At 33.2% G+C, this 57671-nt stretch carries 58 protein-coding genes and 3 pseudogenes (2 of these 61 only partly in view); 35 read left to right on the top strand and 26 right to left on the bottom strand.

Annotation, left to right across the window (positions count from 1 at the left end; genetic code table 11):
• On the top strand, nt 1-409 hold the 3' portion of the coding sequence (gene blaOXA / locus IPK14_25455) for a class D beta-lactamase (GenBank protein ID MBK7996594.1). 380 nt of this gene lie to the left of the window's left edge; only the last 409 of its 789 coding nucleotides appear in the window; the start codon falls outside the window, past its left edge; it ends in the stop codon at nt 407-409.
• 69 nt (nt 410-478) lie between these two features.
• Here blaOXA and IPK14_25450 read toward each other — a convergent pair whose 3' ends face one another.
• Genes IPK14_25450 through IPK14_25430 form a run of 5 tightly spaced genes read right to left on the bottom strand, consistent with a single transcriptional unit; the run spans nt 479 to nt 6808 of the window.
• A complete protein-coding gene (locus IPK14_25450; GenBank protein ID MBK7996593.1) occupies nt 479-2161 on the bottom strand; it encodes a protein kinase in 1683 nt (560 codons plus the stop codon).
• Nucleotides 2162-2177: 16 nt separating this feature from the next.
• The gene (locus IPK14_25445) at nt 2178-3854 is read right to left on the bottom strand and encodes a response regulator (GenBank protein ID MBK7996592.1); all 1677 of its coding nucleotides are present in this window, start codon (nt 3852-3854) and stop codon (nt 2178-2180) included.
• A 5-nt stretch (nt 3855-3859) separates the two neighbouring features.
• Complete coding sequence (locus IPK14_25440; protein ID MBK7996591.1) at nt 3860-4201, bottom strand: hypothetical protein; 342 nt, start codon at nt 4199-4201, stop codon at nt 3860-3862.
• Nucleotides 4202-4208: 7 nt separating this feature from the next.
• Nucleotides 4209-4793, bottom strand: coding sequence for an ATP-binding protein (locus IPK14_25435; GenBank protein MBK7996590.1), 585 nt, complete (start codon nt 4791-4793; stop codon nt 4209-4211).
• Nucleotides 4794-4819: 26 nt separating this feature from the next.
• The gene (locus IPK14_25430; protein MBK7996589.1) at nt 4820-6808 is read right to left on the bottom strand and encodes a SpoIIE family protein phosphatase; all 1989 of its coding nucleotides are present in this window, start codon (nt 6806-6808) and stop codon (nt 4820-4822) included.
• A gap of 162 nt (nt 6809-6970) precedes the next feature.
• Here IPK14_25430 and IPK14_25425 point away from each other — a divergent pair, with 162 nt between their 5' ends.
• Nucleotides 6971-8005, top strand: coding sequence for a BMP family protein (locus IPK14_25425; protein MBK7996588.1), 1035 nt, complete (start codon nt 6971-6973; stop codon nt 8003-8005).
• A 63-nt stretch (nt 8006-8068) separates the two neighbouring features.
• On the opposite strand, the gene IPK14_25420 is transcribed toward IPK14_25425, so the two are convergent.
• From IPK14_25420 to IPK14_25400, 5 genes are read right to left on the bottom strand one after another with little or no spacing between them, the layout of a single operon-like run.
• Nucleotides 8069-9013, bottom strand: a complete 945-nt coding sequence (locus IPK14_25420) for a hypothetical protein (protein MBK7996587.1) — start codon at nt 9011-9013, stop codon at nt 8069-8071.
• 11 nt (nt 9014-9024) lie between these two features.
• Complete coding sequence (locus IPK14_25415; protein ID MBK7996586.1) at nt 9025-9516, bottom strand: C1 family peptidase; 492 nt, start codon at nt 9514-9516, stop codon at nt 9025-9027.
• Nucleotides 9470-9967 (bottom strand): hypothetical protein, encoded by a 498-nt coding sequence (locus tag IPK14_25410; GenBank protein ID MBK7996585.1) that lies wholly within the window; start codon nt 9965-9967, stop codon nt 9470-9472. Before IPK14_25410 ends, IPK14_25415 begins: the two co-directional genes overlap by 47 nt.
• Before the next feature lie 31 nt (nt 9968-9998).
• Nucleotides 9999-10853: a phytanoyl-CoA dioxygenase family protein gene (locus tag IPK14_25405; GenBank protein ID MBK7996584.1), complete on the bottom strand. Its 855-nt coding sequence runs from the start codon at nt 10851-10853 to the stop codon at nt 9999-10001.
• 14 nt (nt 10854-10867) lie between these two features.
• Nucleotides 10868-11632 (bottom strand): methyltransferase domain-containing protein, encoded by a 765-nt coding sequence (locus IPK14_25400; protein ID MBK7996583.1) that lies wholly within the window; start codon nt 11630-11632, stop codon nt 10868-10870.
• A gap of 139 nt (nt 11633-11771) precedes the next feature.
• Between IPK14_25400 and IPK14_25395 the strand changes: the two genes are divergently transcribed.
• The 6 genes and pseudogenes from IPK14_25395 to arsS all read left to right on the top strand — a co-directional run bounded on the left by IPK14_25395 (nt 11772) and on the right by arsS (nt 19433).
• Nucleotides 11772-12707, top strand: coding sequence for an alcohol dehydrogenase catalytic domain-containing protein (locus tag IPK14_25395; protein ID MBK7996582.1), 936 nt, complete (start codon nt 11772-11774; stop codon nt 12705-12707).
• Nucleotides 12708-12715: 8 nt separating this feature from the next.
• Nucleotides 12716-14425, top strand: a pseudogene (locus tag IPK14_25390) (asparagine synthetase B).
• Nucleotides 14425-17136: an amino acid adenylation domain-containing protein gene (locus tag IPK14_25385; GenBank protein MBK7996581.1), complete on the top strand. Its 2712-nt coding sequence runs from the start codon at nt 14425-14427 to the stop codon at nt 17134-17136. Before IPK14_25390 ends, IPK14_25385 begins: the two are co-directional and overlap by 1 nt.
• Nucleotides 17137-17146: 10 nt before the next feature.
• Complete coding sequence (locus IPK14_25380) at nt 17147-17404, top strand: hypothetical protein (GenBank protein ID MBK7996580.1); 258 nt, start codon at nt 17147-17149, stop codon at nt 17402-17404.
• Nucleotides 17405-17420: 16 nt separating this feature from the next.
• Nucleotides 17421-18386 carry an AAA family ATPase gene (locus IPK14_25375; GenBank protein ID MBK7996579.1) on the top strand — a complete coding sequence of 322 codons (966 nt, stop codon included), beginning with the start codon at nt 17421-17423 and terminating at the stop codon, nt 18384-18386.
• A gap of 72 nt (nt 18387-18458) precedes the next feature.
• Complete coding sequence (arsS, locus tag IPK14_25370) at nt 18459-19433, top strand: arsenosugar biosynthesis radical SAM protein ArsS (protein MBK7996578.1); 975 nt, start codon at nt 18459-18461, stop codon at nt 19431-19433.
• Nucleotides 19434-19526: 93 nt separating this feature from the next.
• On the opposite strand, the gene IPK14_25365 is transcribed toward arsS, so the two are convergent.
• On the bottom strand, nt 19527-21173 hold the full coding sequence (locus IPK14_25365) for an alpha-D-glucose phosphate-specific phosphoglucomutase (protein ID MBK7996577.1): 1647 nt from the start codon (nt 21171-21173) through the stop codon (nt 19527-19529).
• A gap of 98 nt (nt 21174-21271) precedes the next feature.
• Between IPK14_25365 and nifS the strand changes: the two genes are divergently transcribed.
• The 3 genes from nifS to IPK14_25350 are packed head-to-tail and all read left to right on the top strand — an operon-like array spanning nt 21272 to nt 23261.
• Nucleotides 21272-22483: a cysteine desulfurase NifS gene (gene nifS, locus IPK14_25360; protein ID MBK7996576.1), complete on the top strand. Its 1212-nt coding sequence runs from the start codon at nt 21272-21274 to the stop codon at nt 22481-22483.
• A gap of 5 nt (nt 22484-22488) precedes the next feature.
• Nucleotides 22489-22848: an iron-sulfur cluster assembly scaffold protein gene (locus IPK14_25355; protein ID MBK7996575.1), complete on the top strand. Its 360-nt coding sequence runs from the start codon at nt 22489-22491 to the stop codon at nt 22846-22848.
• 20 nt (nt 22849-22868) lie between these two features.
• On the top strand, nt 22869-23261 hold the full coding sequence (locus IPK14_25350; protein ID MBK7996574.1) for a DUF2203 domain-containing protein: 393 nt from the start codon (nt 22869-22871) through the stop codon (nt 23259-23261).
• Nucleotides 23262-23308: 47 nt separating this feature from the next.
• Here the strand turns inward: IPK14_25350 and IPK14_25345 are convergent, their stop codons facing one another.
• Complete coding sequence (locus IPK14_25345; GenBank protein MBK7996573.1) at nt 23309-23848, bottom strand: prepilin-type N-terminal cleavage/methylation domain-containing protein; 540 nt, start codon at nt 23846-23848, stop codon at nt 23309-23311.
• Between the two features lie 332 nt (nt 23849-24180).
• On the opposite strand from IPK14_25345, the gene IPK14_25340 reads away from it, so the two are divergent.
• From IPK14_25340 to IPK14_25325, 4 genes are all read left to right on the top strand, one after another.
• Complete coding sequence (locus IPK14_25340) at nt 24181-24534, top strand: hypothetical protein (protein ID MBK7996572.1); 354 nt, start codon at nt 24181-24183, stop codon at nt 24532-24534.
• 13 nt (nt 24535-24547) lie between these two features.
• Nucleotides 24548-26185: a hypothetical protein gene (locus IPK14_25335; GenBank protein ID MBK7996571.1), complete on the top strand. Its 1638-nt coding sequence runs from the start codon at nt 24548-24550 to the stop codon at nt 26183-26185.
• Nucleotides 26186-26530: 345 nt separating this feature from the next.
• Nucleotides 26531-26923 (top strand): hypothetical protein, encoded by a 393-nt coding sequence (locus IPK14_25330; protein MBK7996570.1) that lies wholly within the window; start codon nt 26531-26533, stop codon nt 26921-26923.
• A gap of 340 nt (nt 26924-27263) precedes the next feature.
• On the top strand, nt 27264-28532 hold the full coding sequence (locus tag IPK14_25325) for a Glu/Leu/Phe/Val dehydrogenase (protein ID MBK7996569.1): 1269 nt from the start codon (nt 27264-27266) through the stop codon (nt 28530-28532).
• Nucleotides 28533-28536: 4 nt separating this feature from the next.
• Here the strand turns inward: IPK14_25325 and IPK14_25320 are convergent, their stop codons facing one another.
• The 5 genes from IPK14_25320 to IPK14_25300 all read right to left on the bottom strand — a co-directional run bounded on the left by IPK14_25320 (nt 28537) and on the right by IPK14_25300 (nt 32088).
• Nucleotides 28537-28878 carry a protein kinase gene (locus IPK14_25320; protein ID MBK7996568.1) on the bottom strand — a complete coding sequence of 114 codons (342 nt, stop codon included), beginning with the start codon at nt 28876-28878 and terminating at the stop codon, nt 28537-28539.
• Nucleotides 28875-29855: a serine/threonine protein kinase gene (locus IPK14_25315; GenBank protein ID MBK7996567.1), complete on the bottom strand. Its 981-nt coding sequence runs from the start codon at nt 29853-29855 to the stop codon at nt 28875-28877. The genes IPK14_25320 and IPK14_25315 overlap by 4 nt, the downstream gene beginning before the upstream one ends.
• Before the next feature lie 216 nt (nt 29856-30071).
• A complete protein-coding gene (locus IPK14_25310) occupies nt 30072-30416 on the bottom strand; it encodes a hypothetical protein (GenBank protein ID MBK7996566.1) in 345 nt (114 codons plus the stop codon).
• Between the two features lie 136 nt (nt 30417-30552).
• Nucleotides 30553-30867 (bottom strand): hypothetical protein, encoded by a 315-nt coding sequence (locus tag IPK14_25305; GenBank protein ID MBK7996565.1) that lies wholly within the window; start codon nt 30865-30867, stop codon nt 30553-30555.
• A gap of 771 nt (nt 30868-31638) precedes the next feature.
• The gene (locus IPK14_25300) at nt 31639-32088 is read right to left on the bottom strand and encodes an amidohydrolase family protein (protein ID MBK7996564.1); all 450 of its coding nucleotides are present in this window, start codon (nt 32086-32088) and stop codon (nt 31639-31641) included.
• A gap of 318 nt (nt 32089-32406) precedes the next feature.
• Here IPK14_25300 and IPK14_25295 point away from each other — a divergent pair, with 318 nt between their 5' ends.
• The 3 genes from IPK14_25295 (at nt 32407) to IPK14_25285 (ending at nt 34157) form a co-directional block, all read left to right on the top strand.
• The gene (locus tag IPK14_25295) at nt 32407-32655 is read left to right on the top strand and encodes a hypothetical protein (GenBank protein ID MBK7996563.1); all 249 of its coding nucleotides are present in this window, start codon (nt 32407-32409) and stop codon (nt 32653-32655) included.
• Complete coding sequence (locus IPK14_25290) at nt 32639-33298, top strand: DUF692 family protein (protein MBK7996562.1); 660 nt, start codon at nt 32639-32641, stop codon at nt 33296-33298. The genes IPK14_25295 and IPK14_25290 overlap by 17 nt, the downstream gene beginning before the upstream one ends.
• A 187-nt stretch (nt 33299-33485) precedes the next feature.
• The gene (locus IPK14_25285; GenBank protein MBK7996561.1) at nt 33486-34157 is read left to right on the top strand and encodes a hypothetical protein; all 672 of its coding nucleotides are present in this window, start codon (nt 33486-33488) and stop codon (nt 34155-34157) included.
• Between the two features lie 105 nt (nt 34158-34262).
• Here IPK14_25285 and amrS read toward each other — a convergent pair.
• Nucleotides 34263-35380 (bottom strand): annotated as a pseudogene (gene amrS, locus IPK14_25280) (AmmeMemoRadiSam system radical SAM enzyme).
• A gap of 403 nt (nt 35381-35783) precedes the next feature.
• Here amrS and IPK14_25275 point away from each other — a divergent pair.
• The 5 genes from IPK14_25275 (at nt 35784) to IPK14_25255 (ending at nt 40349) form a co-directional block, all read left to right on the top strand.
• Complete coding sequence (locus IPK14_25275) at nt 35784-36143, top strand: transposase (GenBank protein MBK7996560.1); 360 nt, start codon at nt 35784-35786, stop codon at nt 36141-36143.
• Complete coding sequence (locus tag IPK14_25270; GenBank protein ID MBK7996559.1) at nt 36110-36595, top strand: transposase; 486 nt, start codon at nt 36110-36112, stop codon at nt 36593-36595. The genes IPK14_25275 and IPK14_25270 overlap by 34 nt, the downstream gene beginning before the upstream one ends.
• A 124-nt stretch (nt 36596-36719) precedes the next feature.
• Entirely contained in the window at nt 36720-39428 is a 2709-nt protein-coding gene (locus tag IPK14_25265; GenBank protein ID MBK7996558.1) for a CHAT domain-containing protein, read from the top strand.
• Complete coding sequence (locus IPK14_25260; GenBank protein MBK7996557.1) at nt 39400-39951, top strand: hypothetical protein; 552 nt, start codon at nt 39400-39402, stop codon at nt 39949-39951. Before IPK14_25265 ends, IPK14_25260 begins: the two co-directional genes overlap by 29 nt.
• 5 nt (nt 39952-39956) lie before the next feature.
• Nucleotides 39957-40349: a hypothetical protein gene (locus IPK14_25255; GenBank protein ID MBK7996556.1), complete on the top strand. Its 393-nt coding sequence runs from the start codon at nt 39957-39959 to the stop codon at nt 40347-40349.
• Here the strand turns inward: IPK14_25255 and IPK14_25250 are convergent.
• From IPK14_25250 to IPK14_25230, 5 genes are all read right to left on the bottom strand, one after another.
• On the bottom strand, nt 40330-40704 hold the full coding sequence (locus IPK14_25250; protein MBK7996555.1) for a hypothetical protein: 375 nt from the start codon (nt 40702-40704) through the stop codon (nt 40330-40332). The genes IPK14_25255 and IPK14_25250 overlap by 20 nt on opposite strands.
• A gap of 171 nt (nt 40705-40875) precedes the next feature.
• Nucleotides 40876-42486 (bottom strand): ISL3 family transposase, encoded by a 1611-nt coding sequence (locus IPK14_25245; GenBank protein MBK7996554.1) that lies wholly within the window; start codon nt 42484-42486, stop codon nt 40876-40878.
• Nucleotides 42487-42518: 32 nt separating this feature from the next.
• Nucleotides 42519-43232, bottom strand: coding sequence for a M36 family metallopeptidase (locus tag IPK14_25240; GenBank protein MBK7996553.1), 714 nt, complete (start codon nt 43230-43232; stop codon nt 42519-42521).
• A gap of 192 nt (nt 43233-43424) precedes the next feature.
• On the bottom strand, nt 43425-43697 hold the full coding sequence (locus tag IPK14_25235) for a hypothetical protein (GenBank protein MBK7996552.1): 273 nt from the start codon (nt 43695-43697) through the stop codon (nt 43425-43427).
• 93 nt (nt 43698-43790) lie between these two features.
• Nucleotides 43791-44117: a hypothetical protein gene (locus IPK14_25230; GenBank protein ID MBK7996551.1), complete on the bottom strand. Its 327-nt coding sequence runs from the start codon at nt 44115-44117 to the stop codon at nt 43791-43793.
• Nucleotides 44118-44417: 300 nt separating this feature from the next.
• Here IPK14_25230 and IPK14_25225 point away from each other — a divergent pair, with 300 nt between their 5' ends.
• The 3 genes from IPK14_25225 to IPK14_25215 are packed head-to-tail and all read left to right on the top strand — an operon-like array spanning nt 44418 to nt 46572.
• Nucleotides 44418-44768, top strand: coding sequence for a bifunctional isocitrate dehydrogenase kinase/phosphatase (locus IPK14_25225; GenBank protein ID MBK7996550.1), 351 nt, complete (start codon nt 44418-44420; stop codon nt 44766-44768).
• On the top strand, nt 44747-46123 hold the full coding sequence (gene aceK / locus IPK14_25220) for a bifunctional isocitrate dehydrogenase kinase/phosphatase (protein ID MBK7996549.1): 1377 nt from the start codon (nt 44747-44749) through the stop codon (nt 46121-46123). The genes IPK14_25225 and aceK overlap by 22 nt, the downstream gene beginning before the upstream one ends.
• Nucleotides 46124-46146: 23 nt before the next feature.
• Nucleotides 46147-46572 carry a hypothetical protein gene (locus IPK14_25215; protein ID MBK7996548.1) on the top strand — a complete coding sequence of 142 codons (426 nt, stop codon included), beginning with the start codon at nt 46147-46149 and terminating at the stop codon, nt 46570-46572.
• Nucleotides 46573-46706: 134 nt separating this feature from the next.
• On the opposite strand, the gene IPK14_25210 is transcribed toward IPK14_25215, so the two are convergent.
• The 3 genes from IPK14_25210 to IPK14_25200 all read right to left on the bottom strand — a co-directional run bounded on the left by IPK14_25210 (nt 46707) and on the right by IPK14_25200 (nt 48485).
• Entirely contained in the window at nt 46707-47222 is a 516-nt protein-coding gene (locus tag IPK14_25210; protein MBK7996547.1) for a hypothetical protein, read from the bottom strand.
• Nucleotides 47223-47384: 162 nt separating this feature from the next.
• The gene (locus tag IPK14_25205) at nt 47385-47525 is read right to left on the bottom strand and encodes a hypothetical protein (GenBank protein ID MBK7996546.1); all 141 of its coding nucleotides are present in this window, start codon (nt 47523-47525) and stop codon (nt 47385-47387) included.
• A gap of 21 nt (nt 47526-47546) precedes the next feature.
• Nucleotides 47547-48485: a histone deacetylase gene (locus IPK14_25200; protein MBK7996545.1), complete on the bottom strand. Its 939-nt coding sequence runs from the start codon at nt 48483-48485 to the stop codon at nt 47547-47549.
• 80 nt (nt 48486-48565) lie between these two features.
• Between IPK14_25200 and rsmD the strand changes: the two genes are divergently transcribed.
• The 9 genes and pseudogenes from rsmD to IPK14_25155 form a co-directional block, all read left to right on the top strand.
• The gene (gene rsmD, locus IPK14_25195) at nt 48566-49135 is read left to right on the top strand and encodes a 16S rRNA (guanine(966)-N(2))-methyltransferase RsmD (GenBank protein MBK7996544.1); all 570 of its coding nucleotides are present in this window, start codon (nt 48566-48568) and stop codon (nt 49133-49135) included.
• Nucleotides 49136-49657: 522 nt separating this feature from the next.
• A complete protein-coding gene (locus IPK14_25190) occupies nt 49658-51289 on the top strand; it encodes a protein kinase (protein ID MBK7996543.1) in 1632 nt (543 codons plus the stop codon).
• Between the two features lie 309 nt (nt 51290-51598).
• Nucleotides 51599-53098, top strand: a complete 1500-nt coding sequence (locus IPK14_25185; GenBank protein ID MBK7996542.1) for a DegQ family serine endoprotease — start codon at nt 51599-51601, stop codon at nt 53096-53098.
• Nucleotides 53099-53334: 236 nt separating this feature from the next.
• Nucleotides 53335-53736, top strand: a complete 402-nt coding sequence (locus IPK14_25180) for a peptidoglycan-binding protein (protein ID MBK7996541.1) — start codon at nt 53335-53337, stop codon at nt 53734-53736.
• A gap of 214 nt (nt 53737-53950) precedes the next feature.
• Nucleotides 53951-55291: pseudogene (locus IPK14_25175) on the top strand (insulinase family protein).
• Between the two features lie 20 nt (nt 55292-55311).
• Entirely contained in the window at nt 55312-55689 is a 378-nt protein-coding gene (locus tag IPK14_25170) for an insulinase family protein (GenBank protein MBK7996540.1), read from the top strand.
• Between the two features lie 5 nt (nt 55690-55694).
• Nucleotides 55695-56714, top strand: a complete 1020-nt coding sequence (locus IPK14_25165) for an insulinase family protein (protein ID MBK7996539.1) — start codon at nt 55695-55697, stop codon at nt 56712-56714.
• 31 nt (nt 56715-56745) lie between these two features.
• On the top strand, nt 56746-57258 hold the full coding sequence (locus IPK14_25160; protein ID MBK7996538.1) for a peptide deformylase: 513 nt from the start codon (nt 56746-56748) through the stop codon (nt 57256-57258).
• 355 nt (nt 57259-57613) lie between these two features.
• Nucleotides 57614-57671 carry the start of a hypothetical protein gene (locus IPK14_25155; protein ID MBK7996537.1) on the top strand. The gene runs 398 nt beyond the window's last position, so 58 of the gene's 456 nt are visible here — the first part of the coding sequence; its start codon is at nt 57614-57616; the stop codon falls past the right edge of the window.

Raw genomic sequence — 57671 nt, 5'->3', positions numbered from 1 at the left:
AGAAAAAATGTCTAACTACTTAACTAAAATTAATTATGGAAATCATGATATTTCTGGTGGAATTGACCAATTTTGGTTAAACAGCAGCCTGCAAATATCTATTAATGAACAAATAACATTTCTTACAGCATTATATAAAAACCAATTGCCTTTTTCCTCAAATACAGTAAAGAACTTAAAAGAAATTATGTTATTAGAAGAAACTGCTGACTATAAAATCTATGCTAAAACTGGAACAGGATTTTTAGCTGAAAATAATGTTTTATGTTGGTTAGTTGGTTTTGTTGAAACAAAAGGAAATACTTATGTTTTTGCTACTAATCTTTCTGATAGTAAAATAGTACCTCCAAAAGCACGAGTAGAATTAACTAAACAAGCATTAAAAGAATTAGGGGTTTTATCAAAATAGTTTAGAAAGCTTAATTTTTTTGAAGGTCAGGTAAATAAATAATTTATTTGGCCTTTTAATTTTTTGTGTTTAAGGCAACATAGATTTTGTTTCAAGGTCAATCAATATATTAAGAAATTCTTCGCCTAGCTCTTTTGCTGTTGGGCGTAAGTTTGGGTCTTTTTCTAAAGTTCTCATTACTAAAGCTTCTATAGGGTCAGGAATACTACGATTAAGCAGTTTAATTGATGGAGGAATTTCATTTAAGTGTTGTGAAAGAACGCCAAAGGAACTACCTATACTAGATGAAAAAGGTCGCCGGCCTCCTAACATTTCATAAAGCATAACTCCTAAACTATAAACATCTGCTTTTCCATCATAGTCAACATTTTGAATTCTCTCAGGTGCCATATAATTAGGAGTGCCTATAAAACCTTCTACAGCCGTTAAATCACTAAATTTTAAGCTTGGTGTTTCTTTAATTAATTTAGCTATCCCAAAATCTATTACTTTAATTACTTCACCTAAAGTAGTTTGATGTAAAAACACATTATCTGGCTTGATATCTCGGTGAATTATACCTTCAGAATGTGCTTTAGAAAGAACTTCACAAATAGGGAGCAAAATTTCCGCACAGCGACGTAAAGAAATTACTGTTTTTTCTTTTAATTCTTTAACTAAAGTATGTCCTGTAAGTAGTTCCATCACAATATAAGCTATACCTTGTGAGGAAATGCCAGAATCAAAGACATTTACAGCATTAGGATGATTAACACGACAAATAGAAATAGCTTCTCTTTGAAACCGTTCAAGCTCACTAATAGAGTCATTTCCTAAACTTGGCCTAAAGACTTTTACTGCAACTGCACGTTTCATAGGAATATGAGTAGCACGATAAACAGCACCAAAGCCACCTGAACCAATTTTTTCTTCTAGTTTGTATTTGTCATCTAATATAGTGCCTGGCAAAGCTTGAGCTAGAACTGTAAATATATGATTTGCTTTTCTATAAGACTCAATCAATTCTTGATTTTTTTCAGCTAATTCTTGATTTTTCTTAGCTAATTCTTCAATATTTTTTTGCAATTCTTGTTGAAGACGAAATATTTTTAACTGATTCTCAACACGAGCTATAACTTCTTTAGTTTGAAAAGGTTTAGTTATGTAATCAATTCCGCCGACTTCAAAAGCTTTAACCTTGTCTAGCACTTCATCCAAAGCACTTATAAATATAACAGGGATACCAGAAGTTTTTGGATTAGCTTTTAATAAAGTACAAAGCTCATAACCATCCATTTCAGGCATATTTATATCAAGTAATATTAAATCTGGGGAAAGAGTCTCAACTATTTTTAATGCTCGACGACCATTATTTGCCACACTAACCTGATAATTTTCCATAGAAAGCAATCCTGATAGTAAATTTAAGTTATTAGGCAAATCATCTACTACTAAAATAGTTCCTTTAGAAGCTTTATTTATTTCACTTAAATCTATATTTGTTGTTTGGTTTTCACTGTAATTAGAAGTTCTGAGACTTTGATCTTTAGTAGTTTCTATTAGATTTGGTAAATAAGAAGGAATGTTATTTATTAGTTTATTTGAGTTGCTTTCTTTTGTTTCTTCAAACATTTTTATAAAAGACTCTACATCAGTACGTAAACTGCTATCACCTGCACAAACTCTGTCAAGATATGGCCCAACCAAGTAGGAATCTTTTTCTAAAGCTATATCAAGAATTGTTTTAATTTGTTCCCAGCGTTTTTGATCCATCCTTAATTCCTAACATTTAGCTAGTGTAGTTATCTGAAAGAATACTATCAATTTCATCAAATTGGTAGTTTTTAAGCAAAGTTTCTAGTTCATCAAATAATTCTGGGTCTAAACTACGCTCTTGGTTAACTAAAGCTTTAGCATCTTCTACAAAACCTTTTGCTAGCATAGATCGAAAATTATCTAGCCATTCTTTAGGCAATTTAAGTAGTCTTTCTTTAATTAGTATTTTTTCTTTACCAGATTTTCCTTTTAGCTCTTCATAAATATAAGTTACGTCTAAGTATTCTGCTAATTTATTAAAAAGCTCACTTTCTCTAAAAGGTTTATTTATAAAATCATTACATCCGGCTGAAAACATTGTGTCTCTAGTCTGCTCAAATACATTAGCAGAAAGCGCGATGATTGGCATAGGAGGTAAATTTTTAGCTTTTTCTCTATCACGAATTAACTTAGTTGTTTCAACTCCGTTTAGTTCAGGCATTCGGATATCCATAAAAATTAGATGGAATTTATTATTTTGCCATTTATCAAAAGCCTGTTTTCCATTATCAGCCACATCAACTTGAAAATTAACTGATTTTAGTAATTGAGATAGCAAAAGCTGATGTTCTAAGTTGTTATCTACAACTAAAATATTAAATTTGTGGCTATCGTCTGCTAGTCTTAAGACTTTGCGTTCATCCATTAGATTTTCATCTTCTGGGGATGGAGTAATTTCAACGCTAAAAGAAAATGTTGTCCCCTTACCAATGCTACTAGTAACATTTATATCTCCACCCATTAACTTAACTAAACTACGGCTAATAGCTAGGCCAAGACCAGTGCTGCCAGTTATTTTGCTTGCTGTTTCAGTTTGAAAAAAAGGTAAAAACATTGAATCTATGTCTTGTTCTGCTATTCCAATTCCAGTATCGGAAATTGTAAATTTAGCTTGTCCATTAGTCCAATCTGCTAAAAGACCTACACTACCTTGATCAGTAAATTTAATAGCATTAGAGAGCAAATTTATCAGCACTTGCTGTAATTTGCCCTCATCGCCAAAAACAAATGTTGGAAATTTCTCAGATATATCAAATTTTAATTCTGTGGCTTTTGTTTCTGCTCTTAGCCTAAACATATTATAAATACTGCTAAGTAGCTCTTTGGTATTAAAAAGACGCTTGCTTAAAGTTAGTTTTCCAGACTCAATTTTTGCTAAAGAAAGCACATCATTTATTAAGTTAAGCAAATGTTCCCCGCTACGCATTATGGTGTGTAAAGTCTCATGGTGTTCTTGTTTAAGATATTTATCTCGGCTCATTAATTGAGCAAATCCAATAATCGTATTAAGTGGGCTACGTAATTCATGGCTTAAGTTTGATAAAAAGGCCGTTTTAGCTTCACTAGTTTTGCGTAATTCATTTTCTATAAGATCGCCATGCTCTGCTGTAGTTTCAAGAATAATTTCAAGATCCATATTTTTTTTTGAGACTATTTCTAGGATTGATTGGAGTGCTGCTTCTGCGCGATGACGTTCTTGGATCTCACTATGAAGTTGGTCTTCGACTGCATCCCCATGTTCAATTGTCATTTCTAATTGAATTTGGAGATCTTGGTTAGTTTTTCTTAGCAATGCTAATTCTTTATTTAATACTTCTATTTGCTCTAATAGCTTAAGGTCTTGACCTGTAGGGTTGTCAAATGTACTCATAAAATTTAGATAAATTCTAGTGTCATACTAGGCATTAAGCGTTTTAAGTTTTTTAGGGATTTTGTTTGCCATAAAATTTTCTCTGACCCTTGTATAGTTAGTTTAGCATCTCCAAGATCACGTATTTTTAATACAAACATAGAAAACATACTAATACCAGAGCTATTAAGAAATTGTAGATCTGTAAGATTCATAGATATTTGCTTTTGTTTATCAAATACATTAACACATAAATCTAGTATTTCTTTGTAAGCGTCCACACCTTCTAATCTAAGAAACCCACCAAAAAAGATAGTAGCTAAGTTTTCATCATAGCGAACATAATAATCTGCTGTCTTAATCTCCATAAGCTTTTTACACCTCTAACTGAATAGTAATTGTTAGTTTAACCACATCTACTGGATTAAGCAATTTTTCAAATTTCCAGCCTGGTTTTGCTCCATAATCATTAATTATTGTAAGTAGCCCAATTCCTGAACTATTACCTTCTGAGCTTGCTTTTATTAACTGTTTAGTAAACATTTCATCCATGTCAGAGCTAAGTAGCTCTTTAATATAAGTTTTATAGTTCTCTGATGATTCTAAACTAATATGATTTGTCACCATAAAGACTATTTTTTCATTATACATATACAGTGCAATACTTACTGGTAAGTTAGTATTGACCAAACTATATTTCATTGCATTTTCTAAAAGCTCATTAGCAATAAAACTAACAGAACTTTTTATTGTTTCTTGTTTACCTATTTTAGAGCCAGGAATTTCATCACCTGGAAAAAAAGTAGCAAAATAATCTCCTAAAAAGTCAGCCGATATTCCATTATTGCGCCAACGGCTATTACGAGGGATAGAACTAGGCGAAAAGTTTATGATTAAATATTCCTGAGAATCTGAGTCTTGACCGTAATAATCTCCAAAAATCTCTGTATTTACTTCCATAATCTTTCCATCTTTCTTAAAAATAATTAAGCTTTTTTACGCTTTATAACTAACAAAGTTATATCATCATATACCTTTTGTTTACCAACATGTTTTTTTAAGTTTCCAATTATTTGGCTACATATTTGATTTGCTGATAAATGAGAGCTTTCTTTTATTACTTGAAATAAACGACTTAAACCATACATCTCATTTTGCTGATTTACGGCCTCTATTAGGCCATCTGTATAAAGTACAGCTATTTCTTCTGGATTTAGTTTAATGTCTGTTTGTGCTACATAAGCTTTAATGTCTGATTCAATACCAAGGGGAAAACCTAGCTCAAAAGTGTCTATTTGTTCTATTTCACCATTACTACGTAAAATCACTAGATCTTCATGTTGTCCGCTAAGACGTAGCATTCCTTCTTCATATTCAAGCAATGCTAGCGTCATGTTTTTATGGCTTTTCATACGTCTAGTATTATCATAAATTACTTTATTTACTGAATTTAAGAATTTAATAGGGTCTTTCTCATCATTAGCTAGCAGGGTACGAATTGCTGTTTGTGCCATTATCATAACTACCCCGCTTTCTAAACCATGCCCAGTAACATCACCTATGCCCATTCTAATTTTATTACCTTGTTTAACAACGTCATAATAATCCCCTCCAACCTCATCAGCCGGTTCCATAAACCCTGCAATATCTAAATCTGCTAGTTGGATTAGTTCTTGTTCTTTAGGTAAAATCATCTGTTGTAATTGTCTTGTTACATCTAATTCCGCACTCATTCTTAAATTATCAGCCTTAAGACGTTCGTTAAGCTCTAAAATTTGCTTATTAGCTACTTCTAGCTCTGTTGTTCGCTCTTGTACACGAATTTCTAATGTTTGGTTAGTTTTCTCTAAAGCTTCAAAAGATTCTTTTAATTGAAAGACCATATCATTAAAAGCTTTTGACAGGATTCCTAACTCATTATTAGCTTTGATATTAACTTGGATATTTAAGTTTCCATCACTAATTTGTGCAGCAGCCATTGTTAAACGTTGAAATGGTGCAACAATTCTTTTAGAAAAAAGAAAACCTAATATAATAACTACTATAATTATTACCATTAAGCTAATCGTCATTGTAAGTATCATATTATAAATAGGTTGGTAGGCTTCCATTGTTGGTAGTTCAACTACAACCAACCAAGATACACTTCTAACAGGAGCAATTGCCCCTAAAACCTCTACACCTTTAAGCCCTTTATAAACATTTAAGGATTTAGCTTGTAGCATAGAGCGTTCTTTAATAAATGCTAGATTTGAAACATCTTCTAAATTAAATACACTTTGACTACTACCACGTTTAGCAATTAACTTGTTTCTCTCATCTACAACATAGGCATAGCCTGTTTTTCCTACATCAGTTTGGGAAACAATAAAATTAAGGAATTTAAGATTAACTTTTGCTAAAAGAACTCCATCAACTTTATCTTCTAAATTATGAATTGGTACAGCAAAAGTAGTAACTAGCTGATTAACATCCTTATCAAAGCTAACATATTCAACATATTCTTCCTGTTTCTTAAAAGTACGTAAAAATAATTGGGTATTAGCAAAAGTAGTTGGCGTAGGTGTGCCATAAGGTGAAATAGTTGCTAAAACTTGTCCTTGACTATCAAGAATTGCCACCATTTCATATGCTGCATTATGACGGGTTAAAGCTTCTAGCAGATTTTGTTTTTCAGCTTGCGGTAGATTGGTTAAACCCCTTACACGTGCTAAATAACTAAGTTTTCTTTGAAGATCGTCTATATAAGAATCAATTGTCTCGGCGGCAACTCGGCTATGTTCTTTTTGCAATTTGTTAGTCTCTCTTAAAAGAACTTGAAAACTATAATAAATTAAAAATCCTCCTGTTATTAATATACTAAGCACAACCGAAAGTGCTAACCCATATCTAAGTTGTGTTGCAATAGAAAACTCATACCAGGCAAGCTTATTAGTATTTAATTTTTTATGTTTCAATAAAGAATCTTTTTTCATTCGCTAGATAATTATCCTAATAAAAATCCTTCAGCATCAAGACTATAGAACTATCTCAAAATATCAATAAAAGGCATAATATCATAGTTTTTTTATCATGTTGTTGATATGTTTTCTGTGTTGTATGCTTTTGTCACAAACTATTTAATCAAGGCTTAATTTATGAATCTAGTAGGTTTTAGAAAAAATTTTACCGTTTTAGCTATATTTTTTTTAATTGTTACACTCATCAATTTGTTAGGCTGTAACATAGATATTGAAGATGCTAAAGATGCTAAAACTTATTCAGATTTTAGAGTTGCAATTTTATTAGCTGGTTCTATTGATGATCACTCATGGAATCAAGCAGGCTATGAGGCAATAAAACTAGTAGAAGAAAAACTTAAGGCTAATATTTCTTACACAGAAAATGTTACTGCTGAAACTGCTGTTACAGAAGCAAGAAAATACGCAGTACAAGGTTATGATTTTGTTATTTTACATGGAGGAGAATATGTTGAACCTGCCCAAATTGTAGCTAAAGAATTTCCCCGCACTAAATTTGCTGTTAATGGCTTTTACTCTGGTAATAACAGTAATTTAGGAGCAATTACTTTTCGCTTTGGAGAAATGGGTTATTTAACAGGCTTAATAGCTGGAATGAAGACTAAAACCAAACATATAGCTTATATGGTTGGAGATGATTTCCCTCAGTATGTAGAAGAATCCGTATTTTTTGAAAAAGCAGCAAAATCTATTGACCCAAATATTAAAGTAAGCATTAGGTATTTACACACATGGATTGATCCAAATAAAGCAACTCAAACAGCTTTAGAGCTTGTTAGTCAAGGGGTTGATATTATTTCAATAAATACTGATCATCCCGGCGTTACAGCAATAAAAGAAATAGCTAAATACCCTCAAGTGTTAATTATAGGGCGTGATCAAGATCAACATGATGTTGCTCCAGGAAAAGTAATCACTAGTGTAATTAATGATAGTTCTAATCTAATATTAAGAGCCGCAACCCTAGTTCAACAGGGCAGATGGGAAGGCAAACAATATAAATTTGGTTTAAGAGAAGATATATTTAATTTTGCACCTTTCCGAAATCATCTTACACCTGAACAAATACAAAAATTTAATAATATTTCTGAAGAAATCCGCTCAGGCAATTTAGATACTTCTAGTTTTACTAATTCTTCCAGCCAAAATTGAAATAAGCGGCTAACAAATAGCCGCTTATCTTCAGATTTTATAAGAAATTTTTAGTTTAAAATTTTACCACCTACTCTTTTTTCTGTTGCTATTCTTACTTGGTTTTTCTTCTTCCTCTTCATCGCCATCATCGTCTTCTTCCTCATCGCCATCATCATCGCCATCATCATCGTCATCGCCATCATCGCCATCATCGCCATCATCGTCGTCTTCTTCGTCTTCTTCCTCGTCGCCATCATCATCGTCATCATCGTCATCATCGTCATCATCGTCATCATCGTCATCATCGTCATCATCGCCATCATCGTCGTCTTCTTCGTCCTCACCATCATCATCGTCATCATCGCCATCATCGTCTTCATATTCCTCTTCCTCGTCTTCCTCGTCTTCCTCGTCTTCCTCGTCATCACCATCATCATCGCCATCATCGTCTTCATATTCCTCTTCCTCGTCATCATCGTCATCATCATCACCATCGTCATCTTCACCATCATCATCATCATCTTCGTATTCTTCGTCCTCATCAGAATCTTCGCTTATATCTTCATCTTCACTTTCTACTTCATCTTCAGACGTTTCATCCAAGCTAGCAGAACTATCAGTATTATCAGAACTAGAATTAGTATTTGTATTAAGTTGTTTATTTTCTTTTACAACGCTATCAGAAAACATATTCCCTAACCAATCCATAGCATTTGTTATTAAAGAATCTCCTCCTAATTCTGATAAACCATATTTAATTAAATCATGTGTAGATTGACTTAAACCTAATTGAGCGATTAACGTTCCAGCACTAAGTTGAGATAAAATAGTTTGAGACAGATATTTTGCTAGCAGCCCAATGGATTCACGCAATAAATCATTATTATCAACATTATTAAGACTGTTCATAACTAATTTTTCTGCATTTACATTAATTCCTAGCTGAGTAAGAAGTTTGTCTACAGAAGTAATTAGTTCTTGTAATTTAGCTGGAGTAGTAGATTTATTTATACCCATTACGCGCATTAAAACCAGTGCTACCCGATATTCAATATGATATATCCCATTGCATCAAGCATATCTGTGTATTCTTCATCTGTCATTTTGGAGAATTCTGTATTAGATTCTTCTATAACACTTTCTTCTTCTCCCCAACCTTCTTGATCTCCATCAGGAAAATTATCTAATCGCTTAATAATCCAGCTATCAGCATCATTAAATTTTTCACTAATTAAATAATCATAAGGAATATAACAATAACCTTTATCTCCCCAACTCCTACCCCAGGAATTACGGACAATAAAAGTTCTATCAGCATCAGAATAGCCCACACAAAGCATTGCATGCCCTCCATGATCTTCACGTGAGGCTTCTTTTCTGGACGGCATTGGGACAAGACCTTTTCTTCTGTGTGAGTCAAAAGATTCGTAAAGTGAAATACCAAAAATAATTGGATTACCTTCTGCTAAAGCATGTTTCCAATCATGAAGGGTAAGCGGAACAAGTTTTACATCTTCTACTAAAAAAATTCTTTGCTTCTTTGTAGGCTGTTTCTACAGGTTTTTTATTGACTATATCTTCATCAAACGGCCAAGTGTCTTCTGAACAAGCACCCCATTTTTTTAACCCTTCTACAGCATCAGCAATAAAAGAACCTTCGTCTTGATTTTCCCAACCTTGTAATTTACGGGCATTATAGTAAATAAAAAGCCTACTTACATCATATGAGTTTTTACCTTTATAGCGTTTAACTAAATATTCGTAAGCACCTGCTACAGCATTTGCAACACAACTACTAGTGTTACCCTGGTTTTCTACTTTAGTCATATATTCACGTAAATCTACTTTGGCAGGAAGTTCTGAATCCCCATATTTTTTTCCAGCATATTTTTTAACATTAGGATTTGGGGCGGCAAATTTATAGCCAGCAACTTTTATTTCTGTGCCATCAGATCGACGAATAGTAAAATCTTTTGCCATAATTTTTATTATGCTCCTAGAAAAAATAAATTTAATTACTTGGGTAGATATATTGTCTCATTGCCGAACCCCGAGAAAGATTATCAACATTTGGTGCGCCAATATTTTCATTATGATCTGTAAGATCTACAGTACGAAAATCTAAGCTAAAACGGGTCATTCCTGATAAATTATTAAGCGTTTGATGAAGACATGACCCAGAAAACAAAATTATTTCTCCTGCTTTAGCAGAAAAGCCTACTTTTTGACTGTCACTTATTTCTTCCATTAAAGAGGGATAAAAAGCTTCCCTACCTGCGTTTTTGTCCTGCCATCCAACTGTTAATTGGCGTTTATCTAGCATCCATTCGTCATAATCAAAATGCTGTGAGCCATTTTTTACTGGATGATTAAAATATTCTGGAAAAAATACAAAGGTTTCTTCTTCTCTTAAATCATGCAAAGGTATCCACCAAGTAATTAATGCTTGCGAGTGCGAATACCAAGTATCCCGATGAGCATAATAAATAGGTGCTGCTTTAGGATTTTCATGTCCTTTATGAGTAATTACCCGTAGTCTAATAGGTTCAAAAGCATTTTCATTTGGAATAAAATTAAGTTCAAATAGTAGTTTTTTAGCTAAATCGTGAAAATATGTTTGGGTATAAATTATTTTTCTTAATTTTCCAATATGCTCAAAAAATTCTTCATCAGAAAATCTAAATTGTGCTGTACGAACATCTTCGCCTAACTCCTCTTTTAATAATGCTAATACATCGCTTACAAGCTGTTTAGAAACATCTGTAGCAGGAAAACAAAGAACCTCGCCTTGATAAATTTGCTTTCTAGTTAGTTTGCTATCTTTTAGTTTGCTATCTTGAGGTAATATTTTTTTTATTTTATTCATAATTTATTTATTTACTAAGGTTTAGTTGCTTTATAAATACAACGAGGAGTATTTAAGCTTAGTGGTTCTCCTAGTACATTGCTATAAATATCTACCCTACAAAAACCACATTCTTTTAACATATCTGTTAGTGCATGTGGTAAATAAATTTTTACAAAGCTTTGTTTTTTTAGTTGTTTTCCTGTTGGCAAACAAATTGTCCAAAGTTGTTCAAGCATTCCTGTAGCCAAATTTATTTCACTTTCACGAACAAGTAAAATTTCGCCTTCTTCGCTATCAATATGCCTAATCATAGAGCGTTCAAAGTTTTTTAGGGTACAAGCCATGTTTGGATAATCTAAAATAAATTTTCCCCCAGGTTTTAGTGAAGCAAAAGCATTTTTTAACATTAAAATATTTTCTTTATCCGACTCAGAATAGCCAAAACTAGTATGCCAATTAAAAGCTGCGTCACAAAGTTTTAAGGGAATAAACTTAAAAGCATCATCACAATAAAATTGGGCATTTTCATTTGCTTGAGATTTAGCTTTATTAATAAAGTCTGGACTTAAATCTACACCTATAATATTTATTCCTTGTTTAGCTAGCGGTAGGCTAAGGCTTCCAACACCACAACATTGATCAAAAACCGTCATTTCTGGTTTTAAGCCTAGTTCTTTAATTAAAAAAGAGACGGTTAAATCAATTTCTGCTTGGCCTTTCCACAAAGTTAAAAGATTAACAAAAAACTCATCATAAAAAGGTTTCCACCACTCATCTTTTTTTACATTTTGTGTCATAGATTTACTTTTATTTAAGAATTTTATTTTACAAACAAGAAAAATAGCTTAGATTCCTAGTATTTTATATTACAATTTCCTGCAACGGATGTAACTTTTTGATTTTTTATTTAATTTAAAATTATTTAATTTATTGTCTATGAAAGCTTTAGTCAAAGAAGGAAAAAATTTAACCGTAAAAACATGGCCTAATCCTACAATTCAATCAGATGATGATGTGTTAATTCAGGTAGTTGTAGCAGGAATTTGCCGCACAGATATTTATGTTGCTCAAGGCAGCATTCAAAGCCAAGATCCTGTTATTCCAGGTCATGAATTTTCTGGAATAGTTGAAACATTAGGAAAAAATGTTGCTCACCTTAAAATAGGTGAGCACGTGGCTGTAATGCCAGTAATTGCTTGTAAAAGATGCCAAGAATGTCTAGCTAACAATTCCAATAATTGCTTATCAACTAAAATGCTAGGAATTGACCTAAATGGAGCATTTGCAGAGTTTATTATTGTTCCTAAAGAGTCCGTTTATCCAATAAATGACAATATTCCCTTTCCATTAGCAGCTTATTGCGAGCCTATTGCAGCAGCATTAGCAGTATTAAAAGCTGATATAAACCCCGAGCAAAAAGGGTTAATTTATGGAGAAAATAGAATTTCACTTCTAATAAAAAAAATATTACAAGCTAAAGGTTTTCACAATATTCAAACCTTTGATCCAAATAATAATTTATTAAGCTTAAAGGCTAATTCTTATGATTATGTAATTGAAAGTTTAGCAACTAGCAAAACTTTATCAGAAATGATTGATTTAGCAAGATATAGAGGAAAAATAATCCTTAAAAGCCGGCAACATCAAGCCGTTGCAATTGATTTTATTGCTGCAATTAAAAAAGAAATTACATTTCAAGCTGTAAACTATGGTGCATTTGACGAAGCAATTACACTAGTAACAAATAATACAGTTGATTTTACTTCAATGTTTGGCAAAGTTTACAGGCTAGAAGACTTCAAAGAAGCTTTTGATTTATCTGCTGAAAACGAATTACTAAAACGCTTTTTCTCTTTGTCTGACCCAGCTTGATCAAAAATATGTGTGGAATAGTTGGTATTTTTTCGACCTCAAACTCAATAGATAACAATGCTATAAACAATGCTTTATCATCTCTTTATCATCGTGGCCCGGATGCAAATAATTATTGGCAATCAAAAAACAAACTTGTTACTTTAGGTCATACCCGCTTAAGTATTATTGATTTACATACAGGTACACAGCCCATAACTAATTTAGATAAAACAATTTATATAGTTGTAAATGGTGAATTTTACGGTTTTGAAGAGATTCGAGTAGATTTAGAAAATCAAGGCTACAAGTTTCAAACCCAAACAGATAGCGAAATCCTGCTGCATTTATATGCAAAATATGGGGTTGACTGCTTAAATTATTTAAGAGGCGAATTTGCTTTTATTCTTTGGGATGAAAAAAAACAACTGCTTTTTGCCGCTAGAGATCGTTTTGGAATCAAACCTCTTTGCTATAGCAACCAAAATAACACACTTTATCTAGCTTCAAAGGCTAAAGCCCTCTTTGCAATGGGGCTAGAAGCTGATTGGGATTATTACAGCTATTTTCATGCTGCTAATTTACAATACTTACCACAAGAGCGAACACTTTTTGCAAATATTCGTCAACTACCTCCAGGACATTACCTTTTAGCTAATAGCAATGGTGTAAAAATCAGCCGTTACTGGGATTTAGACTATCCTGTTGATAATAATTACAGACAAGACAATGAATTATGTTTAATAGAAGAATTTAAGCACCATTTTCAAGAGGCGGTTAGACTACGTTTAAGGGCTGATGTCGAGTTTTGTTGCTACTTAAGCGGTGGTCTTGATTCTAGTATAGCGAAGGTCTAGCAATTAACGGTCATTTAACAGCAAAATTTATTTTAAGCAAAACCATCCGTCAAGCAGGTTTTAAGGTAGTGTTGACGGGTGAAGGTTCAGATGAAGTATTAGGGGGCTATCCACACCTACGCCAAGACCTTTTTTCCCTAGAAAATCAAAATTTTGACAAACTTTTCTCTAGCAATAGTGAGCTAGCCGGCATTCAACTAGCCTATGGTGAGTCTTTACCGCTAGACGCGGTTAAAGCTAAACTAGGTTTTATTCCTGCTTTTTTGGCGGCAAAAGGAACTTATGGATATCGAGTTAGAAAGATTTTGTCTGAAAATTTTATTCAACAATTTAGCAGGGTTGATTGCTATCAAGACTTTCTAGCTAATATTGATATTGTAGGACAATTAAAATCACGCCATAGAGTTAACCAATCTTCTTATCTTTGGTCAAAGCTTTGTTTGGCAAATTATATTTTGCATACATTAGGCGATGGAATGGAAATGGCTAATTCTATTGAAGGTCGAGTCCCTTTTTTTAGATCATAAGCTTTTTGAATTTGCTCGAAGTCTTCCAATGTCGCTAAAAATTAAAGGTTCGGTGGAAAAATATATTTTGCGTGAAGCTTTGCGACCATTAATTACAAAAACTATTTATTTAAGAGAAAAACGACCATTTACAGCACCCCCAATTAGCTGTTTTTCTAGCGCAGAAATTAATAATTTTGTTCAAGACATTATCCATAGCCAAAGTTTTGCCAATGTGCCATTTTTTGATCAAAAAAAAGTTATCAATCTGCTAAAACAATTACCTAAAATGTCAACAACTGATAAATCAGCCTTTGATCCAGTGCTTTTTACCGTGCTAACAACATTTTTTATTCACCAGGGGTTTAAGCTCTAATGGTTTTCTTAGATTTTCTTAGCTGCTTTGCAAAAATTGTTTCTCTTTATCCAAATAATGATGCTGTTGTAGAACATGGTAAAAATAAAACTACTTATTTAGAACTTTATAACAAGGCTGCAAAAATTGGTAACTACTTAAAATCCATAGACTTAAAAAAAGATTCAATAGTTGGAATTTGCCTAGATAAATCTGCTGCTTACATTACAACAATGCTAGGAGTTTGGTTTGCTAATGCAGCATTTTTGCCGCTTGACCCTAATTTACCAAAAAATCGCCTAACTTTTATTGTCCAAGAAGCTGAACCGAAAATTATTATTACCTGTAAAACATATCTTCATTTGTTTGATGAGCTAGGTGTTAAAGCTATTGATTACCAAGAAATACTAGCAACTAATCAAATTAGTGATGTAGTTTTATCTAATATTAATAAAAATGATCTTGCTTATGTAATTTATACATCTGGCTCAACTGGCAATCCTAAAGGCGTTATGGTTGAACATAATGGAATAGTTAATTTCCTTGAAGCACAAATCCCTTTTTTTCAACTAACATCTAAAAGCAGGGTTTTATTTTATCTTTCAACTAGCTTTGATGCGGCTATTTCTGATATTGGTACAAGTTTATTATCAGGTGCAGCAATCTATATAGAGTCTGCTGGTAAACTATTGATTGAACAAGAGTTTTGGAAATTGTTGGCGGGACGACAAATTACACATATTGATTTACCTCCTTCACTGCTAAGAGTTTTAGATATTAATAATATTCCAAAATCTTTAGAGACAATTATTATTGGTGGGGAAGTTTGTCCACCTGCTACAGTTAGACAATGGACAAAAAAACTTCGTGTAGTTAATGTTTATGGCCCAACAGAAGCAACAGTTTGTAGTAGTCTGATTTGCTGCAATTCAACTTGGGAGCATCCATTTATTGGAGAATCTATTGCTAACACAAAATTTTATTTGTTAGATGAAAATTTATCTCCCGTTAATGAAGTAGGAAAAAAGGGAGAGCTTTATATAAGTGGCATTGGGTTAGCACGTGGCTACTTAAAACGTCCTGAGCTTACAGAAAAAAAGTTTATTTACCACAACTCAGAACGACTTTATAAAACTGGGGATCTGGTAGTTTTACATGCAGACAATAAAATAGAATTTTTAGGACGTATTGACCGACAAGTAAAACTAAGAGGAATGTTGGTTGAGTTAGCAGAAATAGAGTCCGCTTTAATCGCTCATCCTGCTATAGAAGCAGCAAGCGTTGTTAAAAGAAAACTTGAATTTAATAAAAAATTTTTACCTGAAATGCTAGTTGCTTTTGTTGTGCTTAAAAATAAAGCTAGCACTGTTAATAAAGAGCAATTATTCAATTATTTAGCTAATTTGTTACCTCAATGGATGTTGCCACAAAGATTTGAAATACTAGAAGCTTTACCAAAAACTATTTCAGGAAAAGTTGACTTACAACAGCTAATGTCTTGTCAGCTTAGTAGTTCTAAAATCCCTAAAACAAATAAACTCAACAAAAAAGAAGCTATTTTGGTTAAATTTTGGCAACAAGTTCTAGCAGTAAATTCAATTAGTCCAACAGATAACCTTTTTGAACTAGGTGCAAATTCCTTAGCCGTTATGCAGGTAGCAACTCTAGCCCAAGCCAAAGGATTAAAGCTTTCTGTTAGTTTACTTATTCGCTACCAAACTATTAGAGAACTAGTTAAAGAGCTAAATAATACCCATAATTTGCTACAACTTAGAGGCGCGATAAGTACAGCAGAACTTTGCAAAGATGTTGATAAAACTAAAATACTTTCCTTAATAAAAAAATATAAAGAAGCTAAAATATATGATGAACCTGGCGCAATTTTACTTACTGGTGCGACAGGTTTTCTAGGCTCAAGACTACTCGTAGAACTGCTTCAAAAAAGCGACAAACAAATTTATTGTCTAGTTAGAGAAACTAATATTGATTTAGCTAAACAAAATATTCTCAATCAGTTAGCAAAATATAATATTAATGTAAAGATAGATAATCTAGTGATTATTCTAGGAGATTTAATTAAAAACTTTTTTGGATTAGGTAAAACAACTTATCAGCAACTCACTAATCACATTGATGTTGTTTATCACTGTGCAGCCCTTGTAAATATGGTTTTGCCTTATTCAAAGCTTCGCTCGGCTAATGTTGATGGAACACTAGAAATATTAAAATTTGTTTGTAGTGGTAGAAAAAAAGTCCTACATTATGCTTCTACGCTTTCAGTTTTTGTTGCTAGTGATTGCAATAAAGGATTACTACTAGAAAATAATACCCTAGAGCAAGCTAACTATATTTATGGTGGTTATGCTCAAAGCAAATTGGTAGCGGAATACCTGCTACATCAAGCAAATAAAGAGCTTAACACAATTAATTTTTATAGATTTGGTCTGCTAACAGGAGATAGCCAAACTGCTTATTTTCCTAAAACAGACTTTCTAGCTATGTTTATCAAAGGAATTAGTCAATTAGGTTGTGTTCCAAAGTTTACAAAAACCCTAGCAATAGACATTACTCCTATTGATTACGCAGCTAAAGCAATGCTAGAAATATCCGTGCAACCTGATCACCAAGGCAAAATATTTCATATTGCTAATCCAAATAGTTTATCTTTTGATCGTTTAATCCAAGCAATCCAATCATTTGGCCTACAAATTAGTTTTGTTTTTACAAAATGAATGGAAGAATTTGTTTACAGAACTTAATGAAAATCAAGAAAATGAAAAGCTGAGTGTTTACTTAGCTTTATGTAGGGCGATGTCTAAAAATCAGGACTTTGAGCGCAACCGCGTTTTAGACTTGTTTCAAGCTACAGGAGTTAAATTTTCTACTGCAAACACAGAACTAGCATTAAAAGACTTAAATATTGCAGTACCAGCAATTACAGAAGCTTTATTACATAAATATCTTTCTGTTATCTTAGGTAAAAATAATGGTAGCTACTAAAAAACGTTCTACGGGCATGGTATTAGGGAAATTTATGCCACCGCATCTTGGTCATATCTATTTAGTTGATTTTGCACGTAGCTATGTTGATGATTTGGTTGTAGTTGTCGGCTCTCTTTCATCCGAACCTATTTCCGGTAACTTGCGCTATCAATGGATGTGTGAGCTATTTCCTACTGTGCAAGTTGTTCATTTAACTGATGAAAATCCTCAATATCCAGAAGAAAACCCTAATTTTTGGCAAATTTGGCAAGATAGCTTACTTAAGATTTTACCTTGTAAAATAGATTATGTTTTTGCATCTGAAAATTATGGTTGGAAGCTAGCCGACATTTTAGAAGCTGAGTTTATTCCTGTAAATTTAGCTCGTAGTATAACTTCAATTAGTGCAACAGAAATTCGTAAAGACCCAATTAAAAATTGGCAATTTTTACCCGTTTGTGTCCGGCCTTTTTATGTTAAAAAAGTTTGTATCTTTGGCCCGGAGTCTACTGGTAAAAGCACTTTAGCCAGTCAATTAGCCACAAAATTTAACACTGTTGCCGTCCCAGAATATGCTAGAGAGCTTTTAGAAAGCCAAAAAGGAAAAATTGAGTTTACCGACATAGATAAAATTGCTCGCGGACAATTAGCATCGGAAAAAGCCCTGTCTCATCAAGCTAACCGCTTATTATTTTGTGATACAGATTTGTTACTTACAACAATTTGGAGCGAAACGCTTTTTAATAAATGCCCTGAATGGATTAAAGAAGAAGTTAGTCAAAATCACTATGATCTTTATTTACTTACAGATATAGACGTGCCTTGGATTGATGACATTGTGCGTTATTTGCCTAAAGAGCGAGAATTATTTTTTCAAAAATGCTTAAGAGCTTTAGAATCTTGTAATTATCCTTATGTTAGGTTAAGTGGCTCTTGGCAAGAAAGGTTTGAAACCGCTTGTCAAGCAGTAGAAAAACTTTTATCAAGCTCTAGCGTGTGATATAAAAGATTTTAAGATCAATAAATTAAGGCTATTAACATTAGAAAAATTTTTGGCTAGGGAAAAATTATTATGTCTACCAATTTAGCTATAGGTAATGCTTTTGAAAATCAAGTTTTAGTTCAATTAGGACAACCTCTTTATAATCATAGTTTAGATATTATACAAGTAAATGTTGGGCTAAAATGTAATCAATCTTGTGAGCATTGTCATGTAAGTTCTTCTCCTAGTAGAAAAGAAATGATGGATTGGCCTGTGATGAAAAAAATTATCCAAGTAGCTAAAGATGTCAAATGTCGCTTAATTGATATTACTGGTGGCGCACCAGAACTTAACCCAAATTTATCTAAATTTATCAAAATTTTAGCTAGTCAAGGCCAGATGATTCAAGTTCGCACTAATTTAACTGTTTTACTTGAGCCTGAACAATCAACAATGATTGATGTTTTTTGTGAGAATAAAGTTAAGCTAGTCGCTTCCCTACCTTGTTATTTAGAAGAAAATGTTGATAAACAGCGTGGTGCAGGTGTTTATCAAGCAAGTATCAAAGCCATAAAGTTATTAAACTTGGCTGGTTATGGAACCAATCCTGATTTAACTTTAGACTTAGTTTATAACCCTCTAGGCGCGTTTCTTCCACCTGACCAAACAAAACTAGAAGAAGCTTATAAAAAAGAACTTTGGCAAAGACACCAAGTAACATTTAATCGACTACTTACAATTACTAATATGGCGATAGGTCGTTTTTCTACAGATTTACGCAAACAAAGTAAATCTGACAAATACCGCAGTATGCTTTCTGACTCTTTTAATTCCGGTACAGTAGATAAATTGATGTGTCTTTACCAAATTGAAGTTGATTGGGATGGAAATCTTTATGATTGCGATTTTAATTTAGCTTTAAGAATGCGAGTAAATCCAGAAGTCCCACAAAATATCAAGGATTTTGACTTAAGTAAACTACTAGGTAGAAAAATTGCTACTGCTAGTCATTGTTTTGGTTGTACTGCTGGAAGTGGATCTTCTTGTAGTGGTGCGCTAGCCTAGTTTATAGAAATGGAAACAGGAGTGGCTGAACTGTCTCACTTGCATTAAAAATACAAATGCACCCACTCGTGTTTCCATTTCCAATAATGAAACTTAAGTAATCACAGTTGGTTCATCTACATTACAAAATTCTTTTAGTTGTAAAATTTGTTTTGCTTCATTGATTAAAGCCTCTAAAACCTCTTTAATATCGCTTTGTCCGCCATCTTGAAGGTATCGTTCAACATAAATTCTTAAGGTCGCGCCTTCGGTTCCTGTGCCAGAAAGCCGGAAAATAATTCTTGAGCCATCTGCTAGTAAAAGGCGGATTCCTTGGCGATTGCTAATGCTTGCATCAACTGGATCTGTATAAGAAAAATCATCTGTTTGGCTAATTGTTGTATCTGCTAGATTATTGCCTACTAAACTAGCTAATTTTTCTCTTAAACTGCTAATCATTTTATTGGCGTTTGTTAGGTCTAAACCTTCATAGTCATGACGTTGATAGTAGCTTCGGCCAAATTTTTGCCAATGCTCTTTTACAACTTCAACTACAGATTTATTTGTGTAAGCTAGAATTGAAAGCCAGCAAAGCACAGCCCAAAGACCATCTTTTTCCCTAACATGATTTGAACCTGTTCCAAAGCTTTCTTCACCGCAAATAGTACATTTATCAGCATCCATTAAATTACCAAAAAACTTCCATCCTGTAGGAGTTTCATAGCATTCAACTCCTAAATCTTTTGCTACTCGGTCGGCTGCCGTGCTAGTTGGCATTGAACGTGCTATTCCCCGAAGTCCTTGACGATAGCCAGGAATAGCTTTTTGTGCATATTCAGCAATAATAGCTAAAGAATCTCCTGGGGTGACAAAAAAGTTACGTCCTAAAATTAAGTTGCGATCCCCATCGCCATCGCTAGCAGCCCCAAAATCAGGAGCCTTTTCATCAAATAAATGTTTTACAAGTTCAGCAGCATAAACCAAATTAGGGTCGGGATGTCCTTGTCCAAAATCTTCTTTAGGAGTTGCATTTACTACAGTTCCCAAAGGTGCGCCTAAAAGCTTTTCTAAAATATGGTGGGCATAAGGCCCTGTAACAGCGTGCATTGCATCAAATCGCATTGTAAAACCACTAGAAAAAAGTTTTCTTAAAGCTTCAAAATCAAAAAGCTCTTCCATTACCGCGCTATAGTCTATTAGAGGATCAAAAATAGTTATTTGGCTATTAGCTATATTAAAGCTAGAAAGCTCATCTAGATTTATTTCTGGATGGTCAATGGTTTGGTAGCTAGTAATTTTTAAGCTATGTTGATAAATGCTTTCTGTAACGCTTTCTGGGGCTGGGCCACCGTTTCGGATGTTGTATTTAATTCCAAAATCAGCATCTATTCCGCCCGGATTATGGCTAGCTGAAAGCACTAGTCCGCCTAAAGCTTGCTGGCGACGAATTACAGCCGACATTGCTGGTGTAGAAAGTATTCCCCCCCTTCCAATCATTATTTGCTTAAACCCATTGGCAACGGCTAAACGCAAAATTATTTGTATTGCATTACGGTTATAATAGCGACCATCTCCACCTACTACTAAAGTTTCTTGGCTAAAATCTATATTAAACTTTTCTTTTACAGCATTAAAAACAGCTTGAACAAAGTTTTCTAAATAATTAGGCTGCATAAAAACTTTTGTTTTCTTACGTAGTCCAGAAGTTCCAGGACGTTGATCAGAAAAAGGACTACTTTGTTGTATTTTTATTTGCTCCATATTTGACCCTTCATTAAAAATTTTAGAAAATAGGATATTATAAGTTAGTTTATCTTTTAATGATTGACAAAATTTTTTTGCTCTACTAGCTTAGCTTTATGACAGAAAATACTTTAACTTCTCGTGTTTACCTAGATAATAGTGCTTCAACTAAACTTGCAGCAGAAGTTTTAGAAGCTATGTTACCTTATTTTAGTGAGCAATTTGGCAATGCTTCATCAATTCATAGGTTTGGACAACAAGCTAAAGCTGCAATGGATAATGCCCGCCAGCAAGTAGCCGATTTAATTGGCGCACAAGCTAACGAGATTATTTTTCTTAGCGGTGGAACGGAAGCCGACAACTTAGCAATTAGAGGAATTACTAGTAATTACCAAGGTAAAGGCAATCATATAATTACCTCCCAATTTGAACATCCTGCCGTCAGAAACACTTGTGCAGCACTAGAAAAAGAAGGTTGGCGAGTGACTTACTTGCCAATTTATAGAAATGGGCTTGTTAGAATAGAAGATGTAAAAGCAGCAATTAGCGATGAAACTTTATTAATTACAATAATGCATGCTAATAATGAAGTGGGGACTCTTCAGCCAATTGCAGAAATAGGTGAGCTAGTAAAAGAAATCCGCAATCAACGTAAAAATATTTTTTTTCATACAGATGCAGTCCAAAGTGTAGGAAAAATAGTTGTAAATGTAAAAGATCTAGGGGTAGATTTACTTTCTTTATCTGGTCATAAAATACACGGGCCTAAAGGCATTGGCGCACTTTATTTGCGTAAAGGCGTAAGAATTAGCTCTCAAATAACTGGTGGACGACACGAAAGAGATCGCCGCGCAGGTACAGAAAATGTGCCTGCTATTGTTGGATTGGGTTGTGCGGCTAAACTAGCAGAACATCATTTAGCAGAAGAAATGGAAAAAATCAGCCATCTAAGAGATTACTTTGAAACAGAAGTTAGTAAACTAGTACCAGAAATTAAATTCAATGGTGAGACGAGTAGTAGATTGCCGAATATTTCCAATATTAGTTTTAGTTATATTGAGGGAGAAGCTTTGCTTATTGCTTTAGATCTAAAAGGCGTAGCGGTTTCCACAGGTTCAGCTTGTTCTTCTGGCTCAACAGAACCAAGCCCAGTATTAGTAGCAATGGGTTTAAGTAAAGAATTAGTACGTGGGAGCATTCGTTTTTCACTCTCACGCTATACAACTAAAGAAGAAATTGATTATGTATTAAGCATATTACCTGAAGCAGTAACTCGGCTTAGGCGAGTTTCTCCACTATATCGACAGGCTATGTCAACAAAACAATAACTAAAATGCCATACTCTAAAACGGTTTTAGATCATTTAGAAAATCCTCGTAACGTTGGTGAATTAGCAGATGCTACAGTGACATCATCTGTAATCAATAGTGCATGTGGAGATCAAATAAAACTTTTTATAAAATTAGACAAAAATATTACTAGCGTTAAAATGCAAGCTTATGGTTGTGCGCCAACCTTAGCATCAGCCTCATTGCTAACAGAATGGTTAATTGATAAAACTATCCATCAAGCAAGTTTATTAGAAACAGATGAATTAATTAAAATGCTTGAAGGCTTGCCTAGAGGCAAAAAACATGCGGCAGATTTAGCAATTGAGGCTTTACAAACAGCTTTATCTAAACTTAATAAATAGGGATTTACTCAATCAAATTTATGCAAAATGAATTAACTCCAGAAAAACTTTTTACACTTCAAGAAGCTAATAGTTTGATTCCTAAACTACGACCTTTAATTAAAAAGGTGACTAAAGTAAGCAGTGTATTACTTGGAATGCAGGAAGAAATTAAAAAAGTGCGTAGTAAAGCTAGCCTAGGTAGTGGTTCTTATTTAGGGCCAAGCTATCTACATAACGTAGTTTTACTAACTACTGTAATTCAGGAAATAGAAAATACTGGTGTTTTAGTTAAAGACTATAGGACAGGATTATGTGATTTTCCTCATTTGAAAGACGGGCGAGTAATTTACTTATGTTGGAAAATGGATGAAGAGGAAATCAATTATTGGCATGAAATAGATGCTGGATTTGCTGGCCGCCAATTATTATAAAAAGTAGGAAAAATATTCCTACTTTTTGTAATAATTATTAAGAGTTTTTAATTATTTAACGGTGCGCTTGTAGAATCAGCATTAACTGTTGGTAAAGTTGATGAGCGCAATACACCACTACTATCAATAAAAAATGTTTTATCTCCGCTAGTTGCTAGACCTGTAGAAACAAAAGGTCTTCCAGATATTTCATATCTATCAGGAGAAGGATTATTAAAAACAAAAATAAACCCGCTCTTAGGCCGTTGCGCAGCGGCAACCAAACCACCAACTGTTGTACCTGTTGGTGTAGGAAGACAGGAAGCCGCTAAAGAAGAATCAATAAATTCTTGTGCAAAAAGCTCTTGTGGGCTACCAAAAGAACCATTACCGGCTCCGGCTGAATAGCTAGCCTCAGATTGATGAAAAGTACGCATTGCTGAAGCAGCAGAAGAACTATTAGCAGCACGACGCGCACTAAATACATTTACTACAGAAATAGCTGCTAAAATACCAATTATTGTAATTACTATCAATAGTTCAATTAGACTAAATCCTGCATTAGAAGACTTAAAATTTCTCTTTTTTATACAAGTAGGTTTCCTCATAATTTCCCCGTTTTTAGTTTACTTACTTTAGTTTAGTGTTTGTTTTAAGGATTTAATCCTTGTTTTCTTTGCTAATTTACTAAGCTTTCTATGCTTACATTTGACAGACCAGAAAATAAAGTTATTATGATGTTAGTTAAATTTACTTTGGATAAAAGTTAACTAGGCAAATACCATACCAAAATATTAAATTTCAGTTTGGGGCTTTACAAAATTTAATGAAATGTTAATAAACTCTTAACTTAATGTTAATAGTTTATTTTTTAGAATTAAAAAACTCCTCTAAAAGTCACATTTTTTGTCATTTTAGTTGGTAGTTTTTGTAACGAAATATGTCACTTATAAGTAATACCAAAAATGGATTGCTAAAACTTAAACAAAAAAAGTATGTAACCTTACTACTGAGTTTATTTACTTTATTTACTTTATTTACTTTATTTATAAGTATTTATTTTTACTCCAAAAAAATAGAATCTGTTATTACTAGTGAAGGCGAAAAACAAGCCTCTTTAAGCAAAATTGATAGCACTATTGTTATAGCTACCCCTTTATCATCTACTGGTTTGCAATTATTTTTATCAACATTTCAAACTAGAGCAATGTGTAAATATAATAATAATTACTATATTGCTACTTCTGGTGGGCTATTGGTCTTTGATTTAGAAGGCAAATTAGTTAAACACTAAAAATTTAGATGGATTGCCAAGCATAGACTTAACTGCTTTAGTAGTTTTTCGCTCACAACTTTGTATTGGTACATCTGACAACGGATTAGTTATTTTTAATGGTAAAGATTTTATCCATCATAAGATCCAAAAACCTGTGATTCGACAAATTAGTAGTTTACTAGCAACAGAGGAAAGACTTTTAGTTGGGACTTTTGATGGTGGGCTATTAGCTTTTGATGGGTTGAAATTTACACGTCAAGACCAAGAAATAAAGCCTATTCCACAAATTACTTCACTACTACAAAATGGAAACCGACTTTATATTGGAACTTATGCGTCAGGTCTTTATCTATGGCAAGAAAGCCGTTGGCAACAAATTACTAAGCAAGAGAACTTGCCATCAAACCGAATTACTGCATTAAGTGAAGACAAACGTGGGGTTATTATTGCAACAGATTTTGGTGTAGTGCTAAGAACTGATACAGGAGAAATTGAAAAAATTAACTCTATTCCTAATATTATTTCTTTAGCCAAAATAGGAGAAAAACTTTGGGGAGGTCTTTTTACTGGTGATGTAGTAGAAATTTTTGATAAATCAGTTTCTGTTTATCCTATTAATAAAGCTTCCGATAGTATAAATGATAGTGATAAAACAAAATTTACAAATACAATACTTTGGTCAAATGGCGAGGATCAAAACCTTTTTGCTTTAACAAACAAAGGTATTTTACGAGCAGACATTAACAAGACTCGTTTAGAATTTGACCGATTCGGCACAAATTCCCCACTCTCGCCATTAACAGCCGACCATATAAGCTCAATGGCTTTTGATGAGGGTGGAAGGTTATGGATTGGTTACTTTGACCAAGGAATTGATATTTTTGACCTAGAAACAATGCAGCTAATCACACATTTACAAGATAACACCATCAGAGAAATTAATTTTATTTCCCTAGATCCACTTACATCAAAAATGTTAGTTGCCACTTCCACAGGACTTGCCGTTTTTGACAATCAATTACAATATAAAACCTTAGATGAGCGTACTGGTATTAACTCTAATATGATTGCTCATGTCTTATTGGTTCCTAGCTCTAATAATATTAATAACGAGCCTCAACTAGCTATTGCCACTGGTAGAGGATTAACTTTACTACAAGGAAATATTGCTCGTAGCCCTATTTCTTTACCAAATAATTATCTTTACACTAGTGCGTTTGTTAATAATCGTTTATTTGTTGGTAGTTTAGGCGGACTTATTGAAATGGAGGGATTACGAGTAATTAGAAGTTTAACAATTAATAATTCTAAACTTTCTCATAACTGGATTAACGCATTGCTAGCAGTCAATGGAACTCTTTATATTGGAACAAATGGCGGTGGAGTAGATGCGCTTACTCCTACGGGAGAGCTAATTAATTTTTCTCCTGAAATAGGTAAATTTGATGTTAACCCTAATGCTATGTATGCAGATAGCCAATATTTATACGTAGGCAGTTTAGGAGATGGGATTTTTTTATTAGATCTAAAAAGTAAAATTTGGCGCAAATTTTCTCAAGCTTTACCCTCTAACAATGTCACTGCTATTGTTAGCAATGAAAAAAATGTTTACTTTGCTACTAGCAATGGACTGCTAAAAATAGATAGAAAAACAATTTTAGATAACTAGAAATTTTTAAAACACGCAAAGTATCTAAAAAATAACTTATAAATGGAATAAGAAATTGATAATTTAGCAGTTTACATCTTCTATATTTTATTTCTCTAGAATCTTCTAACTTACCGGCAACATTAACAATAACAAGTTAAATGGGTACATAGCTTGCTAGTCTTAATGCTATCTACTTGTTCTTTTAACTTTAGTGCTTTTTACAGCTACTAAATGGTTAATATTTCACAGTCTAGTAGGATTTTGACGTAAAAATTTCGCAAGTAGTAGTAGTTTTAAGTAAAAGGTATAATTGTTTTTTAGTTATACCATAAGTCTGTTATTGGTTTTTGAAAGGAGAAAATTATGGCTACCATAACTAATGCAAGACTTACAATGCAATTAAACCTACCTGGCAACAATGCAAAAGTAGATGTAACGGGTGAAATACGTTTTACACCTTTAGAAAAGTTCTTAATGGAAAAAGGTCTACGTTATAAAGTTGATTGTAAAGTATGGGGTGAAGACCTTGGTTGGTGGTTAAATCCAGATGATTTTCTTTTTTCCTATAGTTCTGTTTTTTTCCCAGATGCTACACCATCTGCCATAGAACCAATTGCTTTCACTAGGCAAGTACCAATGGGACTTCTTAATGAAGATATTGGGACAGATGAAGTCTATGCTGAGATAATACTTAAAAAGATGGAAAGTAGTTCAACAGCTAAGAAAAGAACTAATGTGATAAAACATAGATTCTAAAGGATTAATAGAAAACCCACCTCAAGCTTGTAAATAGTTAGGTGGGTTTTCTAAGCTTTAAATTATTAGAAAAATGTCATTATTTCTAATTTACCTAAAATAACATCCCGTATTTAACCCGCCGTATTTTATCTAGTTTTAATTTATTTTTTTAAAGGCAGAAGATTTTATTTAGATGCCCGCTTTTCTTTGTCTTGCTTGATAAGCATTCTACACATATTATTCTTTCCATCTAAGAGTTTTCTTTGGTGAGTTTTATTACTAAAATTTTACTTTAACACTTTCTTTTTCAATAAAATGTTATATTTTCTGCATTATCAAAATTTTTGGAGACTTGCTAATGTCCTATTTACCCCAAACTTATGACGAATATAGCCCTTTTGAATCAACAATGGCACGCTTTGACCGTGCCGCAGAATTGCTTAACCTTGAGCCTAATTTATATAAAATTCTACGTACTCCTAGCCGGGAAGTCTGCGTCTATTTGCCAATCCAGCGCATCAATGGTGACACAGAAATATTTACCGCCTATCGTGTCCAATATAATTTAGCTCGTGGAACGCTCCAAGGTGGACTGCGCTTTGGCCCAAATATTACCCTAGATGAAATGCGTGCTGGAGCAGCCTGGAGTACCTATAAATGCGCTTTAGTAGATATTCCTTTTGGCGGTTCACAGGGCGGAGTTGTATGTAATCCAAAATATTTACAACCCTTGGAAATCGAAAGAATTACTAGGCGTTATACGGCTGATATGTTGGATGTTTTAGGCCCAGAAAGAGATATTATTACTCCAGACATCAACACTAATGAGCAAATAATGGCTTGGATAATGGATACTTATTCAATGCACGCTCGTCATAATGTTACAGCAATAGTTACAGGTAAGCCTGTTGAAATGGGGGGATCACCTGTAGGTAATACCGCTACAGGTTATGGAGTATTATTTTTAATTGAAGAGGCATTAAAGAAATTTAACCTTGCACCAACAGAAACCAAAATTGCTATTCAAGGAGCCGGTCGGCGTGGCAGTAGCACAGCACAATTACTATATGAGGCAGGTTATAAAATAGTAGCTATTTCTGATGTTGATGGTGGCATTTATAAAGCTGAAGGGTTAAATATTCCTGAAGTTTTAGAGCATTTTGCACAACATAAAACCTTTAAGACCTATGAATTAGCAGAACAAATTACAACTAATGAACTACTTACAATTGATTGTGATGTATTAATTCCTGCTGCATTGCATGAACAAATCACTAGCCAAAATGCTATCAATGTAAAATGTAAGATTTTATGTGAAGCGGCGGATGGTTCGACTACATCCCAAGCAGATCCAATACTTTATGAAAAAGGAACATTTGTTATTCCTGACCTATTAGCTAATGCTGGTGGAGCAATTGCACGCCATTTAGAATGGGTACAAAATCGTATGGGATTTTTTTGGAAGAAAGAAGAAATTTTGGACAACATTAAACATAAAATGTTAAAGAGTTTTCAAGAAATGCTAAGTTTTTCAGAAGATCATAAGGTTGATACTCGCACAGCAGCCTATATGCGAGCAATTGACAGAGTAGCAGCAGAAATTAGACTACGTGGTATTTATGCCTAATTATTTATTTTCCCACTGCTTGGGCAAATCTATCTAAAAACTCCAAAGTTGTTTGTGGGCGATCTTCTGGCCTTTTTTCTAATGCCCACAATACAACTTTATCAACTTCAGACGAAATCATTGGATTATAAAAACTTAAAGGCTCTGGTATAGTCCGCAAATGTTCAAATAACCATCCTTGAACATTATCCGACTCATAAGGTAACATTCCTGTTAACAATTCATAAACCATAATTCCTAGGGCATAAATATCCGTGCGTAAATCTAGTAATTTACCTAAGCATTGTTCAGGGGCAAGATACTGGATAGTGCCAACAATCATCCCAGTTTTAGTAAGTTGCGTCATAGCACTATCTTTAGGCCACCAGCAACAATTTTAGCAATACCTAGGTCTAAGATAACAGCTATTTCCTCTCCATTTTCTTCTTTAATCATTATATTTGCTGGTTTTAAGTCTCGATGGATAATGCCCTCTTGGTGAATAGCATTTAAGGCAGGGCAAACATATTTTAATAAATTAAAAGTTCGTTCAACTGACCAAATACGCTCTTCTTCTATTAAATCACTAAGGGATTTACCCTTAACATAATCCATTATAAAAAAAGGTCTCCCTGTTGCTGTAAGACCTGAATCTAAAATTCCTACTACATTAGGATGTTTTACTCGTTTTAGAACTTTCATTTCTCGTTCAAACATTTTTTGTGTATGAGAAATGTCTTCGGCATCTTCTAATAGCATTTTTACTGCTACATTTGTATTAGTTTCTAAATCAATTGCTAGGTAAACTATTCCAAGACCTCCTTTTCCTAAAATTAACTCTATTTGGTAGCGATCATTTAATTTGCCTCCAATTAAAGCAGTATTTTGCTCTAAGCTATTACTGGTAGCAAATTCAGCACGTATTTTTTTAACTATTTGGTCATGATTTAGGCTATTTTCTCTTAGTTGTTGGAGTAAGGCTTGTTTTTCTTGATAGGTATAGCTAATGTTTTCTATTAAGATAATTTTTTTATTATTAACTAAAAGTGCAGTGGCTTGGAGGTGGTATTCTTTAGCATTTAGGTCTGTTTCTGTCCAGGGGCCAGAGTTTAACTTATCATTACTTTTTTGCTCCCAAAATTCTTGAGCATCAAAAAGGAAAACTTCAATAAATGGAAAGGTTTGTGTAAGGTGAAATTCTTGGGGCCAAGAAAAACTTTTTCCACAAAATTCTTGATACCAACCTGGACTATTACCTATTAATTGAAAGCTATCTTCTGCTAAATACTCTACTACTAAAAATCCTAGTCTTGCTAGTAAAGCCGATATAAGAGAATCAGACATAAATAACCCTTAAGTAAATATTCTGGCATTATAGTCAGAAACAAACTTGTTTATTTTTAATAAATGAGAAAGACAATAACTTAGAAATTCTCGTTCTTCTCGTCATAATCTAGGGGCCATTGCATAATATCATCTGATGTATCAAAATCAGCATCAATATCTTGTACTAAACAATCTGCCCATTTATTGTCTTCTACTTTATCTACTTTATTTGTTTTATCTACTTTTATTTGTTTTACTTACTTTATTTACTTCATCTAATTCATTCGTTTCATCTATTTTATTTGGCTCATCTGTAGTTGGTGTTTTTTCAAGTTCTGCAATAAAAGATTTATCTTCCTCAAAATTAGGTCTTTGAAGTAGCTCTATTTCCGCTGTTTTAAGTCTATCGCTAAATTGTCCTGTGTGCCGCTTAGATGAAAATACTCCTGCAACAATTTCATCAAATCTTTCTGGAGATAAACTATCATCAGATTTTATTAAAAAGTCTGTTTCTGGTTGGGATTTAATATCTGTTTGAGTTGATGACTTAGGTTTTTGGAATACTTTTTTTCTTGCCATTTTTTACACCTAAATATTACTATTTTTTGATGGTAAGATAGTTTTCCTTTTGTTGTCTAGTACCAACTGCTAAAAAATACTTATTATTTCTTAAACTATTTAATTATGTTTATTGCTACAAAATTTTAATTTTTTCCTAAATATTAATAGAAGCTTTTTGCAAAATTTTTATTGTCTGTTCAAAATCCCTAGGTAGTGGTGCTTGAATAAACACTTTTTTCTGTAAAAGAGGATGCTTAAATCTTAATTCATAAGCATGTAACGCTAGTCTTTCTATTGGTAATGATGATATTAAAGGCTCTGTTGGCAAGCTTAACTTATTGTTAGCTGTATCTAAATTGCTATAAATAGAGTCGTTTACTACTGGCAAGCCAAGAGAAGCTAAATGTAGTCGTATTTGGTGAGTCCGTCCTGTAATTGGCATAGCCTTAAGTAGAGCATACTTTTTCAAACTGGGTAACTACACTAAAGTTTGTTACAGACTCCCGACCATTTCTTTTATCTACAATCATAAGACCAGCTATTTTTGGATGCTCTGCAATTGATTCTGTTGAGGAAAACTTTTACTTGGAGCAACACCTTTTACAAGTGCTAGATAGGTTTTGCTAATTTGTCGTCTTTCAAATAGATCTGTCATTTTGCTTAAAGCTAAGCGATTTTGGCTAAAAGCAGTACTCCACTAGTATCAGCATCTAAACGATGTATATTAGTAATAAATTTTAATACACGCCGACGCGCCCAAGGTGCGCCCATTTCTATGCCTTCTCTAGCATTAACATTAGATTGCGGCTAGTTTGTTCCCAACTAACAGGAGCAATTAAATAATTTGCAGGTTTATTTATTGCCATTATATAACGGTCTTCATAAACAACATTAACTGTTAATTTGCTACTAAGTCTTAAGGTTTCAACTCTTTCTGGTTTTGGCTTAGCTTTTAGTTGGGTTTGGTGTTGCTATCTTTGGGTTTGGCTGGCTCATTTTTGTTTCCTTGATTTGTTTTATCTTCTGTAATATTAAAAATACTTACAGCATTATTATGTATAAATTGTTGAAATTCTTCGCTTGAAACACTCTTTTTATTGTTTGTAAAGTATCTAAGTATTGTTGATAGTGTCCTTCTCCATAATAAGTTGCATCTGTTCCAAACACTACACGATCTGCACCAACCGTTTTTATAGCTCTAAGAACTGTTTCAGGTGAAACATAGAAGTTTCTAAATAAATTAGCGCATCTTTTTTTTTTTAGCTTGCTCCGCTACTACAATTGCTTCCTGATGTGAAGTATTAAAGCCCATATGATAGAGGACAACAGGCACAGTAGGAAATTTTTTTGCAGCCTCATAAATTACACTAGCTTTAGAACGGCTTGACCCTCCACAATGAAAAAGTGCTGGCACTTTATATTTTTCACATAAAGCTAAATAGGGCATTATTTCAGGAGCATTAGCAGAAAAATTATTAAAATCTGGGTGAAATTTTATTCCACAAAAATTTTTATCTCTTAAAAACTTTTCTGCTGTCTCTGCACTAGACATTTTAGCCCCAGGTTTTGCCCAAAATAATGGTTTTAACTTTGGATTAGCTTTAGCAGCCTGAAAAGATGCTTCATTTGCTGTTACTTCGTCTGAATCAGCAGTTACACCGCTAATTGAAGCACCATCAATATTAGAAATAAAGCATACTGGATTTTGTTTTCTTTTATTTCTTTTAGTAAAGTTACTAAACTTAAGTCATACCCTTAAATTCACCTATATGAGCGTGTACATCTATAATATTCGTTTCAGTAGGTTCTGCTTTTTTTAAAGCCATATAACAACTAAAAATTACTTGTATTTAACATAACAGCAAATATCATAATTGGCAGAAACAATAATAAGCGTCGCATTTGTCTTTTGGCTTGCTCCTTAAAATTATCTGCCAGGAAATTAACACGACTTTTAATAAAAAAAATAGCTGTCCAAGAAAATCACGTTTTATGTTTGGAAATTTTTATGAGTAAATTCTTTGATAAAATAGCTAAAATTCCTCGTCTAGGTGTTGGTATTTCTGGAGAGTTTGCTTCTGCAACAAAAGGAATTGATGCTTGTTGGTTACAGGAAAATTACCCTACCTTAATACATTTTTTTGAATATGGTGGCGACTTAGATCGTGGATTAGATGAACATGTCCGACGTTGGGTAAATTTAGCATTACCAACAACTTATCATTTCTTAGATATTAATATTGAAGAAAAAAGCTGATTTAACCGAGGATTGGCTAGTTTCTACAATAGAAATGGCTAAAGAAATAAATGCTGTTTGGCTTTGTGGAGATGCTGGACGCTGGCATTTTGGCTCACGTGAGCGCGGACATCAAATGCTAATGCCCCCGATTTTATGTATGGACTCAGTCTTAGAGTCAGTTGATAACATCCAAAAAATTCAAAATCAATCACAGCTTTGTTGCTTGCCAGAAAATCCACCTGCGGTTGTCTACTTAGGCGAAATGCACATTTTAGAATATTTTGCTGAAATGGCCGAGCGTGCTGACTGTGGACTACTGCTAGATTGCGCTCATTTAGCAATTTTCCAACATAGCCGAGGTCTTAGCCCATTAACAGGCTTTGACAACTACCCATTTGAACGAGTAATTGAACTCCACGTAGCAGGCGGAACATTTACAGAAACTAGCGGTTATTCATATATAAATGATGATCATAGTCCTGAGCCTATCCAAGCAACATGGGAAATCTTAGAGCATGTTGTTTCCCGCGCTCCAAACCTAAAAGCAATTGTTTATGAATGTGAACATAACAAAGCTGAAGAGTGCTTAGATAATTTTGCTAAACTTAATCAATTATTTCCTATTCAAAGAAAGGATCTTTTCCAACTAATAGCAAAATAATGAGTTATCATACATTACAACACCTAGTAGTAAGAATGCTTTTGATCCAGCTTTTGTTAACTCTGTTTATCAAAACCCTGAACAAGCTTTAGCTGACCTAAATTTAAGCGAGCAAGAAAAAAAAAACAACTACTAGCCATTGATCCTAGAGCTTGGAAACTATGACCCGCTGCGAAGACTTAGGACAATGCGCACACTAGTAGAAGAATTTAAGGTTTCTGCCACATTAGTTTTATCAGAAACGAGGCGACTATCTTTTAGAAAACTTTTTTCTAGCAAAATATTTCATCAATTTATCCAAGACCGTAAATCAATGGCTTTAGCTTTCGCTGAATATCTGTCAAATGCTTTTGCTAAAGGTGAATTAACTACACCACAACTAAATGATGTTTTAAGACTAGAAACATTAATGGCTCGTTGCAGACGAGAGTTAACTAATAAAATTCGTATACCAGCACTTCCAGAAAAATTAAATGAAAACTTACGTGTCCGTTTAATTCCTGGTGCTGATGTAGGTGCATTTCAAGCAAATACAGTAGAAACAATTCAAGCAGTAGAAAAATATCTTTTTGAAGTAAGTTTAATGCCTGCAATGGTTTTGTGTGATGATGCTCCACGACTAGAAAATTTACCTAAAGTTGAGCAAAAAAAGAAAGTTTACTTGCTTTGTTTACCTGCTGCTAACGGAGTTTCTTTAGTTGATATTGACAGGTTAGATTACCTAGTTTTAATTGAAGCCCGAACAACTTTAACAATTCAACAAATTGTTGAACGATCTTTAGCTTCAGGTGTAACACGCACTAAGGCCCAAGAAATCATTGCTACTGCTTTGGAAGAAGAAACTCTTTATCTAAATTAATTATACGTAGGGTTGAAAGCCCATATATCCAACTTAAGAATAACTAATTAAAAATAGAGCAGTTAAAATCTTAAAGCTCTTACCCAACCATTAGTTTTGCTAATTTTATAATCTAGCGGAAAACCGTGGGGATGACCACCGCCCAGGAATGATGGTCTGACACTTTGGACATTTACCATTTTGTAAAGAAAATTGCTTAATATGATAAGCATATCGTTCAATCAGTAGTTCATTACAATTATGACACCAAGTATTTTCCCATCCTCCGACACGACCCGCAACATTACCAATATAAACATATTTTAGCCCAACTTTTTTCCTGTTTCTCCTGCTTTAATTAGTGTTTTTATATTAGTATTTTCCTTGTCAAGCATTTTGTAATCGCTATGAAAAGCTGTTAAATGCCAGGGAATAAAAGGATCTACAGAAACTAGGAATTCTGCCATTTCTTGTAGCTCTTCTTGAGAGTCATTAAAGTCAGGTATTACTAAAGTAACAATTTCTAGCCAAAACCCTCTAGCCTTTAAGCCTTGAATAGTTTCTAGCACATTAACTAGTAATCCTCCTAGTTCCCTATAATTTTTATCCCGAAAGCTTTTTAAGTCTACTTTGTAAAGGTCTACCCAAGGTTGTAAATAATCTAAAACTTCTGGCGTACCATTTCCATTAGAAACATATGCTGTCAAAAAACCTCTTTCTTTAGCTTGCTTAAAAATAGAGACTGCCCATTCACTAGTAATTAAAGGCTCATTATAAGTAGAAGTCACAGTAGAAACGCCTTCCCTTTCAGCAATATCTAGCATTTGTTCAGCAGAAATTGTTTTAGCAGGAGCTACAGCATTAGGGTCACGTAGGACTTGTGATGTAATCCAATTTTGACAGTAATCACAATGTAGGTCACATCCCAGCATACCAAAGCTTAAGGCATCTGTAGCGGGCATAGCATGAAAAAAAGGTTTTTTTTCTATTGGATCACATTGAAGCCCTGCAACATATCCCCAGGGAACATATAATTTGCCACCTTCATTAAAACGTACCTTGCAAACACCTGCTAAACCATCTGCAATACGGCAACGATGACCACAGGAGTAACAAAATACTTTATTATCAGCTAGTTGCTCATAAAGTTCGCCTTCATGAGTATATTTAGCTAAAACATCACCAATAACTTTTAATTTTGCACGTTTTTCTTCTCGTGATCCTTGATTAGATATATTAGACATAAATATTGCTCCTTAAAAACCTTTATCTATATTATTTTAGCTTAATCTCTTAAAGATTTGCCTGCAAGAAAAACGCTTAAGATCACTTAAAATTTATTTTATTCTGATCTTACGCAGTAAGAATAAGTAGTGAGAAATAAAGAGGTTAGTACCAAAGAAGTAGAAGAAATAACTCAAGAATGGATTTCATAGGGGTTTGAGGAAATAGGGTTATAAAGAAAATGTAAGTTATAGTATTATCAGGGTATTAATCAATTTTTCATACGGAAAAACCAATGACCCTGATAATGATACTTTATATGATAGCGATAATATACAGAGATACAAGGACAAATAGTGTAGAACTAGCAAGTTGGTATAAAGGAGTCAGTCATGATCAGATAAGTAGAATGCTGCAAAGTAAATGTCACTGGCCAACACTCCTGTGGCAAATATTTGCGAAAAACTAATAGGAAATATGACAAAAGGATATTTGATAATAGATGATACTGTGCTAGAAAAATACGGACAGAAGATATTTGGGGTAAGTTGGGTGTATAGTAGTAGCCTAAAGAAAACACTGCAAGGAATAAACGTCGTAATGATATTATGGACAAATGGAGTAGTGAAAGTGCCTTTAGGAATAAAAGTTTGGGTAAAAGGAAGACATAGCAAAATAGTATTAGCATCAAAAATGTTGAGATGGGCTAAAATAATGGGGTTTAAGCCCTCTTACGTATTATTTGATAGCTGGTATGCTTCCAAAAAATTCTTAAGCAAATAGAAAAATATGGATGGAAATTCATAAGTAGATTGAAAAGTAATCGAAAGTTTGCAGATAAACAATTACGTAAGCATTGGCCTTATCGCTATGGACATGGTATAGGAAAATTGTCAGGTTCTATTGAGGTTTTAGTAGTAAAAGACGGCTCTAGATTTCTCGCTAGTAATGACCTTAGCCTATCTATCCAAGATATTAAGCTTCGCTATGCTAGCCGTCAATTAATTGAAGAAACTTTCAAAGTCTTAAAATTCCAACTTGCTTGGGCTAAAAACCCTTCTCATTCCAAAACTGCTCAGATTGCTCATCTTCATCTTTGCTTGATGGCTTTTTGCTGCTTAGAAGCCGAATCTGCTTCCACTGGCTTAACTCCTTATTCCATAAGGCGTTCCTTATTTCCTGATGCTGTTCCTACACATTCCTATTTAATTCAATACTTTACACAGGCTGCGTAAGATCAGTAGGGGTGATTATACAGAGCAGCCAAAAGATTACGTTTATGCACTCTCAACCATAGATGAAGCCCTTGCCGTCAATCCAACAAATCCAGAACTGCCAATACTTTTTAACCGTGCCTTAATGTTTCAAAAGCTTTTTTTAGAGAGATTAGCACGAGAAGCATGGGAAAAGTATTTAGCCTTAGAAACCAATCCTGATTGGCAAATGGAGGGGCGCAAACATCTTGACGTGTTAAATGCACCTAGTTTTGAGCAAATCTGGGAAGCAGAAAAAACTAAGCTAGCCAACGCTATTATAAACAATGATTTAGCTACAGATAATCAAATAATTGAAAAGTACCCGCATCCTTCTCGAATGTATGCAATAGATGATTTACTCCCAGCTTGGGCAGATTTTTATTTAGGGGAAAAATTTGTAGAAGCCGAACAACAGCTTAAAATAGCTGAATTTATAGGCAGCAAACTTGTTACTTTACAAGAAGATAAGCTTGTCCAAGATATGGTTAGCACAATAATTTCTTTGCCTAAGAACGACCTAGCCGACAAAAAGCGACATGACTTAGCCATAGCACATCAATTTTACGGCAAAGCTAAGTATTTCCTTGAACGTAGCGAAGTAGATAACGCCTTACTTAATCTTAACAATGCAGCAGATATTTTTAGCAAGTTAAATGATATAGCCTCAGCCAGCCATATTTACCTTCACATAGCCCGTTGCCAAACTAGCATTAATTACTCGGAAGCATTAAATACATCAAGAAAACTATTGCCTGTAGTAAAACAAAACCAATATCCCTACTTATTAGCACGAACATATATAACCATTAGTTACATTTATCAAAACAAAGTGGAGCTTTCAAAAGCTATTGAATTTGGTCAAAAAGCTATAAAAATTTTAGAAGTTATCCAAGATTTTCCAGACACTGCAATTGCTTATTCTAATTTATGTTCAGTTTTTTCTTCTCTAAAAGACCAAGAGGAAGCCTTAAAATCTGTTTATAAAAGTCTTAAACAATTTTCAAAATCTATCAAAAGCATCCGGTATGTAAATACTTTAAGTAAACAAGGAGAACAAATATTACTGTTAGATAAGCCTGAGATTTCTATCTACTTTTATGATGAAGCCTTTCGACTAGCAATTAAAAGCAAAGAAGATATTAGTACAGTTTTATCTTTAATCAAAAAAGCTCAAATTAACCAATATTTCAACAATAAAAAAGGCTTACTGGAAGATATTAAGTTAATTAGAGAATATAAAGAAAAAAGTTTAGACAATGATTTGAAAAAATTAATAGAAGAACAAGTAAATATAATAGAAGTAAAAAGCTATCTTAATAATGAGCCAGAAAAAGCCATTTTTCTTTGTAACAGCTTAATAGAAAACTTTGAAAAAGCTAAAGATACCTACTATAAAATACAAATTTATACGTTTCGGTTTCAATCATATTTACAAATAGGAAAAGTTGATTTAGCTGAAGCAGATTTATTAATCCTGATTGGTGAGATTGAAAACCAAAGAAAAGCTATTAAAGAAGAAAATTATAGAATTTCATTTTTTGAAGAACCTATTTCTGCTTATGAAGAGTTAGCTAAACTTAAAATAAATTACAATAATGAAATAGAAGCAGCTTTTGATTATGTAGAACGTTCTCTATGTCGCACTTTGCTTGATGAAATAGAAACTTACCAAAAACCAACAAATATCTCTAAAACAATTCTTAATGGTGCAAGCGATTCTCTTACACTTGCTCAAATACAAAACCAATTACCAAAGAATATAATTCTTTTGGAATATTTGGTATTAAAAGATCAAATATTTATTTGGGCAATAAAGAATACTAGTGTTAACTTTGCAAAAGCCACTATTAATCAAACAGAACTAAATAAACTTATTGATGATTATTTAAATAGTATAGAGAAAGGTAACTCTAAAGAACAACTTAAAGGTTTTTCAGATCGTTTTTACCATCTATTAATAACACCTATTACCAGTTTTATTTCTCCAAAAGATAGTTTAGTTATTGTTCCAGATAAAGAACTTAATAAACTATCTTTTGCAGCTTTTACAAACCCTATTACTAGTAAATACTTACTAGAAGAAAATATTATTTCTTCTAATCCTAGTGCAACAATCTTTGTTAATAATCTAAAACGCGATTTACTGATATCAAAACAATCTAATAAAAAAGTTTTAATAATAGGTAATCCTACTTTTTCTAAAGAAACTTTTCCTGGCTTACGTTCTTTGTCTGGAGCAGAAAAAGAAGCTGAAAAAATAGCCCAAATATACTCACACTCTAATTCATATTTATTAAAAGAAGAAAAAGCTACCAAAAAAGAATTTGCCAGACTATCTGGTCAATTTAACACCATACATTTTGCTGGACATTCAATAGCTAATCCTAAATCCCCTTTGTATTCAGTAATGGTAATGGCACCAGAAAATAATACTGAAGAAGATACTAGCGCATTATATGCCTATGAGCTTTATGATTATAACTTTGATAAAACACAGCTTGTTGTATTAGCTGCTTGTCAAACAGCCAAAGGACAAGTAGTTAAAGGGGAAGGTACTCTTAGCATTGCACGTCCCTTTTTAGCTAAAGGAGTTCCTTCTGTTGTAGCGAGTCTTTGGAATGCCAATGACTCAGCTTCACAAGCTTTATTTGTAGAATTTCATAAACAAAGAAATTCTGGTGAAAACTTAGCTTCAGCTTTAAGAAAAGCTCAACTTTCTTTATTAAATAGTGATAACACTACTTATCATTCGCCTAAAATCTGGGCACCATTTGTTGTATTTGGTGCTAGTACTACAACCAGTAAATTTTAATCCCAAGGAGAAGAATCCAATGCCAATAAAAATAGAAGGTTTATGTGGAATAACTGTAAAAAACAATGCTTTATATGCATTGCTACCAAACTTCAAACTTCAACAACCATCTCATGATACCCAAGGAATTTTGTACCCTCATTACCCGGCGGTTTTACTACAGTATGATGCACTTACGGATACATCTAAGCAAGAAATTAAGTACACAATACATAAACCACACCCTAGAGAATATGGGCTTGTTTTGCCAAATCAAGAGGAAATCCGTTTTACATTTGCTAATGGAAGTCCAAATTTGCAAGTAGGAAATGCTAGCCTAGATTTTGTAGAAATGAAAGAAGTACATCAAGACAATAGAAGTCAAATTACATTACATTCTGATTTAGTAGATACAAATGTGAGTTTGCAAAATATTTACACTCGCCATCAAATTGACCTTGCCTCCCGAGTTCTTATAAATAAAGGTTCTTTAACAAGCGAAGAACCAACAATAGATGAGTACTCTTTTCCGGTCGTGTTATAAAAAAGTTGGCACTTATTTTATGGATCAATTTAACAAAGGGCTGCAATTGTACTACCAACTTTACTGAAACACGACCCTCTTTTCCTTATCCAAATGTTTCTAGTGATGCATACCAACAAAGAAAGAAATTTCACAATATTCTTAATGTTAATGTAACTGTTACAAGTGTAATCGTAGGTTCAACAACATATTCCTTCAAAGCTAATTCTTTTCCGGTAGTTCGCATTCAAAATCTTCCTATTACCAAAGTAGAACCTCCTCATAATGGTAAAGATTATGATTTTGAGTTAGCTTATAAACTACTACCTTCAGGAGTGCCAAAGAGAAATCCTACATTTCATAAGCAAGGATTTCCCGATATACCTGTAATCTGCCCTCTTACTTGGTTTGAAAGCTAAAACTATTAAAAAGTTGTTGAAAAGAGTGTTCAGTTAAGTCGCATTTTGATCTGAATGCTCTTCTTATTTTATTTTTTATAGGAAACCCTTTTTCTTTTAAAACACTTTTTATTTTATTTATATCTACTCTCATATCTATTCTTCCTGATTTTTGCAAATCTTCAGCAGCATTAACAATTGCATTTGCTGATTCATTAAACCCAGCATTAGGGTTACACTTAATAAGTTCATAGGATCTAAGAACAATTTTGTCTGCATCATTTGCTGCACCAACACTTTTTATTACTTCTTCACGAATCTGCCAAAGAGTTGCTGACCACAACTCACTAGCACAATGAGCAGAAAAGTGGTTCATCCTCAGATTTGGTGATAAAAGGATGTGCCAGGATAAGTAGCAGAAAAAATACAAAAAAAGTAAAAACAAATAAAAGTTAAGTAAAAAATAAATTCTGTAAAAAATAGTTATAGTAGAAAGCAAAAAAATGCTTATGAAAACTATCAAAAATTAAGTTAACCCAAAGAAAAGCTATAGTTTGTTTACAAGCCTCTGACTAAGCAAATCTAATTTAGCTCTGCCAAACATCTGTCTTTTCAATAGTTTAAGTCTATTAACTTGGCCCTCAACTTGCCCCTGACTCCATTTTAGAGTTAAGGCAGCTAGAATAGAAGGCTTTTCTTTAGATAATCCATCAGCAAAATTAACAAACTCTTTGATAGCACTATTCTTAGCATCTGTTAAAAAGCTATCTAAAGCACTAGGATTTTTTTCTCTTACCATAGAGGAAAAAGCCTGTGCTAAATTATGAACTAGTTTCATTTCTGGATTTACTTGAAACAATTTATTAATAAAAGTTTGTTGTGTAAGTGTTCTATCTGTTAGCTTTTGACCAAATAACCAAGCTGTTTGTCTTGTTGATGGTATTTCTGTGTTTGCTTTGCTATTGGTTAACGCTTTAATGTGTTCTGGCTTTTGATCACGAAATTTACTCAAATAGTTTCTTAAATTTGATTGTGAACCTTTAAAACCTTGGCTTTTTAGTTCTTCCCATAATTGTTTGGCGTTGTGACAACCTTCTAACCATCTTTTTTCCAAATACTGAGCATATTTATCTATCATACTAGGACGCGCTATGGGAGTTGACCTTTCTGGATAAGTTTGGCAATTAATATATAAACGTACTGTGCGCCTATGCATTGAAAAATGATTTGCTATAGCTCTAATACTTGCCCCCTGACTGTGTAATGCTCTTACCTCTAAATACCTCTCTACTTTCGCATCTACTTTTGCTGGCACAGGAATTGATTCTAGACTTTCTGTCTCACTTTTTGTAACTACTTGACTTGCTTGTGTTTGTTGTGACTCTTTGCCAACTTCCTTTATTGCCTGATTCCAATCTTTAGTTCTAGCCTTAAAAAATCTTTCCGTAGTTTCAGTTAAGTTTTTTAGTAAGTGAAATCTATCAGCTACTTGTATCGCTTGAGGTGCGCCTTTGTTAGCCCCATCAATATAAGCACCTGCACGATCTCTACTTATTATTTCTATTTCTGGGTGTTCTTTGAGCCATTTAGCTAATGTTTCTGCAGTGCGGTCTGCTAGTAGTGCTATTGGTCTATGGCTTTCTAAATCTACTAAAATTGTCCCATATTTTTGCCCTTTTCTTTTTGCCCAATCATCTACTCCAAGCACTCTCACAGGCTTTATCTCTTCTGTAGTAAAAGCTCTAATCCTTCTTAATAACGTATCTGGACTAACTATAATACTTAATCTCTTTGCTAAACTTGTTCCTGCTTCTCCTCCATTGGCTAATCCTATATATGATATTATTTGGTTTAGTCTCTGACTAAAACGCCCATACCTTGATACTGCTTCTACTCTTTCACAAAATATTCTTTGCTCACATCTTTGATTCAAACAGAAAAACTTTCTTACTTGAAGTATTAAGTATACTACTAGCCCAAAACACGGTAAATCCTTTATTATTCGCCTATAATTGCTATGCACTTGACTTGTTTTTTCTCCACATTTTGGACATTCTACTTTTGTCGCTATTGTACTTACTCTTAATTCTAATCCCTTATCAACCTCTTTCATTTCTTCCAATTTTAAGCCTTTTGGCACTACTGTGCTTTTTTCCATTTTTCCCTCTTTCAATTATTGTACTTTACTTGCTAGAGGGTATTATTACCTGTTTTTCCTTTTATCACCAAATCTGAGGATGAACCAGAAAAGTAGCGGCTATCGGGCTTATGAATTTCAGGATCATACTTTGTTGTAGGGTCAATTTTACGCAAACAATGTATGCTAGTATTTCTACAAGTAGAGCGACCATCACCTCGTCTCCATTCTCCAATACAGGTATATCCAATTCTAGTATCATTACACTTTTTGCCAAGGGGTGCAGTTACACTAGCCGCCAAATAGTCAGCAAAACCTTCAGCTATTGCCCCTGATTCTCCTACTTTACCAAATCCTGGTATTTGATAATCCTGAATCGCATGACCATATTCATGAACAATTATTTCTGCATCATTGCCTCCGCCTATTTTATGGTTATCAATATCAACTTCACTATTAAAAAACAAAATCCCATTGGAATAATGAGATGTACTATTAGCGTTGGCATCATAGGTAATTGGTTTTTTGTTTAAGATTTCAAAACCTAGCTTTTGTATATAACGCTGAGTATAATCAATGTAGTAATAAATCATTAGTTCTGCAAAACCATTTTTACCATAAGGAATATTTATAAAATCACTATCAATTGGTATGCGACAAATTGTCTTTTCACTAGAAGCATACTGTCCATCTAAATAACCTGAATTATTTAATCCATTTAAGGGTAAGTTCCTGTAAATTTCAGATATTCTACTTTCATCTAACAATTGTAGGTTTATGTCAACACACAAGTTGCAGCAATAGGATTTACATTAAATATTCTGGCTTTTCTTTCAATATAGTATTTATTAATATCACAAGGATTACCTAAACATAGCTTATTTTGAGCATCAATAAATACTTCCCAAGTGTTCTTGTATGTATAAATAACAAAACGCCAAGAAAGTTTAATTTCCTTGTTAAATAAAATAGATTACAAGTTCACTTTTAATATCATCTTTCATTTTATTAAAGTTAACCCTTTTTTTCACATTAAGTATTGCCTTAGCAACAGCTTTAGCTTTATTTTTTTCTTGCTCAATTTTAGAAATAATGGAATCTAACTTAATGTTAGGTAAATAAGTATTACTAACTGCTATAATTTCTGCATTCTCATTAAAACTAACTCCTACTCGCCCACCGTAAGCAATAGAAATCTTAATATCTTCAAGTAGTTTTATACCTCTGTTCAAACACGAAATGTTTTCCAACTGGGAGTCAGTACCGCATTTATCAACTACTGTTAAATCTTCAAGGTTATCTCTAAACTTAAAAGATCTTTATTTTTAGAGAAACTTTCTTGCATTTTCTTCAGAAGCAACATCAAATTTATCAAGTTTTCCAAAAACTGCTGTTGGTGTTCCTGTTGATGGATGCCAATGTATAGCAAGTTCTTCTTTGTTATGCTCGCTCTTAAACTTTTCTAAATACTTGCTTACTTCTTCGTCAGGTTCGCCTTCTACCGGCAAGTACATTTCATAAACAACAAATGGATCTTCTAAAAAGCTAAGGCTAAAAATTATGGTAAATATGCCTAAAATTATTAATCTTGAAATTAGAAATCCAGGCCGCTTTATAGCTTCTATGAAACGAGCAAACAAGTTGCTAGACATTTATAATGCCTCCTAAGTTTTTAAGTTTTGATTTGCTAAAGCTAAAACTTACTGTAATTAAATTAGAGATAATTATTTATTAATGTAAAGTTTTAGGCTTAAAGAATGGTTATTAGAAAAGACGCATTTTATCAGAAATTTTGTACAAATTAATTGATTAAATTAAAGCAAAATTACTAGCTATTTTGCTAAAAAATATAATCAGCTAATTTTGCTGTACTCGCTAAACATTTATTTTGTAATATCGGCAATTCTTAATTAGCTTAGTTAGCTTAATTACTCTAAAAATAAGGAAAATTTGTGGATATTCAACAACTTGCTAGTCAAAGTGCTACAACTATTTTAGAAGGCTTTCAAACTTTTACAGAAAAATTTAAAGAAATTACTCGCCGTGCCAAAAATAGGTTTGAAACTCGTAATACTTTTGGCTTTTATAATGACGCTACTGAACGCTTAGACCTCTATAGCAAGTCTGTTCAAGCTTTGGTAAAACTCTTATCAGAACTGCTTGGAAATGATGCTCAAGAAAAAGAAGTTTGGGTTGGAATAAAGAAAAATTACTCAGAGTTAATTACTAAGCGTGGTGACTTAGAAATTGCTGAAACTTTTTTTAATTCTGTCACTAGAAAATCTTTATTACAACTGGCGTAGACCCTAATATTGAATTTGTTGCTTCAGACTTTGACTTTCTCCCTATTTCACAAAAACCTATTTATTGCGTCTTTACGGTAAATGATGACCTAGCTAGCACTATTAAGGAAATATTAGGTAGCTATAACTTTAATATTTATTATGAAGATATTTTGCTAGATGTTAAATTAATGGTTGAAAGAATTAACCAAGAAATAGGCAAGAATATTGATAGAATAGAAGTATTAAAATCAGTCTTTTATCGTAATAAAAAAGCTTATATCATTGGTCGAATCTGCTATAAGGATGAATATATCCCACTTGCAATTGCTCTAATAAACAAAGAAGAAGGAATGATTGTTGATGCTATTCTGCTTACTCAAAATGAAGTAAGTATAATTTTTAGTTTTACTCGCTCTTATTTTCATGTTGATATTGAACAGCCCTTTGAAATGGTTAGTTTTTTAAAGTCTATTATGCCGTTAAAGCCTATTTCAGAGCTTTATATATCAATAGGTTACAATAAACATGGTAAAACTATCCTTTATCGTGACTTGCTTTGTCATTTGCAAACTTCTACAGATAAATTTGAGTTTGCCAAAGGTAAAAAAGGAATGGTTATGTCTGTTTTTACCCTTCCTTCTTATGATGTAGTGTTTAAGATTATTAAAGATAAAGCAGACTACCCTAAGAAAACTACTCGTAAGGATGTTTTAGATAAATATAACTTAGTTTTTACTCGTGACCGTGCTGGAAGGCTAGTTGATGCTCAGGAATTTGAACACTTAAAATTTGATAAAAGTCGCTTTAGCCAAGATCTACTAGATGAATTGCTTAAGGTTGCAGCACAGACTGTAATAGTAGAAGGTGAAAGTGTAGTAATCAAACACCTTTATACAGAAAGAAAATTATCTCCACTGAATATTTATGTTAAGGAAATGTCTTATGAAATGTCAGTAGAAGCAATTACAGATTATGGGAATGCTATCAAGGATTTAGTAGCAGCAAATATTTTTCCTGGCGATATATTGCTTAAAAATTTTGGAGTAACTCGACATGGTCGGGTAATTTTTTATGATTATGATGAGTTATGTTTAATCACAGAATGTAATTTTCGGGCTATTCCTGCGGCTAGAAATTATTTAGATGAACTAGATTCCGAGCCTTGGTATTATGTGGCGGAAAATGATATTTTTCCTGAAGAATTTAAGTCTTTTTTAGATTTAGATGGCAAGCTAAGAGAGTTTTTCTTAAAAATTCATGGTGATTTATTTGACGTAAAATTCTGGTCAGATTTACAAAATAGACTTAATGCTGGCGAAATTCCAGACATTTTCCCATATCAGCTTAGTCGCAGATTAAGACAAGCAGATTAAATAAGTACCGTTAAGGAAGTGTTATGCAAATTAATTTTCATATTGTGCTAGCAAAATCTTTTTTAGAAAAAATTGGCAACTTACAAACTTTTTGTAACGACTTTGGGTTTGATGTTAGTTTTGATTCTGTAAGTTTGCAACAAAACTTATCACGCCAAAAAACTCTACTAAATGTTGAATATCGCAGCAAAATAACTAGTGCAGAAGTTCGTTTAGCGACAATTTCAGATGTTAAAGATGTTTGTGATGATATTTGCAGCCATCTCAGCGAAGAATATGACAGCACGATTAATATTAATTTTAATGGTAATGATTTAGCGGCTATTTACATTGTAGTTGCAGTATTAACAAAAATGAGCAATGGTATTTTATATATAGAACAGGATGGGGTTATTCTTAAAGGTGATGAAGCAATAAAAAACGCTAAGGGCTGGGACAACATAAAATAATGAGTTTGGGTCAAAATGAATTATTGTTCAGCCTTACATTTTGCGTACTACCCGAATTAGTGCAGATATAATCTAAGACCTTAAAAGCTTGATAGTTAAAGGTTTAAGACATTTAGCTATTATTCCTAAATACTTCAATCTAAGTTTGTTGGAACAATTTCTTCATCTGATTGAGAAAAGATCAAAGATAAAACAAATGCTACTATTATTGTCATAATGGCAGAAATACGAATCATTAAAGCTATTTTATTTGTTTGACCAAGTAAATTTAGCTCTGAAAGCATATAGTTCCAGTCATGAAGACGATCACCATTTCCAATCAAAGGTAGTTGCATTACTACAGCATCAGCCGAATAAATAGAAATATTTAATAAATTATGTCCAACCCAAAATAAAACTATTGCACCAGAAAATTTTTGGTTATTCCAGAAAAAATATCCTACAAACAAGATTGGCATAATAAGTTGCATTAAAGTTCCACCTAAAATGCTCATAAACTCGCCTAAAATACCAAATAGTGGATGCCCTGCTTCATGAATTAGTACATTAACACCATCTAATAAACGCCATTGATAAGGAAATAGTAGACACCAGAAAAAATATAAGCCTACTATTAATGTTACAACAACTTTGTTATTAAACTTAAACATTGCTTCTCCTTATAATACTTAAGAGATTTCATTTAATTAAGTTATAAAATACTAAAAATTAACTAAAGATATTTGTACCATAAAAGTAACTAAAAATATTATTCCTGAGCCAAGAAAAACAAAAGGATAAATTAGCCGCAAAATGCGACTATTCCAATTTGGTCAAGTACCACATAAATTTTCTTTTAATGATTTATTTGAACCTGTCACCCAACGTTTATTTAGGCCATATAGTTTTAATATGCCAAATGTAGTTAAAAATAAACCACCTAGTAAAGTTATTAGTGAGCCTACTATTTCCATAAAAATTAACTTCCTAACTTATTAAAAATTATTTTCTGCTAATGCTTCTGTGTGTGCAAGAGCAATTTTTCCTAGTCTTTGTAAGTTGTAACCCCCTTCAAGCACAGAAACAATTCTGCCATGTCCAGAGTCCGCAGCTAGTTGCTTTAATCGTGTAGTTAGCCAGGCAAAATCTTCATTTTCAAGCATTAAGCCGCCTAAAGGATCTTCTCTATGAGAGTCAAAACCAGCAGAGATTAAAATTAAATCTGGTTTAGTTTTTTGTAAAATGGTTTTTAATGCTATGTCAAAAACTTCTCGATAATTTTTAGCTGAAGTGCCTGCCGATAAAGGAACATTTAGCGTATAGCCTTGACCTTGATTAGTTCCTGTTTCAGAAGTTCTTCCTGTACCTGGATAATGTGGATGTTGATGTAAGGAAAGATAAAAAACTGAGTTATCATCATAAAAAATATCTTGAGTACCATTACCATGGTGAACATCCCAATCTACAATTAAAACTTGCTCTAAATTATGTTTTTGTTGAGCATACCGCGCCCCAACAGCAACATTATTAAATAAACAAAAACCCATTGCTCTTTCTGCTGTGGCATGATGGCCAGGAGGACGAACTATAACAAAAGCATTGCTAGCTTGATTGCTCATAACTGTATCAATAGCCGTTAATACTCCGCCTGATGCTAGTAATGATACGGCGAAAGAATCCTGGCTAATTACTGTATCAGCGTCTAAAGCTCCTAAGCCTTTTTTACAAGCCGTTTGAACTAAATCATAATGTTCTGAGGTGTGACAGCGTAAAATATCTGTATTTTGAGCAACTTGAGGAGATAGCCAAATATAATGAGTAGCATCTACTTTCTTAATTTCTTGAGCAATTAATGATGCCCGCTCTGGTCGCTCTGGATGTGCGCCTGTTTCATGTTTAAGATAATCTGAGTGATAAATAATTGCTGTAGTCATAAAACCTCTAAATTTAACTATTTTTTAGGTTGATTAAATTATTTAATTTAGCATAGTTATAAAATACTTAGGAAAAACAAATGCGAGTAATAGCAGGACTTTACAAAGGCCATAGCCTAAAAACTCTTGCTGGTTTGGATGTACGCCCAACATCTGACCGGCTAAGGGAAACTTTATTTAATATTTTAGCTCCTAAAATTGCAAATACCCGTTTTTTAGATATTTGTGCAGGCTCAGGAGCAGTAGCAATTGAAGCCCTTAGCCGAGGAGCAAGTTTTGCACTGTTAATAGAAGTTTCTAAACAGGCAACAAAAGTTATTCAAGATAATATCACTCATTGTAAAATCCCTTCAAATTACATACAAATAACTACTAGTGATGCTTTAAGCTCTCTTAAAAAACTTGAGAAAAATAATGCTCTCTTTGATATTGTTTACTTTGACCCTCCTTATAAATCATCTATCTATTTACCTGTATTGCAATATTTAGGAGAGGTCACATTTTTATCAGACACATCTATTGTTATTGTTGAACATCATAGTAAATTTATTTTACCTGAGATAATTGGGCAACTTAATTGTTACAGAAGGTTAAAACAAGGGGAAACAGAGCTTAGTTTTTATGAAGTTACTAAATACAGCGTAAACTAAGTAATGTAGCAATTTTATATTCTTAACTCTTAAGCCCCAACGGGGCGAAATAACTGTAGTCTAGGGCGCAAGCCCTAGGACATAATAGTTAAGTATTTTTAAGCCCAAACGGGGCGAAAGAGTCTTTTCTTGCTATTAAAAAACTATGCCCGCCCCGTTGGGGCTTCCGAGAATATTACATTATCATACGTAGTGCTTACACCCTAAGCTACAAATATGCCGCCCCGTTGGGGCTTTAAGAGATAAAACATCAGAAAACTTTGTTTACAGTTTACTAAATAAAATACTTAAAAGAAATTAACAGCTTCATACTAAAGTAATAATCTTTAATTTTTAATAAGGTTTAATATTTTTCAAATACAATTCTTTGTTTTTTATTAAAATCAATAAATAATATAAAGTTTCATCAAAATTATTAATTAAGCTATAATCAAAACCTCAAAAACTAAAAACCATAATTTTTAGTTAACTTGATTGTCAGCTACCAATACCAACTCACAATTTACTAAACAGGATAATTTTATGAGGGTGTGTCCTAAATGTTTTATTTGTTATGATGACAGTGACATAATGTGTCCAACAGATAATGAGTATTTGGAAACTGCTTGGCCTGCTTCACGACTAATAGCTAATAAATATTTATTAAAGTCCATGTTTGCTAAAGGTGGTATGGGAGTAATATATCGAGCAATTCAAACAGAGCTTAATCGAGAAGTAGCAGTTAAAATCCTTTCTCCTCAATTACTTTCTAACGAAAAGATTCTTAAGCAATTTCGTAGAGAAGCCTTAGCCGTTGCTCGTTTGGATCATATTAACATTGTGCCGGTTTATGATTACGGAACATTACCAGATAATTTTGGAGCTTATCTAGTAATGCGACTAGTTCAAGGTAAACCTTTATCAGAAGAGATTGAAGATGTTGGCGCACTTCCATTAGAAAGAGCGTTGCATATTATGAAGCAAATATGTGAAGGAGTTTCCGCAGCGCATGCACAAAAAGTCATTCATTGTGACTTAAAACCTGACAATATTTTGATAGAAAATTGTGGTACATCTCGTGAAAGAGTCCAATTAGTAGATTTTGGTATTGCAAAATTAAAGGAGTTAACCATTGATGGAACAGCTAATTCAGCTATAACTGATAGCGCGATAGGTACACCACAATATATGTCTCCAGAACAATGCTGTGGTGAACCCTTAACAATACATACTGATATTTATAGTTTAGGAATTATTTTTTTTGAGATGATTACAGGACGAGTCCCTTTTAATAGTTTTGTAGCTGTAGACGTAGCTCAACATCATGTTCGTACTCCTCCCCCTCCTCCATCCCGTTTTCAATTTGGACTACCAACAGCTTTAGATTACGCAGTACTACGAGCCTTAGCTAAACGTCCTTCTGGACGACCAGATTCAGCAGAAAAATTTTTTGAAGAACTGCTTTCTGCTTCAGGAATAACACTACAACCAATTAATACAGAGCTTTCTATTACTGCATCTGCCTCAACAGGTCTTTTAACAGGTGCTTATAATACTTCTAATTCAAATATCATAGAAAATAGGCTTGACTCTTCTTTTGACGTTCCAACTTTTGATATTCCAAAAGCTAATATGCCTTTAGTAAACATACCTGAAAAAATAGAAAACTTAGAAAATATTAAAGATAAAAATACTAGATCTGCTAAAAATGTAACGGCTCAAGTAGTAGATAACAAAACAAACCCTTTTGTACCCTTTAAAACAGAGTCTAAAACTTTACAAAATGAGTATTTTTTTCCTGAACTTATGATTTTAATTATAAGTAGTAACACTGATACAACTATCGAAGAAATATTACAAGAATTTGGTTGTACAGTAATTAGCACTAATAGCACTGAGGAAGCTTGGGAATGTTTAGAGAAATACTATTTTAACTTAGTAATTACTGAAGTTTTAGCACCTAAAATTAATGGTTGGCAACTCTTTGCCGCATCTCAAGATTTAGCAGAAACACCTGTTTTTATTTTTATTACCAATAAACCAAATAATGAAGATTGTTTACAAGCTTTGGAACAAGGTGTTGAAGATTATTGGGGAGGCCCATTATCTTTTGCAGAGTTACAAATTAGATTAAGAAGATTACTCCAAAGAATTAGTAAAGATATTCAGTCATAATTACTCTTTAAGAACCTCTTTTTGTGGAAAATACAGAATAATTTGTATTTTTTTACTCTAACACTAATATACAAAATAAAAGAATGGTGTCAAAAAAGCAGTTTATTTAAGACAAAGAAAACCATTTTTAATAATTCGCATCTTATTATCGGACTGTAACATATACTTTTAAGTTATATAATCTTATAGCCTTTATAGTAACCTTGATTTGATTAGGGACATAATTATATAATTTTGGGCTATAAACAGGGTTTTAATAAACTAATTTCTTAATTTAGTAAAAATTTTAATTTTAGGAGTTTAATTGCTATGGCAAAACCAAAAGGGATAGTAGTTTGGGCAGCTAGCGGGACATTAGTTCTAACACTAGCATTAATATTTTCATTAGTAAAAGTTTATGGAAATAAAGCCTCCAATGTTTATGGGAATGCCTCTGTAGGCATATTACCTCCTGCAAAAGAAGCTACTTTACCTGAACAAGTAGTTTCACCCATAACACTTTCTAATACTTTTCGTGAAATTGCAAAAGTAATGAAACCTACTGTAGTTAATATTAGTACAGTGCAAAAAGTTAAAGGTAGTAGTGGTTTTCCGCAAATTCCTGGATTTCAGTTTGATCTTCCTGGTGGGCCTCAATCTCCGCATCCATTTAAGCAAAGAGGAAATGGATCAGGAGTTTTAGTAACTCCTGATGGTTATATTTTGACTAATAACCATGTTGTGGGTCAAGCTGACAGCATTGAAGTTAAATTAGTTGATGGGCGTAAATATAAGGGCAAAGTTATTGGTAAAGATGAATTTACTGATTTGGCTGTAGTAAAAATTGATGTCAATAGTATGCCTTACGCTAGTTTGGGTGATTCTGATGTAATGGAACAAGGTGATTGGGTAGTAGCAATAGGTTCTCCTTTTGGGCTTGAACAAACCATTACAGCAGGAATTGTTAGTGCTAAAGGTCGTTATGTAGGTGGCAACTATAATGATTTTATTCAAACAGATGCTTCTATTAATCCAGGTAATTCTGGAGGCCCGTTAGTCAATATGAAGGGTCAAATTATTGGCATCAACACTATGATTTTCTCAGAATCTGGTGGCAACCAAGGCATTGGTTTTGCAATTCCCTCTAATTTAGTTCGATATGTTTATGAGCAACTAGTTAAAAATGGAAAAGTTACTCGTGGCTACTTAGGTGTAACAATCACAGAAGTTACACCAGAAAAAGCTAAAGGTTTAGGCTTAAACACAACTGAAGGTGCTTTGGTTAACGATGTACAACCTGATACACCAGCAGCTAAAGCAGGTATTCAAAGCGGAGATTTAATTGTTAGTTTTGATGGCAAACCTGTAAAAGACCAACATGAGCTTACAAATACTGTTGCAAAAACTCCTGTAGGCAAAAAAGCAGAAGTTAAATTTATCCGGGATGGAAAAATGCAAACTGCTACCATAGAAACAGCTGAAAGAAAAATAGGTGTAAATGGCCGAGAAATTGACCCGGAAGAAAATTCTGAAAATGAAGAAGAAAGTAGCGGGAAATTAGGAATTTCTGCATCTACTCTCAATGCTGAGCAAGCAGCAGACTTAAAGATTAAAAGTGGTGTTATAGTTGATAAAGTCGTCCCTGCTAGCCCTGCCGCAGAAGTAGGTATACAAAAAGGTGATGTGATTCACCAAATCAACCGCCAACCTATTAAATCTGCTGCTGATCTTGCTAGTGTAATGAAATCCATTAAGGAAGGTGACACAGTTATTATTCAAGTTGAACGTAAAGGTCAAGGAATCAATTTCTTAACTGTAACAATTGAATAATTTAGCTTTATCCATCCCTACAGATTAACTCTCCATACAAACTAGAGCGTGTTTCCACACGTTCTAGTTTGCTACAAATACAAAATATCCTTTTCAACTTCTAACTTAACTATTTGAGCCAAATTGCTCAAATTTTAACTTCTAACTTTTGTCTAAGTATAAAATCAAATACTAGTCAATAGTTAATCTAACTTTAAGATAAATCAATAATTTAACATTTGGAGGAAAATTTTATTATGCAAATCAATATTAAATCCATTATTTCTACTATTGCTATTTTAATTGCTCTTTGTACGGGAGTGTTTGCTCAAGACAAAACGTCTACACCAGCAAATGACGAAAAAGCTACTACAATAGAAACTTCTAAAACTAGAGCAGAATATCTACCAGCTAATGTAGAAAAAGCCCAACAAGCCTTAAAAGCTAAGGGTTTATACAAAGGCAATATAACTGGCAAAGTTGATACTGATACAAAAACAGCAATTAAAACTTTTCAAGAACAAAACAACCTAAATCCTACAGGCCATCTAAATAAAGATACTCGTAAAAAATTAGGTATTGAAGAAGTTAGCACTATAGAAAAATCAAAAAGTTCTAAGAAAAGTAAAGAAACTATTAGTAAAGACACTGCTAAGTAATGACTTATAAACTATCAATATCATAATCTCTCTTACGCCAATTCACTAACCAAAAACTAATATACTTACTTAAATTATAAAGTTATATTAGTTTTTGGTTTTTCTCTTTTCTGCTAGCTTTACATCAACTTTTCCTACTTACTTAAGCTAAACGGTTGCTATAAAATAGTCTGTTCTGAGTATCGCAAATAAATCTTATCAACCGAGGTAAAGCATGAAAAAATTTTTTCTTGCCCTATTATTAATACTTAGTTTTAGTGCCATAAGTTATTCACAATCCTTAGAAGTTAAAACACATAACTTAAAAAATGGCATGAAAATTTTAGTCCATGAAGATCATTCTATTCCCAATGCAGCTATGTATACTTTTTATCGTATAGGCTCACGTAATGAAAGGCCAGGAACAACGGGGCTTTCACATTTCTTTGAACATATGATGTTTAATGGAGCCAAAAAATATGGCCCAGGTGAATTTGACCGTGTGATGGAAGCTAATGGAGGCACAAATAATGCCTATACTAGCCGTAACTTAACAGTTTATCAGGATTGGTTTCCTGTCTCACAATTAGAATTAATATTTGATTTAGAAGCTGACCGAATAGCAAGTTTAAGTATTGATCCTAAAATAGTAGAGTCTGAACGAGGTGTTGTCTATTCTGAACGTCGTAATTCTGTGGAAAGCAATAATTTAGCTATTTTAGATGAACAACTTTGGGCAACTGCCTACACTGCCCATCCTTATCAATGGCCTGTAGTTGGTTGGCCTTCAGACATTGAAAGTTGGTCATTACAAGATTTACAAAAGCATTTTGAATCTGGTTATTCTCCCTCAAACGCTACACTTGTAGTAACAGGCAATGTAGCATTTGATGAAGTAGTTAAATTAGCAGAAAAATATTTAGAACCAATTAAAGCTCATGAGCCTCCAGCCAAAGTTACTACTAGTGAGCCAGAACAGTTAGGAGAACGTCGAAGTCGTGTAGAAAAGTTGGCTCAAGTGCCTGCTATCGCTATTGCTTATCATGTTTCTGCTACTAACAGTCCAGAGTATTACCCAATAAAAGTATTAGAAAATATTCTTTTTATAGGTCAAAGCTCACGTCTTTATAAACGTTTAGTTGATCAAGATGAGTTAGTGCTTTCAATTGAAGGTGGAACAGACTTTGACATTGACCCAACTCTATTTACTTTTTATGCACAAATTCAACCTGGCATTGAAACAGAAAAAATGGAAAAAGCCCTTTATGAAGAATTAGAAAAAATCAAAACCCAAGGAATCACCGAAGAAGAACTAAAAAAAGGCTAAAAATATTCTTTTAGTTAATTTTTATGCCAGATTAAAAACCATTGCTGGTAAAGCTAACACTATTGGAACTTATGAAGTTTTTTTTGGTGATTACAAAAAATTACTCTCTGCTCCAGATGATTTTGCTAAAGTGACTGTTGAGGATGTTAAAAAATAGCTCAAAAATATTTCACTTCTCGTAATCGTACAGTTATTACTTTAGTTCCTGTTTCCGAACAATCTCAACAAGCTCAAGAAAATAAAAACTAATACATTTAGGAGAAAAGGTGATGAAATACTTTATTTTATTATTATTAACATTCTTATTACTTATAGGTTCTGCCACTGCTCAAACATCTGCTACTAACTCACTAAAACTACCTCCATATAAAAAACTTAAGCTTGATAACGGTATGACAATACTTTTAATGGAACATCATGAAGTTCCTTTTATTAGTTTTAATATGCGTATTCGCGCTGGTAGCGTTCTTGACCCAAGTGGAAAAGAAGGTTTAGCTGACATAACGGCTGAATTGTTAAGAAAAGGGACTAAAAATCGTAGTTCTGACAAAATTGCTAGTGAACTTGATGGAGTAGGAGCATCTTTGTTTTTTTCTGCTCAACACGATTTTTCCTTTGCTCAATCTGAGGTATTAAAAAAGATCTAGATTTATTGTTAGATGTTTTTACTGATATCCTAACCAATCCAAGTTTTCCACAATCAGAAGTTGAGAAACTACAAAAATTATCCATCAGTAACATTAAAGAAGCTAAAGATGATGCCCAATCAGCAATAAGGCGTTACTATAATGCTTACTTATTTGGTAATCATCCTTATGCTAGACCTGTTAGCGGGGATGAAAAATCTTTAGCTAACATTAATCGTGAAGATATAGTTAAGTTTTACGACAATTATTATGCTCCAACTAATATTATTTTAGCTGTAGTAGGTGATTTTGCTAGTGCGGAAATGGAAAAAACTTTAACTAATCGTTTTAGTGGATGGAATAAAAAAGCTACTACACCAATCAAACTAGTTGAACCTACTTCAGTTAAAGGAAAAAAACTACTTCTAATTGATAAGCCTGATACAACACAAACATTTTTCCTTATAGGTAACACAGGTATTTCTCGAAATAATCCTGATCGTGTTGGAGTAGAAATTGTTAACACTCTTTTTGGAGTGCGGTTTACCTCACTGTTAAATTCTGAACTTAGAATTAGAACAGGTCTTACCTATGGTGCAAGATCTTCATTTAGTCAAAATATAGTTAGTGGGCCTTTTACAATCTCTACTTTTACTCAAAATGCCACAACAGAGCAAGCCATTGATTTAGCATTAGAAATTCTTAATCGCCTTCATCAAAAAGGTATAACTGAAGAGCAGTTAAAATCTACAAAAAGCTATATTAAAGGTCAATTTGCTCCTGACACTTTAGAAAGTGGAGATCAGTTAGCAGAAGTTTTAATAGATTTAGAATTTTTTGGCTTAGATGAAAAAGAAATTAATGAGTTTTTCGCCAAAATTGATGCTTTTACCCTAACAGATGCACAGCGAATTATTAAAGAATACTTCCCTAAAGAAAATCTAGTTTTTGTTTTAATTGGTAAAAGCGAAGAAATCTCTAACATTGTTAAAAAATATGCTTCTCAAATAGATACTAAAAAAATTAGTGAAGAAGGTTTTAAGTAGTATCTAAATTTTAACTAAAGGAGTTTTATTAGTGGCGATCCAAGATATTTTACAATTAGGAAATCCTATTTTGTGGCAAAAATCTAGTCCGATTATTGATATTAACTCTAGCCAAACAAAAAATTTAATTAGAGATCTTAGAGATACATTAGCAAATTTTCATGATGTTAAAGGATTTGGCCGTGCTATTGCCGCACCTCAAATTGGAGTTCTTAAACAAATGATTTTTGTTAATATAAGTGGTTTTTCTGCTCCACTTATTAATCCTATAATTACTTGGGCAAGTGATGAAAAATTTGAGCTTTGGGATGATTGTTTTAGTTTCCCTGAGCTAATGGTGCGCGTTTCAAGATCAATTAAAATTAAAGTAGATTATCAAGATAATGAAAACTTAAAAAATACTTTAATAGCAGAAAATGATTTTGCCGAACTCTTACAACATGAAATAGACCACTTAAATGGAGTTTTAGCCTTAGATCGGGCTATTTCTCCACAAGCTTTTTCTACTCGTAATGAATGGTTAAAACAAAAGTTTGATACTTAGGTATATATTTGAAGCTAAAAAGCTTCTAAGTTTTCTTTACCTTAAACTTTTGGTTATGTTATGTTCTATTTCAATAACTTTAATTGTCACTTAACTGCTAAGTTACAAATTTTGTTAATTATCGGCTGACATCTTTTGTCATTTAATCTAAAAACAAAAAGATCTTAAAAACTTAAGTTATAGATAATATTGGACTAAAAAAAAAATTTTTGGTCACTAATCAATGGCACAAAGGTTGCCTATATATTTAGCAGAAATAAGTTAACATCATTAAATCCGGTCTAACACTATAATCCTTAAGGAGAGATATACATGAAAAAATAACAAAGGTTTTTCACTCATCGAATTATTAATCGTGGTCGTAATCATTGGTATCATCGCAGCTATCGCAGTACCTAATCTATTAGCTTCCC

It is taken from the genome of Blastocatellia bacterium, from assembly GCA_016713405.1.
Classification (GTDB): Bacteria; Acidobacteriota; Blastocatellia; order Chloracidobacteriales; family JADJPF01; genus JADJPF01.
This window is presented reverse-complemented; position numbering and strand designations above follow the sequence as displayed.

Coding starts and splice junctions, on each gene's coding strand:
- IPK14_25405 (MBK7996584.1), bottom strand. CDS start 10,853: ATGAATAAAATAAAAAAAATATTACCTCAAGATAGCAAACTAAAAGAT.
- IPK14_25385 (MBK7996581.1), top strand. CDS start 14,425: ATGGTTTTCTTAGATTTTCTTAGCTGCTTTGCAAAAATTGTTTCTCTT.
- IPK14_25180 (MBK7996541.1), top strand. CDS start 53,335: ATGCAAATCAATATTAAATCCATTATTTCTACTATTGCTATTTTAATT.
- IPK14_25210 (MBK7996547.1), bottom strand. CDS start 47,222: ATGTTTAAGTTTAATAACAAAGTTGTTGTAACATTAATAGTAGGCTTA.
- IPK14_25170 (MBK7996540.1), top strand. CDS start 55,312: ATGAAATACTTTATTTTATTATTATTAACATTCTTATTACTTATAGGT.
- IPK14_25395 (MBK7996582.1), top strand. CDS start 11,772: ATGAAAGCTTTAGTCAAAGAAGGAAAAAATTTAACCGTAAAAACATGG.
- IPK14_25185 (MBK7996542.1), top strand. CDS start 51,599: ATGGCAAAACCAAAAGGGATAGTAGTTTGGGCAGCTAGCGGGACATTA.
- IPK14_25275 (MBK7996560.1), top strand. CDS start 35,784: ATGTCACTGGCCAACACTCCTGTGGCAAATATTTGCGAAAAACTAATA.
- IPK14_25410 (MBK7996585.1), bottom strand. CDS start 9,967: ATGGCAAAAGATTTTACTATTCGTCGATCTGATGGCACAGAAATAAAA.
- IPK14_25295 (MBK7996563.1), top strand. CDS start 32,407: ATGAGTAAATTCTTTGATAAAATAGCTAAAATTCCTCGTCTAGGTGTT.
- rsmD (MBK7996544.1), top strand. CDS start 48,566: ATGCGAGTAATAGCAGGACTTTACAAAGGCCATAGCCTAAAAACTCTT.
- IPK14_25310 (MBK7996566.1), bottom strand. CDS start 30,416: ATGGCAAGAAAAAAAGTATTCCAAAAACCTAAGTCATCAACTCAAACA.
- IPK14_25400 (MBK7996583.1), bottom strand. CDS start 11,632: ATGACACAAAATGTAAAAAAAGATGAGTGGTGGAAACCTTTTTATGAT.
- IPK14_25375 (MBK7996579.1), top strand. CDS start 17,421: ATGGTATTAGGGAAATTTATGCCACCGCATCTTGGTCATATCTATTTA.
- IPK14_25215 (MBK7996548.1), top strand. CDS start 46,147: ATGCAAATTAATTTTCATATTGTGCTAGCAAAATCTTTTTTAGAAAAA.
- IPK14_25200 (MBK7996545.1), bottom strand. CDS start 48,485: ATGACTACAGCAATTATTTATCACTCAGATTATCTTAAACATGAAACA.
- IPK14_25250 (MBK7996555.1), bottom strand. CDS start 40,704: ATGAACCACTTTTCTGCTCATTGTGCTAGTGAGTTGTGGTCAGCAACT.
- IPK14_25440 (MBK7996591.1), bottom strand. CDS start 4,201: ATGGAGATTAAGACAGCAGATTATTATGTTCGCTATGATGAAAACTTA.
- IPK14_25245 (MBK7996554.1), bottom strand. CDS start 42,486: ATGGAAAAAAGCACAGTAGTGCCAAAAGGCTTAAAATTGGAAGAAATG.
- IPK14_25230 (MBK7996551.1), bottom strand. CDS start 44,117: ATGTCTAGCAACTTGTTTGCTCGTTTCATAGAAGCTATAAAGCGGCCT.
- IPK14_25265 (MBK7996558.1), top strand. CDS start 36,720: ATGTTTCAAAAGCTTTTTTTAGAGAGATTAGCACGAGAAGCATGGGAA.
- IPK14_25325 (MBK7996569.1), top strand. CDS start 27,264: ATGTCCTATTTACCCCAAACTTATGACGAATATAGCCCTTTTGAATCA.
- IPK14_25320 (MBK7996568.1), bottom strand. CDS start 28,878: ATGACGCAACTTACTAAAACTGGGATGATTGTTGGCACTATCCAGTAT.
- IPK14_25365 (MBK7996577.1), bottom strand. CDS start 21,173: ATGGAGCAAATAAAAATACAACAAAGTAGTCCTTTTTCTGATCAACGT.
- IPK14_25205 (MBK7996546.1), bottom strand. CDS start 47,525: ATGGAAATAGTAGGCTCACTAATAACTTTACTAGGTGGTTTATTTTTA.
- IPK14_25355 (MBK7996575.1), top strand. CDS start 22,489: ATGCCATACTCTAAAACGGTTTTAGATCATTTAGAAAATCCTCGTAAC.
- IPK14_25315 (MBK7996567.1), bottom strand. CDS start 29,855: ATGTCTGATTCTCTTATATCGGCTTTACTAGCAAGACTAGGATTTTTA.
- arsS (MBK7996578.1), top strand. CDS start 18,459: ATGTCTACCAATTTAGCTATAGGTAATGCTTTTGAAAATCAAGTTTTA.
- nifS (MBK7996576.1), top strand. CDS start 21,272: ATGACAGAAAATACTTTAACTTCTCGTGTTTACCTAGATAATAGTGCT.
- IPK14_25425 (MBK7996588.1), top strand. CDS start 6,971: ATGAATCTAGTAGGTTTTAGAAAAAATTTTACCGTTTTAGCTATATTT.
- IPK14_25435 (MBK7996590.1), bottom strand. CDS start 4,793: ATGGAAGTAAATACAGAGATTTTTGGAGATTATTACGGTCAAGACTCA.
- IPK14_25345 (MBK7996573.1), bottom strand. CDS start 23,848: ATGAGGAAACCTACTTGTATAAAAAAGAGAAATTTTAAGTCTTCTAAT.
- IPK14_25285 (MBK7996561.1), top strand. CDS start 33,486: ATGCGCACACTAGTAGAAGAATTTAAGGTTTCTGCCACATTAGTTTTA.
- IPK14_25340 (MBK7996572.1), top strand. CDS start 24,181: ATGTCACTTATAAGTAATACCAAAAATGGATTGCTAAAACTTAAACAA.
- IPK14_25450 (MBK7996593.1), bottom strand. CDS start 2,161: ATGGATCAAAAACGCTGGGAACAAATTAAAACAATTCTTGATATAGCT.
- IPK14_25190 (MBK7996543.1), top strand. CDS start 49,658: ATGAGGGTGTGTCCTAAATGTTTTATTTGTTATGATGACAGTGACATA.
- IPK14_25350 (MBK7996574.1), top strand. CDS start 22,869: ATGCAAAATGAATTAACTCCAGAAAAACTTTTTACACTTCAAGAAGCT.
- IPK14_25445 (MBK7996592.1), bottom strand. CDS start 3,854: ATGAGTACATTTGACAACCCTACAGGTCAAGACCTTAAGCTATTAGAG.
- IPK14_25330 (MBK7996570.1), top strand. CDS start 26,531: ATGGCTACCATAACTAATGCAAGACTTACAATGCAATTAAACCTACCT.
- IPK14_25430 (MBK7996589.1), bottom strand. CDS start 6,808: ATGAAAAAAGATTCTTTATTGAAACATAAAAAATTAAATACTAATAAG.
- IPK14_25420 (MBK7996587.1), bottom strand. CDS start 9,013: ATGCGCGTAATGGGTATAAATAAATCTACTACTCCAGCTAAATTACAA.